The 57,512-nt window shown below is 40.4% G+C and carries 57 protein-coding genes, 3 tRNA genes and 1 riboswitch (1 of these 61 cut by a window edge); of the genes, 40 read left to right on the top strand and 20 right to left on the bottom strand.

Features of this window, described 5'->3' with window-relative positions; all coding sequences use genetic code 11:
• Positions 1-18 precede the first annotated feature (18 nt).
• The 10 genes from ACTF5Q_RS01400 to ACTF5Q_RS01355 all read left to right on the top strand — a co-directional run bounded on the left by ACTF5Q_RS01400 (position 19) and on the right by ACTF5Q_RS01355 (position 10,107).
• Complete coding sequence (locus ACTF5Q_RS01400) at positions 19-678, top strand: MIP/aquaporin family protein (RefSeq protein ID WP_438952930.1); 660 nt, start codon at positions 19-21, stop codon at positions 676-678.
• Positions 679-885: 207 nt separating this feature from the next.
• Positions 886-1,272: a hypothetical protein gene (locus tag ACTF5Q_RS01395; protein WP_438952929.1), complete on the top strand. Its 387-nt coding sequence runs from the start codon at positions 886-888 to the stop codon at positions 1,270-1,272.
• Between the two features lie 67 nt (positions 1,273-1,339).
• Positions 1,340-2,266: a DMT family transporter gene (locus ACTF5Q_RS01390; protein WP_438952928.1), complete on the top strand. Its 927-nt coding sequence runs from the start codon at positions 1,340-1,342 to the stop codon at positions 2,264-2,266.
• Positions 2,267-2,320: 54 nt separating this feature from the next.
• Entirely contained in the window at positions 2,321-4,030 is a 1,710-nt protein-coding gene (locus ACTF5Q_RS01385) for an IlvD/Edd family dehydratase (protein ID WP_438952927.1), read from the top strand.
• Positions 4,031-4,032: 2 nt separating this feature from the next.
• Complete coding sequence (locus ACTF5Q_RS01380) at positions 4,033-4,797, top strand: SDR family NAD(P)-dependent oxidoreductase (protein ID WP_438952926.1); 765 nt, start codon at positions 4,033-4,035, stop codon at positions 4,795-4,797.
• On the top strand, positions 4,794-5,711 hold the full coding sequence (locus tag ACTF5Q_RS01375; RefSeq protein ID WP_438952925.1) for a 2-dehydro-3-deoxygalactonokinase: 918 nt from the start codon (positions 4,794-4,796) through the stop codon (positions 5,709-5,711). The genes ACTF5Q_RS01380 and ACTF5Q_RS01375 overlap by 4 nt, the downstream gene beginning before the upstream one ends.
• Positions 5,712-6,326 carry a 2-dehydro-3-deoxy-6-phosphogalactonate aldolase gene (locus ACTF5Q_RS01370; RefSeq protein ID WP_438952924.1) on the top strand — a complete coding sequence of 205 codons (615 nt, stop codon included), beginning with the start codon at positions 5,712-5,714 and terminating at the stop codon, positions 6,324-6,326.
• A complete protein-coding gene (locus ACTF5Q_RS01365; protein ID WP_438952923.1) occupies positions 6,313-7,164 on the top strand; it encodes an SMP-30/gluconolactonase/LRE family protein in 852 nt (283 codons plus the stop codon). Before ACTF5Q_RS01370 ends, ACTF5Q_RS01365 begins: the two co-directional genes overlap by 14 nt.
• Positions 7,161-9,086 (top strand): beta-galactosidase, encoded by a 1,926-nt coding sequence (locus ACTF5Q_RS01360; RefSeq protein ID WP_438952922.1) that lies wholly within the window; start codon positions 7,161-7,163, stop codon positions 9,084-9,086. Before ACTF5Q_RS01365 ends, ACTF5Q_RS01360 begins: the two co-directional genes overlap by 4 nt.
• A gap of 106 nt (positions 9,087-9,192) precedes the next feature.
• Positions 9,193-10,107 carry a LysR family transcriptional regulator gene (locus ACTF5Q_RS01355; RefSeq protein WP_438953076.1) on the top strand — a complete coding sequence of 305 codons (915 nt, stop codon included), beginning with the start codon at positions 9,193-9,195 and terminating at the stop codon, positions 10,105-10,107.
• Here the strand turns inward: ACTF5Q_RS01355 and ACTF5Q_RS01350 are convergent.
• Positions 10,094-10,300 carry a cold-shock protein gene (locus ACTF5Q_RS01350; RefSeq protein ID WP_020044312.1) on the bottom strand — a complete coding sequence of 69 codons (207 nt, stop codon included), beginning with the start codon at positions 10,298-10,300 and terminating at the stop codon, positions 10,094-10,096. The two genes, ACTF5Q_RS01355 and ACTF5Q_RS01350, sit on opposite strands and share 14 nt — an antisense overlap.
• A 148-nt stretch (positions 10,301-10,448) precedes the next feature.
• On the opposite strand from ACTF5Q_RS01350, the gene ACTF5Q_RS01345 reads away from it, so the two are divergent.
• Positions 10,449-10,769, top strand: a complete 321-nt coding sequence (locus ACTF5Q_RS01345; protein ID WP_438952921.1) for an arsenate reductase family protein — start codon at positions 10,449-10,451, stop codon at positions 10,767-10,769.
• A 30-nt stretch (positions 10,770-10,799) separates the two neighbouring features.
• Here the strand turns inward: ACTF5Q_RS01345 and thrS are convergent, their stop codons facing one another.
• A complete protein-coding gene (thrS, locus tag ACTF5Q_RS01340) occupies positions 10,800-12,752 on the bottom strand; it encodes a threonine--tRNA ligase (protein WP_438952920.1) in 1,953 nt (650 codons plus the stop codon).
• Between the two features lie 162 nt (positions 12,753-12,914).
• On the opposite strand from thrS, the gene ACTF5Q_RS01335 reads away from it, so the two are divergent.
• A complete protein-coding gene (locus ACTF5Q_RS01335) occupies positions 12,915-13,667 on the top strand; it encodes an alpha/beta hydrolase (protein ID WP_438952919.1) in 753 nt (250 codons plus the stop codon).
• Positions 13,668-13,744: 77 nt separating this feature from the next.
• Positions 13,745-14,629, top strand: coding sequence for an alpha/beta hydrolase (locus ACTF5Q_RS01330; RefSeq protein ID WP_438952918.1), 885 nt, complete (start codon positions 13,745-13,747; stop codon positions 14,627-14,629).
• A 22-nt stretch (positions 14,630-14,651) separates the two neighbouring features.
• On the opposite strand, the gene ACTF5Q_RS01325 is transcribed toward ACTF5Q_RS01330, so the two are convergent.
• The 4 genes from ACTF5Q_RS01325 to ACTF5Q_RS01310 form a co-directional block, all read right to left on the bottom strand.
• On the bottom strand, positions 14,652-15,200 hold the full coding sequence (locus ACTF5Q_RS01325; protein ID WP_438952917.1) for a glutathione peroxidase: 549 nt from the start codon (positions 15,198-15,200) through the stop codon (positions 14,652-14,654).
• 86 nt (positions 15,201-15,286) lie between these two features.
• Positions 15,287-17,104 (bottom strand): M3 family oligoendopeptidase, encoded by a 1,818-nt coding sequence (locus tag ACTF5Q_RS01320; protein WP_438952916.1) that lies wholly within the window; start codon positions 17,102-17,104, stop codon positions 15,287-15,289.
• Positions 17,105-17,167: 63 nt separating this feature from the next.
• Entirely contained in the window at positions 17,168-18,115 is a 948-nt protein-coding gene (locus tag ACTF5Q_RS01315) for an alpha/beta fold hydrolase (protein ID WP_438952915.1), read from the bottom strand.
• The gene (locus tag ACTF5Q_RS01310) at positions 18,115-18,405 is read right to left on the bottom strand and encodes an SCP2 sterol-binding domain-containing protein (RefSeq protein WP_438952914.1); all 291 of its coding nucleotides are present in this window, start codon (positions 18,403-18,405) and stop codon (positions 18,115-18,117) included. Before ACTF5Q_RS01310 ends, ACTF5Q_RS01315 begins: the two co-directional genes overlap by 1 nt.
• 223 nt (positions 18,406-18,628) lie before the next feature.
• On the opposite strand from ACTF5Q_RS01310, the gene ACTF5Q_RS01305 reads away from it, so the two are divergent.
• From ACTF5Q_RS01305 to ACTF5Q_RS01290, 4 genes are all read left to right on the top strand, one after another.
• A complete protein-coding gene (locus ACTF5Q_RS01305; RefSeq protein ID WP_438952913.1) occupies positions 18,629-21,361 on the top strand; it encodes a helicase-related protein in 2,733 nt (910 codons plus the stop codon).
• Between the two features lie 4 nt (positions 21,362-21,365).
• Positions 21,366-21,644, top strand: a complete 279-nt coding sequence (locus ACTF5Q_RS01300; protein WP_438952912.1) for an RNA-binding S4 domain-containing protein — start codon at positions 21,366-21,368, stop codon at positions 21,642-21,644.
• Positions 21,645-21,777: 133 nt separating this feature from the next.
• Positions 21,778-22,116 (top strand): ferredoxin FdxA, encoded by a 339-nt coding sequence (gene fdxA / locus ACTF5Q_RS01295; protein WP_153697411.1) that lies wholly within the window; start codon positions 21,778-21,780, stop codon positions 22,114-22,116.
• A gap of 179 nt (positions 22,117-22,295) precedes the next feature.
• Positions 22,296-22,805, top strand: coding sequence for a CarD family transcriptional regulator (locus tag ACTF5Q_RS01290; RefSeq protein WP_153697412.1), 510 nt, complete (start codon positions 22,296-22,298; stop codon positions 22,803-22,805).
• 70 nt (positions 22,806-22,875) lie between these two features.
• Here ACTF5Q_RS01290 and ACTF5Q_RS01285 read toward each other — a convergent pair whose 3' ends face one another.
• The 3 genes from ACTF5Q_RS01285 to ACTF5Q_RS01275 form a co-directional block, all read right to left on the bottom strand.
• Positions 22,876-24,204 carry a hypothetical protein gene (locus ACTF5Q_RS01285; protein ID WP_438952911.1) on the bottom strand — a complete coding sequence of 443 codons (1,329 nt, stop codon included), beginning with the start codon at positions 24,202-24,204 and terminating at the stop codon, positions 22,876-22,878.
• Positions 24,205-24,345: 141 nt separating this feature from the next.
• Complete coding sequence (locus ACTF5Q_RS01280; protein WP_438952910.1) at positions 24,346-25,638, bottom strand: O-acetylhomoserine aminocarboxypropyltransferase/cysteine synthase family protein; 1,293 nt, start codon at positions 25,636-25,638, stop codon at positions 24,346-24,348.
• Between the two features lie 226 nt (positions 25,639-25,864).
• Positions 25,865-25,948, bottom strand: a tRNA-Tyr gene (locus ACTF5Q_RS01275).
• 120 nt (positions 25,949-26,068) lie between these two features.
• Here ACTF5Q_RS01275 and rlmB point away from each other — a divergent pair.
• The 5 genes from rlmB (at position 26,069) to ACTF5Q_RS01250 (ending at position 29,867) form a co-directional block, all read left to right on the top strand.
• The gene (rlmB, locus tag ACTF5Q_RS01270) at positions 26,069-26,848 is read left to right on the top strand and encodes a 23S rRNA (guanosine(2251)-2'-O)-methyltransferase RlmB (protein ID WP_438952909.1); all 780 of its coding nucleotides are present in this window, start codon (positions 26,069-26,071) and stop codon (positions 26,846-26,848) included.
• Positions 26,849-26,976: 128 nt separating this feature from the next.
• Positions 26,977-28,101, top strand: coding sequence for a 3,4-dihydroxy-2-butanone-4-phosphate synthase (gene ribB / locus ACTF5Q_RS01265; RefSeq protein WP_438952908.1), 1,125 nt, complete (start codon positions 26,977-26,979; stop codon positions 28,099-28,101).
• On the top strand, positions 28,101-28,613 hold the full coding sequence (locus ACTF5Q_RS01260; protein ID WP_438952907.1) for a 6,7-dimethyl-8-ribityllumazine synthase: 513 nt from the start codon (positions 28,101-28,103) through the stop codon (positions 28,611-28,613). The genes ribB and ACTF5Q_RS01260 overlap by 1 nt, the downstream gene beginning before the upstream one ends.
• Before the next feature lie 16 nt (positions 28,614-28,629).
• Positions 28,630-29,109: a transcription antitermination factor NusB gene (nusB, locus tag ACTF5Q_RS01255; RefSeq protein WP_438952906.1), complete on the top strand. Its 480-nt coding sequence runs from the start codon at positions 28,630-28,632 to the stop codon at positions 29,107-29,109.
• Positions 29,110-29,423: 314 nt separating this feature from the next.
• On the top strand, positions 29,424-29,867 hold the full coding sequence (locus ACTF5Q_RS01250) for an MmcB family DNA repair protein (protein ID WP_438952905.1): 444 nt from the start codon (positions 29,424-29,426) through the stop codon (positions 29,865-29,867).
• Between the two features lies 1 nt (position 29,868).
• Here the strand turns inward: ACTF5Q_RS01250 and ACTF5Q_RS01245 are convergent, their stop codons facing one another.
• The gene (locus ACTF5Q_RS01245) at positions 29,869-30,069 is read right to left on the bottom strand and encodes a DUF6324 family protein (RefSeq protein WP_438952904.1); all 201 of its coding nucleotides are present in this window, start codon (positions 30,067-30,069) and stop codon (positions 29,869-29,871) included.
• A 152-nt stretch (positions 30,070-30,221) separates the two neighbouring features.
• Here ACTF5Q_RS01245 and ACTF5Q_RS01240 point away from each other — a divergent pair.
• Positions 30,222-30,298: transfer RNA gene (locus ACTF5Q_RS01240), tRNA-His, on the top strand.
• A 72-nt stretch (positions 30,299-30,370) separates the two neighbouring features.
• Here the strand turns inward: ACTF5Q_RS01240 and ACTF5Q_RS01235 are convergent.
• The 3 genes from ACTF5Q_RS01235 to ACTF5Q_RS01225 all read right to left on the bottom strand — a co-directional run bounded on the left by ACTF5Q_RS01235 (position 30,371) and on the right by ACTF5Q_RS01225 (position 33,529).
• Entirely contained in the window at positions 30,371-30,856 is a 486-nt protein-coding gene (locus ACTF5Q_RS01235; RefSeq protein WP_438952903.1) for a cytochrome b, read from the bottom strand.
• A 17-nt stretch (positions 30,857-30,873) separates the two neighbouring features.
• Complete coding sequence (lepA, locus tag ACTF5Q_RS01230) at positions 30,874-32,673, bottom strand: translation elongation factor 4 (RefSeq protein ID WP_154033150.1); 1,800 nt, start codon at positions 32,671-32,673, stop codon at positions 30,874-30,876.
• Positions 32,674-32,767: 94 nt separating this feature from the next.
• Positions 32,768-33,529: an alpha/beta fold hydrolase gene (locus ACTF5Q_RS01225; RefSeq protein WP_438952902.1), complete on the bottom strand. Its 762-nt coding sequence runs from the start codon at positions 33,527-33,529 to the stop codon at positions 32,768-32,770.
• 45 nt (positions 33,530-33,574) lie between these two features.
• On the opposite strand from ACTF5Q_RS01225, the gene ACTF5Q_RS01220 reads away from it, so the two are divergent.
• The 6 genes from ACTF5Q_RS01220 to ACTF5Q_RS01195 all read left to right on the top strand — a co-directional run bounded on the left by ACTF5Q_RS01220 (position 33,575) and on the right by ACTF5Q_RS01195 (position 38,985).
• Entirely contained in the window at positions 33,575-33,955 is a 381-nt protein-coding gene (locus tag ACTF5Q_RS01220) for an SOS response-associated peptidase (protein WP_438952901.1), read from the top strand.
• Positions 33,952-34,215, top strand: a complete 264-nt coding sequence (locus ACTF5Q_RS01215) for an SOS response-associated peptidase family protein (RefSeq protein ID WP_438952900.1) — start codon at positions 33,952-33,954, stop codon at positions 34,213-34,215. Before ACTF5Q_RS01220 ends, ACTF5Q_RS01215 begins: the two co-directional genes overlap by 4 nt.
• 81 nt (positions 34,216-34,296) lie before the next feature.
• Positions 34,297-34,370 (top strand) — tRNA-Gly (locus ACTF5Q_RS01210).
• A gap of 330 nt (positions 34,371-34,700) precedes the next feature.
• Positions 34,701-34,904 carry a hypothetical protein gene (locus ACTF5Q_RS01205; protein ID WP_438952899.1) on the top strand — a complete coding sequence of 68 codons (204 nt, stop codon included), beginning with the start codon at positions 34,701-34,703 and terminating at the stop codon, positions 34,902-34,904.
• Between the two features lie 303 nt (positions 34,905-35,207).
• Positions 35,208-36,998 (top strand): ABC transporter transmembrane domain-containing protein, encoded by a 1,791-nt coding sequence (locus ACTF5Q_RS01200; protein WP_438952898.1) that lies wholly within the window; start codon positions 35,208-35,210, stop codon positions 36,996-36,998.
• A gap of 112 nt (positions 36,999-37,110) precedes the next feature.
• Positions 37,111-38,985, top strand: a complete 1,875-nt coding sequence (locus ACTF5Q_RS01195; RefSeq protein ID WP_438952897.1) for an acyl-CoA synthetase — start codon at positions 37,111-37,113, stop codon at positions 38,983-38,985.
• Between the two features lie 3 nt (positions 38,986-38,988).
• On the opposite strand, the gene ACTF5Q_RS01190 is transcribed toward ACTF5Q_RS01195, so the two are convergent.
• The 7 genes from ACTF5Q_RS01190 to irrA form a co-directional block, all read right to left on the bottom strand.
• Positions 38,989-40,224 carry a mandelate racemase/muconate lactonizing enzyme family protein gene (locus ACTF5Q_RS01190; protein ID WP_438952896.1) on the bottom strand — a complete coding sequence of 412 codons (1,236 nt, stop codon included), beginning with the start codon at positions 40,222-40,224 and terminating at the stop codon, positions 38,989-38,991.
• Positions 40,225-40,235: 11 nt separating this feature from the next.
• Positions 40,236-41,321 carry a Zn-dependent alcohol dehydrogenase gene (locus ACTF5Q_RS01185; RefSeq protein WP_438952895.1) on the bottom strand — a complete coding sequence of 362 codons (1,086 nt, stop codon included), beginning with the start codon at positions 41,319-41,321 and terminating at the stop codon, positions 40,236-40,238.
• Positions 41,322-41,407: 86 nt separating this feature from the next.
• Entirely contained in the window at positions 41,408-42,625 is a 1,218-nt protein-coding gene (locus ACTF5Q_RS01180) for a TCR/Tet family MFS transporter (RefSeq protein WP_438952894.1), read from the bottom strand.
• A 297-nt stretch (positions 42,626-42,922) separates the two neighbouring features.
• On the bottom strand, positions 42,923-43,891 hold the full coding sequence (locus ACTF5Q_RS01175) for a threonine ammonia-lyase (RefSeq protein WP_438952893.1): 969 nt from the start codon (positions 43,889-43,891) through the stop codon (positions 42,923-42,925).
• A gap of 58 nt (positions 43,892-43,949) precedes the next feature.
• Positions 43,950-44,633, bottom strand: a complete 684-nt coding sequence (locus tag ACTF5Q_RS01170) for a haloacid dehalogenase type II (RefSeq protein WP_438952892.1) — start codon at positions 44,631-44,633, stop codon at positions 43,950-43,952.
• Between the two features lie 25 nt (positions 44,634-44,658).
• Positions 44,659-45,645: an NADPH:quinone reductase gene (locus ACTF5Q_RS01165; RefSeq protein ID WP_438952891.1), complete on the bottom strand. Its 987-nt coding sequence runs from the start codon at positions 45,643-45,645 to the stop codon at positions 44,659-44,661.
• A 14-nt stretch (positions 45,646-45,659) separates the two neighbouring features.
• A complete protein-coding gene (gene irrA / locus ACTF5Q_RS01160; protein ID WP_154033231.1) occupies positions 45,660-46,082 on the bottom strand; it encodes an iron response transcriptional regulator IrrA in 423 nt (140 codons plus the stop codon).
• Between the two features lie 155 nt (positions 46,083-46,237).
• Here irrA and fabA point away from each other — a divergent pair, with 155 nt between their 5' ends.
• From fabA to aroA, 11 genes are all read left to right on the top strand, one after another.
• On the top strand, positions 46,238-46,747 hold the full coding sequence (gene fabA, locus ACTF5Q_RS01155) for a bifunctional 3-hydroxydecanoyl-ACP dehydratase/trans-2-decenoyl-ACP isomerase (RefSeq protein ID WP_438952890.1): 510 nt from the start codon (positions 46,238-46,240) through the stop codon (positions 46,745-46,747).
• A 16-nt stretch (positions 46,748-46,763) separates the two neighbouring features.
• Entirely contained in the window at positions 46,764-47,993 is a 1,230-nt protein-coding gene (gene fabB / locus ACTF5Q_RS01150) for a beta-ketoacyl-ACP synthase I (RefSeq protein ID WP_438952889.1), read from the top strand.
• A 15-nt stretch (positions 47,994-48,008) separates the two neighbouring features.
• Positions 48,009-48,800 carry an enoyl-ACP reductase FabI gene (locus tag ACTF5Q_RS01145; RefSeq protein ID WP_438952888.1) on the top strand — a complete coding sequence of 264 codons (792 nt, stop codon included), beginning with the start codon at positions 48,009-48,011 and terminating at the stop codon, positions 48,798-48,800.
• A gap of 107 nt (positions 48,801-48,907) precedes the next feature.
• Complete coding sequence (gene miaB / locus ACTF5Q_RS01140; RefSeq protein ID WP_438952887.1) at positions 48,908-50,230, top strand: tRNA (N6-isopentenyl adenosine(37)-C2)-methylthiotransferase MiaB; 1,323 nt, start codon at positions 48,908-48,910, stop codon at positions 50,228-50,230.
• 148 nt (positions 50,231-50,378) lie between these two features.
• A complete protein-coding gene (locus ACTF5Q_RS01135; protein WP_438952886.1) occupies positions 50,379-51,389 on the top strand; it encodes a PhoH family protein in 1,011 nt (336 codons plus the stop codon).
• Between the two features lie 18 nt (positions 51,390-51,407).
• Entirely contained in the window at positions 51,408-51,899 is a 492-nt protein-coding gene (gene ybeY / locus ACTF5Q_RS01130; RefSeq protein ID WP_438952885.1) for an rRNA maturation RNase YbeY, read from the top strand.
• Between the two features lie 38 nt (positions 51,900-51,937).
• On the top strand, positions 51,938-52,825 hold the full coding sequence (locus tag ACTF5Q_RS01125; RefSeq protein ID WP_438952884.1) for a hemolysin family protein: 888 nt from the start codon (positions 51,938-51,940) through the stop codon (positions 52,823-52,825).
• A 24-nt stretch (positions 52,826-52,849) separates the two neighbouring features.
• Positions 52,850-54,295: an apolipoprotein N-acyltransferase gene (lnt, locus tag ACTF5Q_RS01120; protein WP_438952883.1), complete on the top strand. Its 1,446-nt coding sequence runs from the start codon at positions 52,850-52,852 to the stop codon at positions 54,293-54,295.
• 28 nt (positions 54,296-54,323) lie between these two features.
• A riboswitch (SAM-SAH riboswitch) is annotated at positions 54,324-54,371 on the top strand.
• A gap of 6 nt (positions 54,372-54,377) precedes the next feature.
• Positions 54,378-55,559 (top strand): methionine adenosyltransferase, encoded by a 1,182-nt coding sequence (gene metK, locus ACTF5Q_RS01115; RefSeq protein WP_438952882.1) that lies wholly within the window; start codon positions 54,378-54,380, stop codon positions 55,557-55,559.
• A gap of 79 nt (positions 55,560-55,638) precedes the next feature.
• Positions 55,639-56,358, top strand: coding sequence for a tRNA (guanosine(46)-N7)-methyltransferase TrmB (gene trmB / locus ACTF5Q_RS01110; protein WP_438952881.1), 720 nt, complete (start codon positions 55,639-55,641; stop codon positions 56,356-56,358).
• 48 nt (positions 56,359-56,406) lie between these two features.
• Positions 56,407-57,512 carry the 5' portion of a 3-phosphoshikimate 1-carboxyvinyltransferase gene (aroA, locus tag ACTF5Q_RS01105; protein ID WP_438952880.1) on the top strand. The gene runs 244 nt beyond the window's last position, so 1,106 of the gene's 1,350 nt are visible here — the first part of the coding sequence; its start codon is at positions 56,407-56,409; the stop codon falls past the right edge of the window.

Below are 57,512 nucleotides of genomic sequence, written 5' to 3'. Positions count from 1 at the left end.
ACCCTTTGGACCTAATATATGGAATTTTCAAAAAACCAAAAATATGTTTCTGAATTCATAGGATCATTTTTTCTTGTATTAACGGTTGTCGGTTCTGGAATTATGGCCGATAGATTGTCCCAGGATGATGGAATTACATTACTAGGCAATGCAATACCCACTGGCCTTACGTTGGTAGTTATAATTTCAATTTTTGGACCGATTTCGGGTGCTCACTTTAACCCTGTAGTTTCCCTTATATTTTGGTTTAAGAAAATAATTTCGTTATCGGACTTGGTAGCATATGTTTTATTCCAAATAATTGGTGCAATTTTTGGATGTCTCGCTGCAAATATTATTTTTGGACTGCCTGTTGTTACGATTTCTACGCATGTAAGGCATGATCTTTCTCAATTTTTGTCTGAAATATTGGCAACTTTCGGTTTAGTTTTAGTTATTTTTCTTGCGCGTGAAGTTGCAAAGCTAAATATTCCCGTTCTTGTTGGTTCATATATAGCTTCTGCTTACTGGTTTAGCTCTTCAACCAGTTTTGCAAATCCAGCAGTAACCATCGCCAGACAGTTCTCTGATACTTTTACAGGAATTTCTCCCTCCGGTATTCCTTTGTTTGTGTTGGCTCAGATACTTGGAGCAATTTTGGGATATATTGTTGTTCAATGGCTTTCCCGTGACATGTAAGTGGCAAAAATTACTAGAATCAAATTAAATGCCTTTATTCCCTAATAGAAAGAGGATCTGGTAACTAGCCAACTTGTATATCAATTTTCACAAACTTAACGATCATTGTTTGGATAGTTTAAAAAACTGTGCTTTATTTTTATGGGTCAAATATTGAAGTTTGTGATATATGTTTCCTAAAATCTTGCGTAATTTTGAGTTTAACTGATGAAGTATGAAATATTAGATAAAGCGGAACTTGACGCCGGTGTTGAATTTTATCAGGCCTATTTTTATGGAAATGGAGAGCGCTCTTTACTTTTGAGACACCTAGAGACTTGGCCCTCACACGCAAATTGGCTTGTTGTAGAGATTTTATTTTTTCTAAAAAACCATAATCAAGATAGCCGCTGGCCAAACGGCGGAATTGGGTACGATATTAGAGACGATCAAATATGGATGTACTTTACAACTGGCATTGATGAAAATAATACCTATTACGATGAATATACTGAAGAAAACTATCCGGATCGAGTTGGGGATATAGCAGATTTTATGAATATTGACCCATTTGTCATCGAGATCATTATAAATCATAAAATGCAACAGACATAATTTTTTGGAATTTCCAATATTAATTTTATAAGTTGGCTTTAGCTAACATTAGTTATACCGTCGCTTGATGGGTGATTTTATACCAGTAAATAATCGTAAAGCCGGGCTAATTATGGTTTTTGCGATGTTGATTGTTGGCTTCATAGATAATTATATTGTAGTTATCGCTGAAACCGCAAGTTTATGGCAGTTTCAAATAATAAGAGCAGGGCTGGCTCTTCCCATACTGATAATTATTTCTGCCTTTGGGATGGGTAGGCTGAGGCCAGTAAGATGGTGGGCAGTATATTTTCGCAGTTTTTTAACAGCATTGTCCATGCTTTTTTACTTTGGAAGCCTTGCATTTGTTCCATTTTCTGACGCTTTGGTAGGTTTATTCACAGCTCCGATTTTTGTACTTTTGATTAGTGCATTTTTTTTAAGACAGGCGATTGGGCCGACAAGAGTAATTGCAGTTTTTATTGGCTTTTTGGGGATTTTACTAGTGTTGGGTAATACTGCTGAGGAGTTTAACTATATTAGCTTATTACCTGCTATTGGGGGGTTTTTTTATGCCTGTGGATCAATCGCCACAAGGCAGCTATGCATGGGGGAGACGACACTATCCATGCTTGCTGCTCTCTTAGTTATTCAAGCATTTATAGGTTTCGTAGCAATCTTTTGTTTGTCAACATTTGGATTTGATGCTCCTCTGGGTGCTGATGGTTTTATCCTAAGAACATGGGTTTGGGAAATGTCCCCTTTTATTTGGTGGGTAGTTTTACAAGCAGTAGGGGCAACCGTTGGTGTTGGGTTAATATTTAGGGCTTATCAGATAGGTGATGCTTCATACGTATCCATTTATGAATATTCTGTATTTATTTTTGGTCCCTCGTTCGCTTGGCTGTTAATGGATCAACCAATAGCCACATTACAAGTACTGGGTATACTTTGTATTACTTTCGCTGGTGTCATGATTGCCCTACGTTCGGGTTCGACATCATTAAGAAAATAGGTGTATAATTCCAAACTATAAATCCACATACTGAGTAAGTTATTGAGGTAAGAAATGACAAAGAAACGCAGAAGCAGCTTATGGTATGGAAATAAAGATCGCGATGGTTTCATCCATCGGTCTTGGATGAAAAACCAAGGTTTTCCAGACCATGCTTTTGATGGCAGGCCAATAATTGGTATTTGTAATACTTGGTCTGAATTGACGCCATGCAACTCGAGTTTAAGAGATCTTGCCGAAGGAGTGAAACGGGGTGTCTGGGAAGCTGGAGGTTTCCCAGTCGAGTTTCCGGTTATGTCTTTGGGTGAGACACAAATGAAGCCGACGGCTATGCTATTTCGTAATCTTTTAGCTATGGATGTAGAGGAGAGTATAAGAGCTTATGGTATTGATGGTGTCGTTCTTTTGGGCGGATGTGATAAGACAACTCCGGGTCAACTAATGGGCGCTGCCTCCGTCGATCTTCCAACGATTGTTGTCAGTTCTGGCCCGATGCTTAATGGCAAATGGCAAGGAAAAGATATAGGTTCTGGTACTGATGTATGGAAATTTTCCGAAGCCGTACGTGCTGGAGACATGTCACTATCTGAGTTTATGGCCGCAGAAAGTGGTATGAGCAGATCTAAGGGGGTTTGTATGACGATGGGTACCGCTTCTACAATGTCTAGCTTGGTGGAGGCTATGGGGCTTAGTCTTCCCGCTAACGGTGCGCTTCCAGCCGTCGATGCTCGCCGCATGGCATTAGCCCACCTAACCGGAAAGCGTATCGTAGAAATGGTTGATGAGGATTTAAAGCCCTCAGAAATTCTGACCAGAGATGCCTTTATTAACGCGATAATTACTAATGCAGCAGTAGGGGGATCATCAAATGCAGTAGTTCATTTATTGGCAATAGCTGGTCGCGTTGGAGTAGAGCTGAGCTTAGATGATATTGATTTAGGCAAACATGTGCCGTTGTTGGTGAATTGTATGCCGTCAGGCTCATACTTGATGGAAGATTTTTGTTATGCGGGAGGGATTCCTGCTGTCTTAGCGGAAATTTCTCATCTTCTTAAACCAGTGAAAACCGTTCTTGGGTCTGATCTTGAGGATTATTATAGGGATGCCAAATGTTGGAATAGAGATGTAATTTTTTCTTTTAAAAATCCGATTAAAAGGGATGCAGGTTTGACAGTTTTGAGGGGTACGTTAGCTCCAGAGGGCGCAGTTATAAAGCCCTCTGCTGCAACACCGGAACTGCTTGAGCATCGTGGGCCGGCGTATGTATTTGAAAATGTTGAGGATATGAAAGCCAATATCAACAATGAGGATTTGCCAGTAACCAAAGATACTATTTTGGTTCTAAAAGGCTGTGGCCCGAAAGGGTATCCGGGAATGGCAGAAGTGGGCAATATGCCAATTCCTGCGAAGCTGGTAAAAGAGGGTCTTCGTGACATGGTAAGAATATCTGATGCGAGAATGTCGGGCACTGCCTATGGTACTGTGGTTCTGCACGTTGCGCCTGAGGCGGCGGCTGGTGGTGTGTTGGCTTTAGTAAAGACAGGAGATGAGATCGTTTTATCTGCAAAAGAAGGTAGACTTGACCTGTTAGTTGATGAAGACGAGCTACTTGCAAGGAGCGCTTACATGTCAACACCACTTCCCGACTATGAGCGAGGGTATATTAAGTTGTATATTGATCATGTATTGGGTGCTGATAAAGGAGCTGATCTGGACTTCTTAGTTGGTAATGATACGCGCGTGCCACAGCGGGAGAGCCACTAATTATGACTGCTAACTATTCGGACCTAGAAAATAAAAGTGTCTTCGTTACCGGTGGAGGCTCAGGTATTGGCGCAGAAATAACAAAGGCTTTTATCCAGCAGGGAGCAAAAGTAACTTTTGTTCAAAGGTCAGATGCTAGACAGTTTTGTGATGAAATTGAAGCGGAGTTCAATTCGCGACCATACTTTATTAAATGTGATATAACTGATTTAAAAGCCTTAAAAGGGGCCGTTGAGTCCGCTTCTAGTGTTCATGGTGATGTAGAGGTTTTGGTCAATAACGCCGCGAACGATGATCGACATGAGACCCTTAAAGTTACAGAAGAATATTGGGATAATTCACAAGCCATTAACCTCAAGTCGTATTTTTTCACTTGCCAATTCGTGTTAACAGGAATGCGGGCTAAAGGTCAGGGATCGATCATAAATTTTTCATCGATAAGTTACATGATGGGAAATTCAGGGTACCCAACATATACAACTGCAAACGCAGGCATAATGGGCATGACACGATCATTAGCAAGGGAATTCGGTCGCGATAATATTAGGGTAAATGCTATTGCTCCAGGCTGGGTTTTAACAAAAAAACAGATAGATAAGTGGGCTACGCCAGATGGATTGAAAGCACATTTAGATCGTCAATGTATAAAAAGTCATCTTAAAGAAAATGACATAGCAGGTGGAACCTTATTCCTTGCATCTTCATCTAGCAGTATGATTACTGGCCAGCTTATCGCTATTGACGGTGGTGTCGTTATGACTGGATGACAATTTTAAAGGAATTATACTGGATAGCAATTGATTGGGGTTCGAGCAATTTAAGAGTATGGGCTTTGAACAATAACAACGCGATCCTTGATAGTATTTTATCGAATGATGGTATGCTGGGTCTTGCGAGTAATGAATTCGAGCCGTTGCTTCTTGAAAAAATATCAAAATGGGGTGTTGGAGATGCCAACATTCCAATTTTATGTTGTGGAATGGTAGGTGCGAAACAGGGTTGGGTGGAGGCTCCATACGCGTCCATTCCTTACAATCTTATGCAAGAAGCTGATAATGTAAAAGTTCGTTGCAGTGATGATAGGCTTAATGTTCGAATTCTAGGTGGTTTAAGGCAGGATAATCCCGCAGATGTCATGAGAGGAGAAGAGACCCAGATAAGGGGTTTTTTGTCAATTTTTTCAAATTTTGATGGTATAATCTGCTTACCGGGTACTCATACTAAGTGGGTCCATGTTAGTGCTGGTGAAGTGATAAGTTTCCGTACTTTTATGTCCGGCGAACTATTTGATTTGGTGTCCAGATACTCAGTATTAAAGCATTCTGTTAAATCCGATGACTGGAATGACAAAGAGTTTAAAAGCGCAGTTTCTGAAAGTATCTCAAACCCTCAAAAAATTTTTTCAGACTTTTTTAAACTGCGGGCTGATCATCTTTTAAAACAGGTGGAACAATCAGAACTTAGATCAAAATTATCTGGTTATATAATAGGTGCGGAATTGGCGGGCGCAAAACCATACTGGCTGGGGCAAAATGTTGTTATCTTGGGTAACAATAATTTATCAAAAATTTATAAAACAGCTCTAGAGGGTCAAGGAATTTTCGCACAACAGGTAGATGCTACGGAATGTACATTAAATGGGTTGGCGCAGGCTTTTTCTTTAATTAGCGGGAGACATTGAATGGTAAGGGAACTGATTGCAATTCTTAGGGGCGTTGCACCGCACGAGGCGGTGGCTATCGCTGAAGAATTAATTTTATCGGGAATTACCAAAATTGAGGTCCCTCTTAACTCGCCAAAGGCATATGAAAGTATAGAGAACCTAGCAAATCGCTTTTCTGACGAAGCTATAATTGGAGCTGGTACCGTACTTAGAAAAAATGAAGTGGCTAGTGTTTGTAACGCAGGTGGTAAGATGATTGTTTCACCTAATGTTAACGTAGATGTTATTAGAGAAACAAAAAAGCTAAAAATGAGATCTTATCCTGGTGGCTTCACTGCTACAGAATGTTTTGGTGCTATCGACAGCGGATCTGATGGGATAAAATTGTTTCCAGCTTTTCTTATGGGGGTTGATGGTTTTAAAGCCCTTCGAGCAGTTCTGCCACCAAGTCTATCAACTTATGCTGTTGGAGGTGTCGAACCTAGCAATTTTGCTGATTGGCTGGCTTGCGGTGTAACTGGCTTTGGTATTGGAAACTATCTTTACAAAGTAGGTGACACCGTCTCTTCTGTTGGGAAAAAAGCAAAAAAAATTGTGTCAGCATACGACGATGCCTCCAATGAAATTACCTAAAGTATTCGATCATACTATTAATATGCTGGGAGAGGGACCCTTATGGCACCCCAAACTTCGAACTCTATTCTGGTTTGATATACTTAATAGAACAATGCACATGTCCGATGGCTCAAATCATAAGTCTTGGACATTTGAATGCTTTGTTTCAGCAGCCGGGTGGGTATCCAATGAAAAGCTACTTGTAGCATCGGCTACTGATTTAAGGTTGTTTAATATTTTAACAGGTTCGAGTGAGCAAATCTGTCAGCTTGAAAGTAATAATTTGTCTACAAGATCTAATGATGGGCGTGCAGATCCCTTTGGTGGCTTTTGGATTGGTACAATGGGAATCGCCGCTGAACCCGAAGCTGGCTCAATTTATCGACTCTTTGAGGGGGAAATAGTCAAATTGTTTCCAAACATAACAATATCTAATTCGATTTGCTTTTCGCCAGATAGAAAATTTGGATATTTTTGTGATACGCCAGAAAGGCAAATCATGCGAGTTCCATTAGACCAAAGTGGCTGGCCTAGTTCGGATCCCGAAGTTTTTATCGACCTTAGAGAAGACAATTTAAATCCAGACGGTGCTATTATTGATCGCTCTGGCAATCTTTGGTCCGCCCAGTGGGGCGCTTCAAGGGTTGCTCAATATGATAGAAACGGCCGCTTTGTAAGTGAACTCAAGTTCGACGCAAAGCAGATTAGCTGTCCCGCTATGGGAGGTAAAAATATGAGTACTTTATTTGCTACATCAGCTTTTGTAGATTTAGAAAATGCTAGCCCAAATGATGGAAAAACTTTTTTAATTGAAGTTGATTTTGTCGGACAAGAAGAACACCAGGTAAAGCTATGAAACCTAATAATCGCGAGTTAGGCACCTGCTATTATCCAGAGCATTGGCCAGAAGACTTATGGCAAACTGATGCTGAGCAGATGATTAATTTAGGATTAAAGTGGGTTCGTATTGGTGAATTTTCTTGGTCAAGATTAGAACCCAAAGAAAATGAGTTCTCCTTCGAATGGCTTGATCGTGCAATAGAGACACTGGGTCAAGCGGGTTTGTCCATAATTTTAGGAACTCCAACTGCTACGCCACCTACCTGGGTTATAAAAAAGTACCCAGATATGTTAGCATTAGACGCGGACGGGCGACCCAGGGGATTTGGGTCGCGAAGACACTACTGTTTCTCGCACGAAGGTTACAGAAACCAGTGTTCTGAAATTGTAAGGAACTTAGCAGAACGTTACGGGTCTAATCCGTATATTCAAGCGTGGCAAACTGACAACGAATACGGATGTCATGATACGACCATTTCATATTCATCTTCTGCATTAAAATCCTTTCAGAATTGGCTGGCAAAGATTTATGGCAACGATGTTAATAAATTGAACGAGGAGTGGGGTAATGTCTTCTGGTCAATGGAGTACCAAGGGTATGATGAGATACCGTTGCCAAATTTGACTGTTACTGAACCAAACCCAGCCCATGCATTGGCTTTTCGTAGATTTACAAGTTCACAAGTAACTACTTTCAATAGAATTCAAACCCAAATTATAAGAGAATATTCATCGGCCCCAATTATCCATAATTTCATGGGCCGTATTACCGATTTTGATCACTTTGACGTTGGCGAGGATCTAGATATAGCAAGTTGGGATAGCTATCCACTCGGGTTTTTGCTTGATAGAGCTGGAGCAACTGAAACCGAAAAAAATAATTTTCTTCGTCAGGGTGACCCTGATTTTCAGGCATTTCATCACGATTTGTACAGAGCAGTGTGTGGCGGTCGGTGGTGGGTCATGGAGCAACAGCCTGGTCCTGTTAATTGGGCGCCGTATAACCCAGAACCTTTGCCTGGAATGGTCAGACTTTGGACATGGGAGGCCTTTGCTCATGGAGCTGAGACCGTTTCATATTTTCGATGGCGTCAAGTTCCTTTTGCTCAGGAGCAGATGCATTCAGGGCTGTTACAGCCAGACAGTGCTCCCGCACCTGGTTATTTTGAGGCCAGGCAAGTAAAAGCAGAGTTGGACGCGTCTCCACAAATTTCTAATGGATTGTCTGAGGTGGCTATTTATTTTGATTATGATGCTGATGCTGCATGGAATGTGCAGCCTATGGGGGAAGGTCTTAATTACTTTCAACTAATTATGGATCACTATAGGACCTTTCGGCGCTTAGGCTTAAATGTTGATTTTGTACATAAAAATACCAAAGATTTTTCTGGATATAAGTTGATATCAGTAGTGGGGGCTATTCACATTTCCAGTGATTTAATCTCACGTATCTCCAAAGCTATGGCAACGCTTGTTTTCGGCCCTCGAACCGGTGCCCGAGTTGGAAATATGCAAATACCAAAAAATCTACCTCCCCAAATCAATCTTGTAAAATCTCGAATTTTAAGAGTAGAAACTCTGCCATCAAATGTTTCTCTGGAGATTGATCCTGTAGGTAGAGCAGGTCGGTATATTGAGACTATTAAACTTGATAATAATGCTAGTCCATATTTGAAGTTGAAAAATGGTCAAGTAATTGCAACTAAAGAGGAGTCCGGAATCATTTACTTGGCTTCGATGATTGACCAAGAGGGGTTAACTGCATTTTATCAAAAATTATTCAAGGAGATTAAGCTTGATTTTCTTCTAATGCCAGATGGTATACGAAGAAGGTCTACCGAAAACGAAGAGTTTTGGTTCAATTACAATAATAAAGTTGTACAAACCAAAATTGGAGAAATGAAACCTGCAGATATAATTCGCTTGTCTCGTGTTTAATGTGTCTTCAGGGAAATTTGATATAAAACCATTTTTTCACTTGTTATTTAAATACAGTGAAAATTTAGAATATGATTTAGATTACTGAAAGATAAATAATTTGAAGATTTATTTGGAGTTGCGTCATCTGCGAACTATTAGGGCCATCCATGATTATGGTGGAGTAGCAAACGCATCCGAGATCCTGAATTTGACTCAGTCTGCATTAAGTCATCAGATAAAGTTGTTAGAGGAGAATGCGGGGGTACCTCTGTTTATCAAAAACTCTAAGCCACTAAAGTTGTCGGCGGCTGGACAAAAACTGCTAAAATTAGCAGAAAGTATACTTCCGGAAGTTATTTCAATTCAGAATGAATTTGATGAGATTAAAAATGGAACTGCTGGAAGATTACATATCGCCATCGAATGTCATGCATGTTTCGAATGGCTATTTCCTGTACTAGGAAATTTCAGAAAATTATGGCCAGATATCGATGTTGATATCAAGCCAGGTCTAGCATTTGGCGCGTTACCGGCTCTGGAAAAAGAGGAAGTTGACTTAGTAGTTTCATCTGATCCTGAAATAATTTCGGGGATAAGTTATGTGCCTCTATTCGATTATTCACCGATGTTCGTTTGTTCCCCTAAACATAGGTTGGCGAAAAATGATTTTATTGAAGCGAAGGATTTTGTAGATGAAACGCTTATCACTTATCCGGTTGAACGAAAAAGGTTAGACATTTTCAGTCAAATTCTTATCCCAGCGAAGGTAGAACCGAAAGCTGTAAGACATGTTGAGCTTACAGCAATAATACTTTTACTAGTAGCATCCAACCGAGGGGTATCTGTGCTTCCGAATTGGGTGTTAAATGATGGAAATCTAAATCATGATCTTGTTCAAAGGAAATTAACTTCAACAGGGGTTACACGTAAGCTGTATGCCGCAACCCGTGGTAGCGATTTGAAGAAACCATTTGTAGAAGATTTGATCAAATTAGCAAGTGGTAGAGTTAAAATCCCGAAAGTGGTCAAGCAAGACTGAGTTCGTCAGCCATTTGTCGCCCATCTCGGCCCTCAACAAGCTCAAAATTTACTAGTTGATCTTCGGCCAAGCCTTTTAAACCAGATTTTTGGACTGCGGATATATGCACAAAAACGTCATTTCCACCGTCACTTGGTTCAATAAAGCCAAATCCCTTAGTCGTATTAAACCACTTTACTTTTCCTTGTGGCATATTTTGATCCTTATAATATTCATTTACTCTGTATCGAAAATAGCATCTAAAACGTTTAGTTACTGAAAACCTGTGAAGCAGTTTCGATAAGAGGACGTTAGTGCTAAATTTCCATTTAGCCAGTTAAATTTTTTAATAAGGTACTAAGATGCTGATATATGGTTTAAAAAACTGTGATAAATGCAGAGCTGCTCGGAAAGTTTTGCAAAATGCCGAGTTTATTGACATTCGCCAAGTGCCTTTTTCTGTGAAGGCGATAAAAAAGTTAATTGACACTTGTGGTGATAAAATAGTTAACAAGAAATCCACTACTTGGCGCTCTTTGCCTGAAATCGATAGGCAGCTCCCTTTGATAGAATTGCTTCAAGCTTATCCTACCTTAATAAAACGTCCTATAATTAAAGATCAAAATGGTAATTATAGCGTTGGGTGGACTACGCAGATTATTGAAAAGTTTCAGTCGGTATAAAGCTAAGTCTATAGCGTAAACACCGATAAATTAGTCTTGTCTCATATCTGGAGGGACACCCTCTTTTTGCAATTCTAGAATAACTTGCTCAAAACTGATTGTTTTTGTTTGCTTTTCACCTAATGTGCGCACAGTTATTGTTCTTTCTTCAACCTCCCTATTTCCAATAGCCAAAATGGTTGGAACTTTTGCTACAGAATGCTCTCGCACTTTGTAGCTAATCTTTTCGTTTCTGAGATCACTTTCTGCTCTAATGCCAACTGTTTTTAATGCATCGACTATTTCAGTACAGTATTCGTTTGCATCAGTGACTATGGACGCTACAACCACCTGTCTTGGGGCTAGCCAGAACGGTAGTCTACCGGCAAAGTTTTCAATCAAGATCCCTATAAACCTTTCAAAAGAACCTAACACTGCACGATGAAGCATTACTGGTCTATGTTTTTGACCATCTTCACCGATAAAATTTGCGTCCAAACGTTCTGGTAAAACGAAGTCAACCTGCAGCGTTCCACATTGCCAGTCGCGACCGATTGCATCGGTAAGAACAAATTCTAGTTTTGGACCGTAAAACGCTCCTTCACCTGGATTCAATTCAAAATCAAATCCGGCAGAAGTTGTTGCAGCTTTTAAAGCACCTTCAGCTTTATCCCATACATCGTCGTTTCCTGCCCGGTTTTTTGGTCTGTCAGAGAACTTCACTTCAAATTTGGGAAAACCTAAATCTTTATATACGCCTGAAAGAAAATTTATAAATTTTTTCGTTTCACTTTCAATCTGATCTTCTTGGCAAAAAATATGCGCATCATCTTGCGTGAAACCTCTTACACGCATTATACCATGCAGTGCGCCAGAAGGTTCATACCTATTGCATGACCCAAATTCAGCCATTCTTAAAGGTAAATCCCGGTAAGACTTTATACCTTGATTGTAAACTTGAACGTGGCACGGGCAATTCATTGGTTTTAATGCATTTATTGATTTTTCACGGGCATGTTCCTCGTCTACTTCCACGATAAACATATGCTCTTGATATTTGTCCCAATGTCCGGATTCTTCCCATAGTTTTCTGTCAACTACTTGAGGGGTGTTAACCTCTACGTACCCACCTACCTCTTGTTGGCGTCGCATGTAATCTTGAAGTAGTGTGTAGATTTTCCAGCCATTTGGATGCCAAAAAATTTGCCCAGGTGCTTCTTCTTGCATATGGAAAAGATCCATTTCCTTACCTAGTTTTCGATGGTCCCGCTTTGCGGCCTCTTCAAGCATGTTCAAATGTTCACGGAGATTTTCCTTATTGAGAAAAGCAACTCCATAAATCCTTTGTAGCATTTGACGGTTGCTATCACCGCGCCAATAGGCACCTGCAACCGACATTAATTTGAAAGCATCAGCTGGTACCTGTGCTGTGTTCTGCAAGTGCGGCCCTCTACAGAGGTCCTGCCAGTTCCCGTGCCAGTACATTCTAATATTATCATTCTCAGGTATGGCGTCGATTAGCTCTATTTTATATGGCTCTTTTTTCGCTGTATAATATTCGACTGCCTTTTTTCTGTCCCATAATTCAGTGCGGACAACGTCTCGCAAGTTTATGATCTCACGCATTTTCTTTTCAATTTTCCCCAAATCTTCAGGGGTAAATGGTTCTTCGTGGTCAAAATCATAATACCAACCATGATTTATAACTGGACCGATTGTCACCTTTACCTTAGGCCAGATTTCTTGCACCGCTCGGGCCATTATGTGGGCAAGGTCATGGCGAACCAGCTCAATTGCTCGTTCTTTATTTTTCAGAGTATTAATCGAAAGCTCAGCGTCTTTATATATTGGCCAATGAAGGTCCCAATGAGCACCATCTAAGTCAGCGCTTATCGCCTTTTTAGATAAAGATATTGAGATTGTTTGGGCTACTTTTTCAGCAGTAATTCCAGCGTCGTATTCACGTTTACTGCCATCAGGGAACGTTATAATAATTTTTTCCATGTACTTCTCGTCTTTTTGGCGCCTACGAAACGCCCGGTTGCGTATATGCTTACTAATGCCGCGTTGCTGAATGTAGGTCAAGAAAGCTTTGTATTTTTTTTAATATTTGGCTTGTAATCACTTGTAAGACTATGAGACAAAATAAAGGGGTTGAAGCTGACTATGACTATAAAATTTCTGACAAAAAAAAGTAAAAATCTTGCATATTCTGCGAAAGCAGGAGGTGATTTTACACTAGTATTTTTAGGAGGTTTTATGTCGGATATGATGGGATCTAAAGCTACTTATTTAGAAGAGTGGGCGGAAAGAAATCATTATGGTTTTTTAAGATTTGATTATTCCGGTCATGGGCAAAGTTCAGGGTCCTTTCAGAACTGTACAATCAGTGACTGGGTGCAAGACGCGTATGAAATGATTACTGAAAAAACAAAGGGTCCAATTATTTTAATAGGATCGTCTATGGGCGGTTGGATATCATTTTTAATATATCAAAAAATACGTGATCGAATAGCTGGCCTTGTTACCATTGCAGCTGCACCAGATTTTACTGAAGATTATTTTTGGTCAAATTTTAGCGATATGCAAAAGTCTGAGTTATTGAGTTCGGGCAGAATACTTTTACCATCTGATTACGATGAACCGTACCGAATAACACTTAAATTAATTGAAGATGGTAGAAATCATCTTATTTTCAAACGACCCCTAGCCGTACAATGCCCTATTAGAATGTTACAGGGAACAGACGATAATTCTGTGGAAATTCAAACTGCTACGAAATTACTCGATCACATAAATTGTGAGAATATGCGCCTTACATTAGTTGCCGCCGCAGACCATTCGTTTTCGTCTCCTACTTGCTTGAAACTTTTAGAGCAAACTATCTATGAGCTAATACTAGAAGCGGGGACATCTTGATCATAGCACTTATTATTTCAAGCACCGTCTTTTTTTTAATTATCTATTATCTACTATTTTTAAAGCAAAAAGTGCCAGTGGAGGCTTCGAAAAAGTTTTATCTCCGTGGCGAAAATTTAGATGAGTACCTCGTTAGATCAGAAGATAGTATTCCAAACTTAAAAAAAGATTTAAAAAAAAGAATTTTTTGGTTTTCAAGTCCAGGTGAAAAGACGGAGATAGCAATCGTTTACATTCACGGATACTCTGCGAGTCCTCAGGAAGTAAGGCCAGTACCTGAAAAAATTGCAAATAAATTGAATGCAAATCTATATTTTTCTCGGTTGACTGGTCATGGGTGCGACAGTAAGGAAATGTCGAAAGCACAAATTCAAGACTGGTTAAACGATACGGCAGAGGCTATCGCAATCGGTCACCAAATTGGAGAAAATATTGTTGTAGTTAGCACTTCTACTGGCGGAACTCTTGTTTCAGCTTTGGCGTTATCAAAGCCTGGCTTTAAACTCGGGGATAAGTTGGTTTTTATCTCGCCAAATTTTGGTCTCAATAAAAAAATGTCGGGGATCTTAACATGGCCATTTTCTCAAGTCTGGATGCCATTACTATTCGGCAGTGAGAGGACTTTTAAACCGAGAGGGGAGCTTCATAGTTATTATTGGACTACGCGATACTCTACGCAGTCTGTTATAAAAATGGCAAAAATGACAAATAAAATTGCTAAGCTTGATTTCTCCGAGGCTAAATGGCCTGCACTTTTTCTTTATTCAAAAAAAGATAAAGTCGTTAAGCCCTGGTTGATAGAAACAGTTTTTGATGCTTGGGGTGGTAGAAAGTCGCAATTATTAGTAGAAGTGGGGCAATACGATGACCCCAACTCACACGTAATATGTGGAGATATAATGTCACCATCCATGAATGATTATTTCGTAGATGAAATCGTAGATTGGACAAAAAGGAGCTAGCTATATCGTTTCTGTTGAGTTGCTATCCAGATACTTGAACGCTTAATCCCAGTTGTAAATATTTTTCGATCTCACGAGTTATAGCTCCAGACATAGGCCTTGTTAACGAACCAAAAGTCTGAACCACTTTGCCTGATGGATCAATCAAAATTTTGTTGAAATTCCATTTCGGTGAGAATCCAGTTGTCTCTTTTACCCATTTGAAAAAGGGATGGGCATTCTTGCCTCTGACAGAGGTAATCTCAGTCATTGGCAAAGTTAAACTGTAATTAACTGAACAAAATTCTTTAACCGCCTCTATCGTTGCCAATTCTTGATTGAAATCATTTGACGGAACAGCCAACACCGTCAAGCCTTCCTCCCGATATGTATCCGAGAGTTTTTGAAGCGTCTCTAACTGACCCGTAAATCCGCATCGGCTTGCAGTATTTACAACCAGTACTGGTTTGCCCCTAAAATCTTCTAAGTTTATTACTCCGCCGTCAGCGCTTTTAAACACAAATTGACTAGCATTAGACATCGTAGTTGCTCCAATAACTATTGAAAAAACAAGTAAAAGTATTTTCATCATAAACCTCTCATTCACGAGAATTAGTTCAGCGTTAAGTGATTACAAGTTAAATAAACTTTTGATTACAGAAGTCTATTTTGGAGAAATTATTTCATTTTTTCTAATTCGTCTATCATCGATGATATCACTGACAAGCCTTTACTCCAAAATTTAGCATCTGAAGCATTCAGCCCGAACGGAGCTAACAAGTCCGAGTGATGTTTTGAACCACCTGCCTCGAGCATCTCAAAATACTTTGATGAAAATCCAGTAGGTTTCTCCTCATATTCTGCATATAGAGCATTAACCAGGCCGTCACCAAAAGCATAGGCATAAACATAAAATGGAGAGTGAACGAAATGTGGAATATATGCCCAGAATGTTTCATAACCTGCCATAAATTTAAAAGCTGGCCCGAGGCTTTCAGCCTGTACAGACATCCATAGAGTATTTATATCCTCTGGCGTTAATTCTCCTGATTTACGCGCATCGTGAAGTTTGCATTCAAAGTCATAAAAAGCGATCTGTCTAACGACGGTATTGATCATATCCTCAACCTTGTTAGCCATTAAAATTTTGCGAGATTGCAGATCTTCAGCTGCATCTAACATCTTACGAAAAGTTAACATTTCACCGAAAACAGAAGCTGTTTCGGCGAGAGTCAAAGGTGTTGAAGAAAGCATTTCTCCTTGTTTAGATGCAAGTAGTTGGTGAACGCCATGCCCCAATTCATGTGCTAATGTCATGACATCACGAGGTTTTCCAAGATAATTTAGCATAATGTAGGGATGCACATTGGTAACTGTTGGATGGGCAAAGGCACCAGGTGCTTTTCCTGGTTTAACAGCCGCGTCGATCCAGCCTTTTGAGAAAAATGGTTCAGCTAATTCCGCCATCCGAGAGTCAAAACCAGAATAAGCATCTAATACCAATTTTGTGGCTTCTGTCCATGTTATGGTTTGATTTGACTCCATTGGCAGCGGAGCATTTCTATCCCATATCTCCAGATACTCTAAGCCCATCCATTCACGCTTCAATTCGTAGTATCTATGACTTAATTTGGGATAAGAAGCCACAACTGCATTTCTCAAAGCTTCGACTACCTCAGGCTCAACATGATTTGACAAATGACGTCCAAATTGAGGAGAGGGCATGCCACGCCAATGGTCAATAATTTCTTTTTCTTTTGCTTGTGTATTGTGAATACGTGCAAAAATTTTAATATTTTTAGAAAAAACCCTAGACAGTTCGTTGGCGCCCATTTCGCGTCTTGAACGGTCATGGTCAGTAAGCAAATTTAGCGTACTTTCGAGGTTGAGTGTCTCGTCCCCGATAGAGAACTCGAGGCCTGCGATGGTTTCATCGAAAAGCTTTTCCCAAGCATCTCCAACGATTCCCAGTTCATGTAGAAATTTTTCTAGCTCATCAGATAATTGATAGGGCTGGAGTGCACGAATCCTATCAAATACTGGCTTATAGCGACGTAGTTCTTCGCTCTTTGAATATAACAAATCTAACTGCCCATCAGGTAGTTTATTTAGCTCAAGATTGAAGAAAATTAATGAAGAAGTGTATATCGTAATTTTTTCTTGAATATCAGATAAGAATTTAGTGCGTTCTCCATCGGTGGTTGATTGATAGTATCGCAGACCAGCATACGAAATAAGTCGTCCACTAACATTACTAATTTTTTCATTTCTTTTAACACAGGCTAAGAATTCTTTTGCACTAAGATTAACAAGCTTTCCCTTGAAATCATTTGCGAAAATTTCACATTCGTTCTCAAGCCAGACTAAATCGTTTTTTAGTTCTTGGCTCTCTGTGTGGGTATATAAATCGTTGAGATTCCATTCTGGCAAATTGCCTACTTGTTTCCCATTTTTAGCCAACTCTTTATCAAAGAAAATATTTTTAAAATCTACCATTGTTTACCTTTTCAAAGCGCTTTGGTCATAACTAGAGTTCTATGGCGTTGGCAGCAAGAGTACTCAAAAAATTTGTAAATTATTTTTGATGAATTTATCTAATTCGGAAAGTAACCTGGCTAAAATAGAATTTTGTTCCATTAGCAGGTCATGCTTTGCTTTCGGCATGGAAATCAAATCACAGGTATCCCATCTATCACAAAAGGTTCTTACTGCTAAACTATCGATAATTTCTTCTTCCTCTGCTAAAAAACAAAGTGCTGGGGTTCTGGGTGGTCCGGTTCCAATTTGAAATTCTATTTCATCCAGCGCCGCACTTACCCAAGCGGTGCTTGGACCTCCAATTTGTAAATCTGGATACTGTTCCACTTGCTGTCCAAGTAAAGTAAAGTTTTGTAAATCATTTGTTAGTTTATTAGATCCGTAGTCTTCGTGTAGAATTCTAGTTTCGGAATTTGTTGTTGGAGCGTAAGTCTCCATTTTTCCAAGTAACGAAATCAAAGACATAATAATGGGGGCTCCAGATTTCAAAATTGGAGGCATTGCAATACCCCACATGGGTGATGTAATCACTGCTTTTTCAAAGATTGAGGTGTTGTGAAGTGATCTTAAACCAATAAGGCCTCCCATAGAATGCGCGAACATTATCCAAGGTTTTGCAAGCTTGGCGGTATTAGCATTATTTATCATTACCGCGACGTCATTTTGGTAGGACTTAAAGTCTTCTATGTGACCAATATTTCTGTCCTGAAGTAATCTTTCAGAAAGACCTTGGCCGCGCCAATCTATTGTTACAACATTTAGATTTCTATCAAGTAAATTATTAGCTAAACCACCATATTTTTCCAAATAGTCTGCTCTGCCTGGAAATATAAAAACCGTTCCGGCTGGATTTCTGGCCACCCATATACCAGTTCTGATTTTTATTCCATCCGATGTGGTTTCATAGCTGGTTATCGCGCCCTTGGGCCATTCGAATACATCATTAAGGAATGGAGCGCTCTGGTTCATTAGCTGAAGACGTTAGCCAACCGCATTGCAGTTCCCATATCCCCATCTATTTTTAACTTTCCTGTCATGAATGCAGCAGTTGGTTCAAGCTCACCATTAAATATTTCTTCAAATATTTCTACCGAAGCTGTGAATGTAACATCTGCTGGATCGTCAGAAGCGTATACGCTACCTCCGCTAATTACGATCGATCCCTCACTTTCAATTTCGAATTTCGCTGAACCTTCAAAAGATGTATTCGACATCTTTTCTTTTAATGCTGCGACGGCATCGTCAATTACATTTGACATGAAATTATACCTACTAGGTTAAATTTGAATTCACTATAGTATAGCGGCTTTTTTACTTTGAGTTCAAACTTACCGTTACGGCAATAATTGTGAAAGTTTCGTTTTCATACTCTTATCTGATCTTTAAGGTATTAAAGTTCTAAACGATACTGTACAATGCAATTTCTTCATAGTAGCCACTGCAGGCCTTAATTTGGACTAATATTCGAAGAGACTTCTAGATATGAAACAATTCCAAACGGTTTCTGCGGTGCTTGGTCCCACAAATACTGGCAAAACCCACTATGCGATAGAGCGAATGTTAAGCTACAATAGTGGGATTATTGGCCTTCCATTGAGATTATTGGCTCGAGAAGTGTACGATAAAATTGTCCGTTTGAGAGGTGTTTCCAGCGTTGCACTTTTGACTGGTGAAGAGCGTATTGTTCCCAATAAGGCTCAGTATTGGGTCTGTACCGTTGAGGCTATGCCTGAAGGAATGAGTAGTGAGTTTTTGGCTGTCGACGAAATACAATTAGCTAATGATCCAGAGAGAGGACACGTCTTTACTGCTAGACTTCTAAAATCACGCGGCTCCCTTGAGACGCTATTTCTTGGATCGGAAACCATGCGCCATCCAATAAAAAATCTAGTGCCTGATGCAAATTTCATATCACGAGAACGCCTCAGTAATTTAGTCTACACTGGATCTAAAAAAATATCTAGGATACCAACTAGATCTGCTATTGTCGGCTTTTCTGTCGATAATGTCTACTCCATCGCTGAGATTTTGAGGAGATTAAAGGGTGGTGCAGCTGTAGTTATGGGCGCTTTGAGTCCCAGAACTAGAAATGCTCAGGTTGAACTATATCAAAATGGTGATGTCGATTACCTTGTGGCAACTGATGCTATTGGTATGGGCCTAAATCTAGATGTTAATCATGTTGCATTTTCTTCCCTTACTAAATTCGACGGACGACGTAGCAGGGACCTCGCTCCCAACGAGTTGGCCCAAATAGCTGGTCGCGCAGGGCGCGGCATGAATAATGGGACATTTGGAGTTACAGGAGAGGCGAAACCCTTAGATCCAAAAGTAGCAACTTCAATAATGGAGCATCGTTTTACTCCCCAAACAACTTTGCAATGGCGAAATACGAATCTAGAATTTGGGACGATTGACAGACTAATTTCGTCGTTAGAGGTGTTACCTGACAATCCATCACTCATAAAAGCGCGAGATTCTGATGATTTGCTAGTGTTGAAAACTTTAAGTCAATCAGAGCCAATACTCGAACGTGTCAAAGAGCCAGCGGCTGTTAAATTATTGTGGAAAGTCTGCAGTATTCCAGATTTTAGGTCGATCGGTCACGGGGAACACGCATTATTATTGGAGACGATTTTCACCAGTTTATTTGATTTTGGACGAATTCCTGATGATTGGTTACAAAAACAAGTTTCTTCATTAGAGATTACCAACGGAGACATTGATACTTTATCAAAAAGACTAGCATATATGCGAACTTGGACATATGTTTCCCATAGAAAAGGATGGGTTGATGACGTAAATCATTGGCGTAATAGGACTTGCTCGATTGAAGATTTGTTGTCGGATGCATTACATGAATGTCTGACAAAAAGATTTGTTGATCGGCGTACTTCCGTGTTATTGCGTCGGCTTAAAGATAAGGAGGCTCTGGTGGCCGAGGTTGATAATGAAGGTAAAGTGACCGTAGAGGGTGAATTCGTTGGGAAGCTTGAAGGGTTCCGGTTCATGGCAGATAAAGATGCAAACGGTGCTGAGGCCAAGGCTTTGAAAACTGCTGCAACGGAGGCTTTAGTACCTCACTTTAATTTGATGGCCGATAGATTTTACAATGCTCCTGATACTGAAATAGACTTCACGGATCAAGGTGGTTTGATGTGGGGCGAAACTGCGGTTGGAAAGTTGTTAGCTGGTGACAATCCTTTAAAACCGCGTATTAACGTTTTTATTGAAGATTACGTAAATACTGAAATTCAACAAAAAGTTGAACGGAGGCTTCAGCATTTTATAGATCGCAAGATTGCAACTTTGTTTGAGCCACTGCTGGCATTAGAGAGAGATGATAAGCTAGCCGGTCTAGCGCGTGGTTTTGCGTTTACGTTGGTGGAAAATTTTGGATTGGTTCCGAGAGAAACTGTAATTGAAACAGTGAAGTCACTGGACCAGGATGCGAGAGCAACCTTAAGAAAACATGGGGTACGTTTTGGCCAACATACAATTTTTATGCCATTGCTACTAAAGCCTGCTCCAACGAGATTAAGATTGGTTTTATGGTCATTGGCGAAAAAAATAGCTGAATTTCCTAGTGCTCCTCCACCTGGACTGGTTACTGTGCCAAGTACATCCTTGGGTTTGAGCGGAGTAGACACGATGTCTGGATATCGTAATGCTGGAGACAGGGCAATTCGCATAGATATGCTCGAGCGGCTAGCAGACATGCTCAGATTGCAGGACAGCAAAAGTGGATTCGAGTGTAATTCTGATATGCTTTCAATTACTGGCATGACTCTTGAACAATTTGCAGGGCTAATGGTTGGATTGGGATATAAGGCCGAGAAAGGTTCTCGTTTGAAAGCAGTTTCGGAGGGCAATACTGCTCCTAGAACTGAAATTAATCAGGAACCTTTAGTAGAAATTGTGGGCGACCCTAGTGTTAACCTCGAAGAAGTTAAAATTAATGAATCTAAATACGATACCGTCGTAGATATGGAGGAGGAGTTTTATACATTTTTCTGGGTTCCCAAAAAGATGAATAAGGGTAAAAATTTTACAAAGAAAGATGTTAAATCAAGAAAGCAAAAGAGTAAGCTTTCTCCTGTGGAAAGTTCCAAAAGTTCTCGCCACGCAAATAAAAATAACAAGATCCAAGAAAAACAAATCGATCCGGACAATCCTTTCGCTAAGGCGTTGATGGGTTTTAAACAAGAAAATTAACCTTTTGGATGATAAACCGAAAAAAATCCGGATTGATAAATGGCTTTGGTGGGCGAGGTTTTTCAATACTAGAAGTCTTTCGACAAAGATTATTACTAAAGGATCTGTGAGAGTAAATTCACGTCGTATTTTTAAGCCATCAGTTGAGATCAAAGTGGATGATGTCTTAACATTCACATCTGGAAAATCTGTACGCGTGATAAAGGTTTTGTCTTTGGGGGAAAGGAGAGTAAATTATGAAGAGGCAAGAAAGATGTATGAAAATGTTGAAGGTACCGACTAATTGAGGCACTCATAATAAATATATTTACAATCGAATTTAAAGATATAAAAAGTGTTTGTCTGAATTAACTAGCATGAGTGATTAGGTACTGAATTAATTTAGATTTTTTTGACATGAGGCGGCCAGAGTAGAAATGACATATATCGTAAATGATAACTGCATAGGATGTAAATACACAGATTGTGTAGAGGTTTGTCCTGTTGATTGTTTTTATGAAGGTGAGAACATGTTGGTCATCCATCCTGATGAATGTATTGACTGTGGTGTCTGTGAGCCTGAGTGTCCTGCCGATGCCATCCGGCCTGATACAGAGCCGGATATGGAAAGATGGGTGGAATTTAATAGAAAATACTCAGAACTATGGCCGGTCATAATCACCCAGAAAGATCCTTTGCCTGAAGCTGAAGAGAGAGACGGTGAGACCGGTAAGCTTGAAAAATACTTTTCTGAAAACCCGGGTGAAGGTGGTTAACTCTTGGGCTTAAATTGATCCTTTTCATTTTTTAGACTTTCTGTTATCTGTCATCGTCGTTGTGAAGGCATAGAATACGCAAGAGACCCATAAATTTATCAACCGAGATTAAATTATACTTAATTGTCAGGATCAATGGTTAAACCGTCGGTTTGAGTATGAGTATTGAAGGAAAATTGATGGCAAGTTCAAATAATTCAGATTTTCGTCCAAATGAATTTGTAGTATACCCTGCGCATGGGGTAGGTCAGATAATATCCATTGAAGAACAAGAAATAGCCGGTACTAAGCTCGAATTATTCGTTGTGTCCTTTGAAAAAGATAAGATGACTCTCAGAGTGCCTACTCATAAAGCATCAGAAATCGGAATGAGATCTTTAAGTTCTCCAGAAGTCATTGAGAAGGCTATGACCACTCTCAAAGGCAAGGCCAGGGTTAAGAGAGCGATGTGGTCGCGTCGAGCACAAGAATATGAGCAAAAGATAAATTCTGGAGATCTGATTGCCATCGCTGAAGTTGTGAGGGATTTACATCGAAATGATGACCAGCGAGAACAAAGTTACTCTGAAAGGCAGTTGTATGAAGCTGCATTAGAACGTTTAACTAGAGAAGTCGCTGCGGTTGATGATGGGGATGAAGTATCTGCAGCAAAAAAAGTCGACGACGTTCTCGTTTCAAGAGCTGCATAAAATACTAGAATAGTTTGGCAATTTCGGTACTAATCTGGCAACTTAGAGTCAATATGATAGAACAGGGGTTCTAGCCCTGCGGTACTTTCAGTGTGATGTTCTTGCCGCCTTTGATGTAACGGAGCTCACTTTCTCCAATTGCAGCCACCTCACCTCCATCTATAGTGTCACCGACAGTCACCATTTGTCTTTTCCCATTTGACAGGCGTACAAGTGCCCGGCGCGACTTTGAGTTTCCATAAACACCGATTAGGTTAGTCCTTCGCAGATTAAGCACGTTCTGAATGGTTGCTTTCTTGGTTACTCTTGGGCTTGAAGGTACATCTGGGACTATCCCTGATATGTTGGCTTCATCGCCTTCATATTGTATAACACCCAGTGCCTGATCTATTAACATGCTAAGCCCGCTAGGGCGTTCCCTAGGCTTTACGCGTAGACCTTTGAAGTTAATTGATGAGGTTGAGAGACTTGAAAGATTATACTTTGAGAGCTGAATATTGTTGGGTCTTAATCGCGGTTTTTTTTCTGCAAGTTTACGCTTTTTTGCGGCAATTAAAGCATCGGGTGTTTTGTCTGCAGGCCTAGTTTTTGGGCGCAGCTTGGACAGTATCTTTATATTTACGTTGCTTTCACCGATACTTAAATAGTTTGGAATAGGTTTTATTGGTGGTATAACTTCTGGGTTGCCAGAAAAAACTTGATGTCCGGCCGGGGCCAAAGCTCCTACTTTTGTAGCAATTGCTAGGCCATTTTCGTCTAATTTGAAACTAGAGCCTATCGAAAGTGGTGATCGAATATCAAGAAGGGCTTTCAACTCTGATACAGTAGTGGCTTTGTCTAACGCGATTGCATCCAAACTTATAACTGAAGGGTCTATTGATGTTATGTATACGTCGCCAAGCGGCACATTCGACGGAGGTTGAGCTTGCACTGGAACTTTTGGCCAAATTCCACTTTCTGTATAGAGCGATGCTACTTCGATGTCATTTAACCGGCTGTATTTGGATTTTCCATTTCTTAATTCGCTAAAATCTTTAAAATTTACGCTCTGTGAGGCCTCCACGGCTAATTTAGAATATGAGTTTGAATCTACCTCTATCGTGGGCTCACTTTGAGTAAAAAGAGGCCCCTCGTATCCTGTTTTAACTATTTTTTTCTGAGCGGATGCAGTAACAGATTGATCAGATATAGTTTGATTATTTGAAAAAATGCCAAATGCAAATTTTTCGTTTAAGAAACTTAGAAAAATAAAAGAAAAAAATAGTACGACACCAAATCCTACAAACCAATTCTTACCCGGTCTGTTCGTGTCCAGCCCGTTAATATCCTTTAAGATTTTTGCACTAAGCAACATATCATTAGACGGATGCACAAGATATTTAGATTTATCTTTGTTCACCTACAAACCCCCAACTTCGAATTTAACTCTAAAGATAAATAAGAGCTGCATCAACCCATAAACTTCTCTTAAATTACGTCAAAATTTTGTAAAAGTTTATCCACACTTTAGATAATTTAGAGATTATTCTTCATGTAATAATTACTTGAGAGATTTATCTAATGCCTGCTTGAGATCGCTGATCAAGTCATCCGCATCTTCGATGCCGATCGAAATTCGTACAATTTCTGGTCCTGTGCCAGCAGCTTTTTGTTGCTCAGTGGTTAGCTGTCGATGAGTTGTAGATGCTGGATGGATAACAAGTGATCTGCTGTCTCCCAAGTTTGCAACATGACTGAAAATGTCTAGGTTATCGACAAATTTTACACAAGAGTCGTATCCACCTTTCAGGCTAATTGTGAAAAGTCCACCGGCTCCCTTTGGGCAAATTTTTTCTACCCTCTCATAATATGGTGAGGAAGATAGTCCTGCATATGTAACCTTTTCGATCGCTGGGTGAGACTCTAACCAGTTTGTTATTCTCATGGCATTTTCAACATGCTTATTCATTCTAAGTGAGAGAGTTTCGATACCCAACAAGGAGTAGTGCGCGGCTTGAGGATTCATTGTCATACCTAAGTCTCGCAGGCCGATTGCTATTCCATGAAAAGTAAATGCTAATTCCCCAAAGGTTTCCACAAACTTCAACCCATGATACGCTGGTTCTGGCTCGGAAAGGGATGGAAATTTTCCAGACTTGGTCCAATCAAATTTTCCACTGTCAACAACACAACCGCCTGTAACAGTACCGTTTCCAGTCAAATATTTCGTAGTGGAGTGAACTACAATAGTCGCTCCATGTTCTATTGGTCTGCACAGATATGGAGTTGCTGAGGTATTATCAACTATCAATGGAATGCTGGCGGCGTTTGCGATTGAAGAAACCTCATCCAGATCAGTTATATATCCACCCGGATTGGCTATCGCTTCACAAAAAATTGCCTGAGTGTCTTCATCAATAGCAGATTGAATCGCCTTGAAATCGTCAAAATCTACAAATTTTGCGCTCCAGCCAAAACGTTTTATCGTGTTGCTGAATTGGGTTACTGTTCCACCATAAAGACGCGTAGACGCAATTATATTTTTGCCTGGTTTCATTAATGGAAACAAAGCCATAATTTGCGCAGCGTGACCTGAAGAACAGCAAACCGCACCTACACCACCCTCTAATATTGCAATTCGTTCTTGCAAAGCCGCAACGGTTGGGTTTGTAAGCCGTGAATAAATATAGCCAACTTCTTGCAAATTAAATAGCCTGGCTGCGTGCTCAGAATCCTGGAATACAAATGCAGTGGACTGGTAAATTGGAGTTTGTCTTGATCCAGTTGCAGGATCTGGAGAACTGCCTGCATGAATTTGAAGTGTATCAAAACCGTAAGAAGGACCCTTTGCCATTTGTAATCTCCATAAATTAGAATTTTCTATCCAGAAGTTTTAGCAAAGCAAGACAACTATCACCATAGGAAACATGATCTTATTTTTCTTGCCTATGTAGGAAAAATATACTGCCATTTATATTTTTAGAAAAATTTTTTACTTCGGTGGTCATTTATCCGTTGTATTACGAGGCGGTAGGTAATTGTTTTTAAACACTCTTAATCAATAATTTTATAGAATAATATGGTGGGCGACCTTGGAATCGAACCAAGCGTGCGTCTCCGCGAGGGAGTTACAGTCCCCTGCCACACCTTGCGGCCTGTCGCCCACTAGCTATAAACCAGCTACTGGGTGATTAGCGTTAGGAAAATCTGGCGTCAACAGGAAAATCCTGTAATAAAAATGAGACTTGAGTTCATATAGTTGAGAATTGAATAAGGTAGTTCTTATGAAAAAGCCAAAATGGGTGGTCGAGAAAGAGCGCCTTCGAAAATCTGAAAAAGAAGAAAGTTTTTTTCTTTTTGGGCTTCATGCCGTGGAAGATGCATTATTAAATCCTAGGCGCAAAAAAATGCGTTTAATAGTTACAAAAAATGCCCGAGCGAAGTTGGCGAAGGCAATTGATGTTTCGGGAATTACTCCTGAAGTGTTAGAACCCAGAGACTTAAACGATTTTATTGATAAGAATTCCATTCATCAAGGCGCATTGCTTGAGGTGAGACCTTTGGAATGGGGTAGTCTTATGGATGTCGTAATGCAATCGAAGTCAAAATTACCAAATCTTGTACTATTGGACCGTGTAACTGATCCTCATAATGTGGGTGCAATTCTGAGGTCTGCAGAAGTTTTTGGTGCTAGCGCTGTTGTGGGCACTAGGCATCATAGTGCGCCAGAAACTGGAGCTTTAGCCAAAGCTGCAAGCGGCGCTCTTGAACGTCAACCTTACATCAGAGTAAAGAACCTTTCGGATTCGATATTGGAATTAAAGAAAATAGGCTTTGTAGCTCTTGGTTTAGACGCCGCTGGTTCTAGTGACATTTCTGATGCAGCAAAGCTGTACTCTGATAGACCCATTGCTCTAATTCTTGGTGCTGAAGGACCTGGGCTTAGATCGCGAACGAAGGAAGTGGCAGACGCTTTAGTTAAAATTGAGTCGATATCATCATTTGGCTCACTCAATGTGTCTAATGCCGCGGCTGTCGGTTTGTATTCTATTACCGCAGTATGAAAACTTGTTATTATCAAGATCAGTAATGATTTTAGTTATCTTTGTTTTAATAATTCTTTAATCCTCTCTGGTAAAGTTTATCTAAAATGGGTATCTCATGAAACTAATATTTACGGGAGAAGTTTTCTTTGAGTTTTGATAAGCCAGGTAAGGTAGAAAAAAGTTATAGTGACGTCATTTCTTCAATTTCTGACATAATTGACGATGCGAGAAATGGGCGTATGTTCATTCTTGTTGACCATGAGGATCGTGAAAATGAAGGGGACTTGGTAATACCTGCGCAAATGGCGACCCCTGATGCAATCAATTTTATGGCGACGCACGGCCGTGGATTAATTTGCCTTGCACTCACCTCCGATCGTATCTCCCAGTTAGGTTTAAGCTTGATGAGCACTCACAATTCATCGAGACATGAAACTGCATTTACAATTTCTATTGAGGCACGTGAGGGCGTGACTACTGGAATTTCTGCACATGACCGGGCGCTTACAGTTTCCACCGCGATAGACTCTAATAAGAACCAAGCTGACATCTCTACGCCTGGACATGTTTTCCCTTTAAAAGCAAAAGATGGTGGTGTCCTCGTTAGGGCCGGACACACGGAAGCGGCTGTAGATATTAGTCGTCTTGCAGGCCTTAATCCATCTGGCGTAATCTGTGAAATCATGAATGAAGATGGCTCAATGGCCCGATTGCCTGAGTTAGTGGCTTTCGCTCAGAAACACGCACTTAAGATAGGTACAATTTCAGATTTAATATCATATCGTAGAAGGCATGATAACTTAGTTAAAGAGGAAAAAGCAGGAAAAGTTAAGTCGGAGTTCGGTGATGAATGGGACATGTCGATTTACGAAGACGAAACCCACGGCGACCAGCATATAGTCTTAACAAAAGGTGACATAAAAAGCGGTGATCCAGTGCTAGTCAGAATGCACGCCTTGGATCCAATGTTAGATATTTTAGGAGTTGGCCCGTTTGGCCGTGCCAATGAATTGAGAGAAGCTATGAAAATAGTTGCGGAGGAAGGCAGAGGAGTTGTCGTTTTGTTGAGAGATACAGATATGAAGCTGTCTTCTACTGAAGCGGCTTCGCCCAAAACGCTCAGACAATATGGTTTAGGCGCACAGATTTTGTCTTCGTTGGGTTTATCCCGTCTCATTTTGCTTACCAATTCTCCAAAGCCAAAAATTGTAGGATTAGAGGCCTATGGGCTGGAAATTACCGGTACAAAGAAAATATCGGAGTTGAAATAATGGTAAAATCGGAACCAGCCAGCGATATAAAGCGTCCAAAGTTTACTAAGCCAGTTAAGGTTCTGGTAGTTGTGGCTCCATATTATAAAGAAATAGCAGATGATTTGGTTGCTGGGGCAACGGAAGAAATAAGTGCGTCTGGCGCTGAGTTTGAAATAGTTAACGTACCTGGAGCGCTCGAAGTCCCAACTGCAATTGGAATGGCTAGTCGCCTATGTGACTTTGACGCGTATGTGGCGTTAGGTTGCGTAATAAGAGGAGAAACGAGTCATTATGAAACAGTGTGCAATGACAGCTCGAAAGGCTTGCTTATGCTCGGTCTGCAAGGATTAAGTATTGGCAATGGGATATTAACTGTTGAGAATATTAACCAGGCCAAAGAAAGATCTGATCCCAAAAAATTGAATAAGGGTGCAGGTGCAGCCCTAGCCGCTTTGAGTTTACTTTCTTTAAGTCTTTCTTGGCAGGAAAAGAGTAAAGATATAGGCTTTAAATCTTCTGGTAACACATGAATTTAGCTTACTTGTAATGGTTGCATCTAGTAAAATTTCGGGAAACCAAAGTAGAAAAATGAAGTCAATGAGCCGGCTTTATGCCGTGCAAGCTCTCTTTCAAATGGAACATTCTTCAGTCTCTGTAGATAGGGTCTGCGAGGAGTTTTTAGAGTTTCGTTTTGGCGATAATGATCAGGATCTAAGATTTATTGATGGAAATCAGAAGCTTTTTAAAAATTTAGTTTCAAATGCAGTTAAATTCCAAGCGGCTATTGATCAGATGACTGATAAGGCTCTGGTCGATAAGTGGCCGATTGATAGAATTGATCCAACTCTGAGAGCTTTGTTCCGAGTAGCAGGGGCTGAAATGAAAGGTTCAGATACGCCGTCAAAGGTAATAATTTCTGAATATTTAACTATATCTGAGGCGTTTTATCCGGATGGTAAAGAAACAAAATTTGTAAATGCAGTTCTAGATTTCATGGCGAAGGATGCAAATCCAGCTGATTTTTAAGCTGATTTAAATAATGATTATTTGTCAATCTATTAAAAGCTTTAGTTAAAGCAGTGGGCCCCATAGCAACCGTCGGGTTATCTCATTCCCGAGGACCTGTTTTTACAGGTGGGCGCCAGGTAAATGAACCAAGATTCAAACAGAGCCAGCTCCCTCGGAATTGCTTAAGGCCACCGGAATGCAACCTGAGACGAGTTGAACAGTAACCCACCAGCGGTTAGGTAATCCGTCAAATAATATTTTGCAAGTGGCATTTAAAATAAGCAAGATATAATATAGTAGGGCAGCCTAATTGTTTTTCCAAATAAGAGATAATGGCGGATTTTAATTCATCAGGTCAAAGAATTGCGCGGGGGGTTGCTAGGCATTTGGCAAGGTTGAATTTTGCTTCTTTAGAGGAGTTTGTTCCAACTCGCGGATTACGTGTGGATTTAATGGCGATTGGACCAAAAAGTGAAATTTGGATTATCGAATGCAAGTCAGGACGTGCTGACTTTATGGCTGATAAGAAATGGCAAGGGTACTTAGATTATTGTGATAGTTTCTTCTGGGCTGTAGATATGCAGTTTCCAACAAATATACTCCCGGATGAGGGTGGCTTGATCGTGGCTGATGCGTTTGACGCTGAGATACTACGAATTCCTGAAGAGAGTCCACTTAGTGCTGCCCGCAGGAAGAAAATAATTCACAAGTTTGGGCGAGATGCAGCGTTACGTCTGAGATCTTTCCGTGATCCAGATTTTCCGTATGGCTATTAAGTTAACTTCTTTTTGTGTCTACAAGTTCAGCAGCAACTTTGGCTGCAGATAAAATTTCGTCAGCGATTTCTCTCGCTTCGTCAGGCTCAAAATCCATCGGTATTTCTATGGAGTTATTCGATACATAAAGGCGTACCATTCCCTTTTCCGTTGGCCCTATTTGCAGACTAGCTTCAACATTGGATTCCGTATCAATCCCCATAAGTATTTCCTTTTGTGCTGGTTTTAAAACTTACACGATAGTTACCTTCAAAATAAGCTCTAAGCAAACATAATGACCGTAACTTTCATGGCTAAGAAATATATTTAAATTACTTGCAATTAGAGTTTTTGAGCGATAGATCCCAGATTAGTGCCGCCTTAGCTCAGTTGGTTAGAGCGCTGGATTGTGGATCCAGAGGTCCCCCGTTCAAGCCGGGGAGGCGGTACCACCAAAATATAGTTTACAGGTCTGTCTTACATCAAAAAAATTGATGAAATACATATAAAGTTAAATTTAATATTCATTTTCTTCCTAAAAGCATGCTTCCCAAAACATTATTTTTTAAAAATAGTTGTTGATAGACAGTACTTGTAAGGTGCAGAGCAACTAAAAGTAAAAAAATTGATTTAAGCATAACATGCAAGTTTGCAAAAGCTTCGATACCTCTGAACCATCCCATTGCTCCCGTGATTGGGAGGGCAAGCAACAAAAAATATAGAGTATAATGATTTAAGTGCTTAATAATCTTGCCTACATAATTGATTTTATTATCTTCACGGTGGTTAGAGTTGTCAAAACGCTGAATAAGACGCGCACATGCCAAGCAAAAAATAACAAATCCTGTTAAGATATGAAGCGAGATTAAAGGGCTTTCCAGGACTTCGTACCCGTTAAATCTTGCTTCCAAAGATTTCGAGATTTTGTGAGAGAATAAAAATTGTGGTACGATCAGGATAACCACAAGCCAATGTAGTATTATTTGGCTATTTGAATATTTTCCATCCAATTACATACTCCTTAAATTTATCCGTCCATTTTAAGGGCTGATATGAAGGCCTCTTGTGGAATATCTACTTTACCAAATTGACGCATTTTTTTCTTTCCAGCCTTCTGTTTGTCCAGGAGCTTCCTCTTTCTGGTAGCATCACCGCCATAACATTTTGCAGTTACATCTTTTCTCAAAGCTGCCAGGGTCTCGCGCGCTATTACTTTACCGCCTATAGCCGCCTGAATAGGTATCTTAAACATATGGCGAGGTATAAGGTCTTTTAGTTTTTCACACATGGCACGGCCTCTAACTTCTGACCGGTCCCTGTGTACCATTACTGATAGTGCGTCGACTGGTTCTTCGTTTACCAAAATCTGCATCTTGACCAAATTATCTGTTCTATACCCGGTCATTTGATAATCAAATGAAGCATAGCCTTTAGTAACTGATTTCAAGCGATCGTAGAAATCAAACACCACCTCATTTAACGGCAAGTCATATACAACCATCGCACGAGAGCCGGCGTAGGTTAAATCTTCTTGAATCCCTCTACGATCCTGGCAAAGTTTAAGCACGTCTCCCAAATAATCATCTGGTACCAATATTGTCGCTTTTATCCTCGGTTCTTCTAAATGATCCACCTTTGACAAATCAGGCATATCAGCAGGATTGTGCAGCTCAATCATTTCTCCATCACGAGAATAGACATGGTAAATTACGCTTGGAGCAGTAGTAATCAAGTCTATATCATACTCTCGCTCAATACGGTCTCTTATTACCTCAAGGTGAAGTAGTCCTAGAAATCCACAACGAAATCCAAAGCCTAATGCAGCGGATGTTTCCATTTCAGAGCTAAATGATGCATCGTTTAGTGCCAGTTTTTCGATTGCATCCCGTAAATCTTCAAACTGGGAACTGTCAACAGGAAATAAACCACAAAAAACTACTGGCTGACTTGGTTTAAATCCAGGCAACGCGGTATCTGTTCCCCGTTTGTCGTGCGTGATCGTGTCGCCAACTCTAGTATCTCGAACCTGTTTAATTGATGCAGTAATAAACCCTATTTCGCCCGGGTAGAGACAATCAACATTTTCCATCTGTGGTTTAAATACACCAATTCTATCGATAGTGTGGAGGGTTCCGTTAGACATCATTTTGACGCGATCACCCTTTTGCATCTTACCGTCCATTATTCTTACTAAGACTACTACTCCCAGGTAAGCATCGTACCAGCTATCGACCAGCATTGCCTTAAGTGGTGCGTCAACATCTCCGGTTGGTGCAGGCAACTTATTAACAATGGCTTCCAACGTTTCACCAATACCGATACCTGATTTCGCACTGACTTCGATCGCTTCGCTAGCATCCAAACCGATAACATCCTCAATTTGCTCAGCTACTCTGTCACAATCTGAGGCGGGTAAATCAATTTTATTCAGAACAGGTACTATTTCATGATCGGCGTCGATTGCTTGATAAACGTTTGCCAGTGTTTGTGCCTCAACCCCTTGTGTGCTATCCACTACCAAAAGCGACCCTTCAACAGCTCTCATTGACCTGCTTACTTCGTAGGCAAAGTCTACGTGACCTGGAGTATCTATCAGGTTAAGAACATATTTTTCACCATCTTTGGCAATATAATCAATTCTAACTGTATTGGCTTTAATTGTAATCCCACGTTCGCGTTCAATGTCCATGCTATCGAGAAGTTGCTCTTTCATATCCCGATCCGACACAGTTGAAGTCGTTTGAATTAATCGATCGGCCAAAGTAGATTTGCCATGATCGATATGAGCCACTATCGAAAAGTTTCTTATATTTGCGAGGTTTGTCATATTTCCGATATGAGTTTAAATTAGGCTTTGGTCAAGGTTCTTTTTTATAAATTCTTGACCAATATTGCACGATATTTAAAAAATAAAGTTACTGTTAAAAATCACTTAAAAAAGTTCTAACAGCAGCTTCAAATTCACGTGGTTTTTCTGCATGAAGCCAGTGCCCGGCATTTGGTATTTTGGCAAACTTTGCTCTAGGAAATAGTTTTTTTATACTAGGTCGATGTGTAATTTGTAGATAGTTACTTAATGCTCCAGATAAAAAAAGTGAAGCTTTTTCGTATTGTCCTGGCAGCTGAGGAAAAGAAATTATTTTTTCCATTTCACGCTCGAGCACATCTAAATTAAGTTTCCATCTTTTATTTTTTATATCAATTGATTGGGCAAAAAAGCTCCGCAACTCTGGCTCTGGAACACTCTCTGCTAACTGTATTATGGCATCTGTTCTGGTGGCTAATCTATCTAACTGAACTTTTTTCATTGCACTAATGTACTGAGTATTATCGTGTGAATAGCTAACGGGTGCTATGTCAGCGATAATGAGTTTCTCTACTAGGTTTGAATCCAATATTGAGAGTACCATTGCCGCTTTTCCACCCATCGAATGACCTAAAACAGCCATCGATCCAAAGTGTTTAAGAAATTCTTGAAGATCTCCAGCCATGTCGAAGTAACTTTGGGTTTCGCACCATCGACTGTCACCATGGTTACGTTGGTCGATGGCAAAAACTTCTCTTTCATCTGACAGTCTTTTCGAAATTACACCCCAATTTCGTGCTGAACCATATAATCCATGCACAATCAAAAGTGGGGTTTTATTAGATTGCGTAGATGGGTAGTGTATATAATTAAGCATTATACCCCTATGTCGCTTATTTAAATTTGAAGGTAGAATAATACAGTGTGCGGTAGATTTGTATTAGAAACACCATTAAAAGCAACTGCTGAAATTTTTAACGCGAAAATGGCAAAAAGTTTGGTCTCGGCGCCCAATTTTAACATATGCCCTTCTGAAAACATTAGTGTGCTCGTCAGCAATTCGGGTAAGAGAAAATTAGGACAGATGCGCTGGGGTTTTGTGCCACATTGGTACAAATCGGTTGCAGATGGGCCATTACTATTCAATGCTCGAGCAGAAACTCTTGCTGAAAAACCTGCGTTTAGAGAAGCTTGCCGTAAAAGGAGATGTTTAATACCAGCGGATGGCTTCTACGAGTGGAAAAAAAAGTGGGCTCAAAGAGTAAACCTTTTTATGTTAGGAGATCAGATAGGCAGCAAATGATCTTTGCTGGAATTTGGCAATTTTCGGATGATCGGGAAGATAGAATCCCGACGTGTACGATCATAACTGTACCTGCCTCAGAGCAAATATCAGGGATCCATAATCGTATGCCACTTTTAATAAATCCGTGTGACTGGGCTGTCTGGCTCGGTGAAGGGCAGGGTGTCAAAGCGGCTAAACTTATGAAAACCCCTTCACACATCGAACTGGAAGTGCTCAATGTTACTAATGAAATAAAATCAACAAATGCGCCTATATGATCACCGCCTCAGTGAAAATATAATTTACCATTGTTATATGCTTGACGCTAAATTTTGACCGTACTAAGTAACAGGCACGATGCGGGTATGGTGAAATGGTATCATAAGAGCCTTCCAAGCTTAAGGTGCGGGTTCGATTCCCGCTACCCGCTCCAAAAAACCATCACACTACGGCATTAAATTCAAAAAAATCGTTAAAGACAAATTTTTGTATGTAGATAAAAGTGTGGCGGACTGTCACTATTCATTAGATTATATTGACAGCAAACAGTGACTCATGTTTCCGTCGACTATGTTCTTAAGAACTGGGGCGAGTCCGATGGTTGTCGTATTGGGAGGCAACAACGATTGTAGACTCGCCACTCCCTACTTTCTTTGGCCACATATGGATCAGCACTATCATTTTTTTTGAGTTAGTAAAAAGTTTAAGAAATTAAATTGCATGCTTTTCTAAAAAAAAATACCCAATTGTCGTTTCAGTATCTATGGATGATAAAAAGCTCATAGAAACTATTTGGAATGATATGGTTCTCAAAAAACGGTTTGAAAATAACCCTTACAGCTTATCGTGCAGTGAGATTGAGCTTTTACGAAACCAGGAAAAGTTTGAAGAGATAGTTAATTGGGAAAAAACTTCCACTCATGCAAGGCTTTTGAACAACTTATACTTGGAAGGTTATAAGCACTGAAGTTAACAATTAGACTAAGTTAATGAGTGACAATTTTTTATATGGCAACTTTATTAGTTAGCTACTTAAGAGTTTTTTATTAAGCTCAATATTCATGTTGGTAAAACGATTTTTGTACAGTGATAATAAAATAATTAAAGTAATTCAATACCTTAAGGGCGCCAGCTAAACCTACTTGTTCATCATTTAAAATTTTTTGTTTATGCAAAAATATTTTTTAGTAAATAAATCTTTACTCCGCAGCTTGACGTCTGTTAGTTTCGCCGTTCTTAATCAAGCCACGACGAAAAACACGGAGAGGGAATGTCGCACGCTGCGAGATCAAAAGAAAGAAAACCATCAAAAGAATTAGGTGCGTTGTCAGGTCTTTTACCGTTTTTAATTCCTTACAAAGGATTAATAGCAGCGGCTTGTCTGGCGCTTATTCTAACCGCTGGTTTATCATTGGTCCTGCCATTAGCGGTACGGAGAGTAGTCGATACATTTAATAATGGAAACGAAAGTATGCTAGATTTATACTTCGTTGCAATTTTAGTAGTAGCAGCATTATTGGCAGCGGGCACAGCAATACGATATGCGCTTGTCACAAAATTAGGTGAACGCGTGGTTACCGATATAAGGGAAACCATATTTGAGCGAGTTCTCAAAATGAGTCCCCAGTTCTACGAGACAATAATGACAGGTGAGGTAATTAGCAGAATAACTACTGACACGACTCTTATTCTGTCAGTTATAGGATCTTCCATCTCTGTCGCGCTGAGGAACATTTTGATTTTCGCAGGTGGACTTGCGCTTATGCTTGTCACTTCTGTCAAATTAACCAGCTTGGTCCTTCTTATAGTCCCGGCTGTTGTAATTCCAATACTCACTTTGGGCAGAAAGCTAAGAAGGTTGAGCCGCGAAAATCAAGATTGGATCGCATCTTCTTCAGGAAATGCATCAGAGTCGTTGGGAGCCGTACAAACAATTCAAGCTTATACACATGAAAACCTCAGTATTAATGCTTTTAACGATGTGAGTGAAAAAGCCTATCGTTCGGCACGAAAGAGAATTTCTACAAGAGCCTGGATGACCGCAATTGTCATATTTTTTGTATTTTCTGGAATTGTTGGAGTTTTATGGATTGGTGCTCGAGATGTTAGACTAGGCGTTATATCGACGGGTGTTTTGGTGCAATTTGTAATCTACGCTGTAATGGTTGCTGGAGCCGTTGCCGCTTTGTCAGAAATTCTGGGAGAACTACAAAGGGCAGCTGGTGCTACAGAGCGGCTGGTAGAACTTCTTAATTTACGAGATTTTGTAAAAGACCCTCATAAAATTAAAGAGTTTACTGTGCCTGTAAGGGGGGAAATTGAATTCAATTCAGTTAATTTTCGGTACCCGTCCAGGCCTGATAGCCCAGCCTTATCCGAACTCGATTTTAAGATTAAACCTGGTGAAACAGTAGCATTTGTCGGTCCTTCGGGTGCGGGAAAGTCTACACTATTTCAACTGTTACTACGCTTTTATGACCCAATGACTGGTTGTGTAAAAATAGACGGAATTGATTTAAAAGAACTGGCAAGAGAAAAATTTAGGAAAAATATTGCTGTCGTCCCTCAAGATCCAATAATTTTTGCAATGTCAGCAATTGAAAACATCAGGTTTGGACGGCCAGATGCATCTGATGAAGACGTTATAGCTGCTGCTAAAGCAGCATCCGCACATGAGTTTATAAAGAATTTACCAGAGTCCTATCAGACATTTGTTGGTGAGCGTGGTGTAATGCTTTCTGGGGGGCAAAAGCAACGGATAGCAATTGCTCGAGCAATTTTGAGAGATGCTCCGATCTTACTTTTAGATGAGGCAACAAGTGCACTAGACTCTGAAAATGAACTAGCTGTCAAAAGGGCCGTTGAGTCCCTTTCTAAAAGTCGCACCACATTAGTTGTTGCGCATCGGTTGGCGACGGTTAAAAAGGCGGATAAAATAATCGTTATGAACCAGGGCAAACTTGTAGCTACCGGCACACATGAAGAATTACTATCTGCTGGTGGCCTATACGCCAGATTGGCTAGATTGCAATTTTCAGATGGTGAGGATTTGGCGGCCTAGTTCGATAATACAACATCTTTACCCGTTGATCGTTATCTTAACTCTTGCAAGCCTTTTCTTTTCAAACCAAGATGTATTTATATTGGGCAACATACCATAGATAGGGGAAAAGATGAGTTACGCGTCGATAGCTGATATAAAAAAAATAGAAAAGCTTTCCAAATGGGAAGATCGCGACGTCCCAAAGACATTGTATGGTATGCTTTCTAAAGCAGCGCAAAACTACCCAAATCATGATGCAGTAAGCTATCAAATATTTTCGGGTCCAAAAGATAAAGCGGAAACGTTTTCATGGAAAGAGTTGTTCGATAAGGCATCCCAAGCCGCGAACATGTTCCGTAGTTTGGGAATTAATGAGACTGATGTGGTGGCTTATGTTCTACCTAATGCAAATGAAACATTATTCTCTCTTTTGGGCGGTGCAATTTCGGGTATAGTTGCACCGATCAACCCACTATTGGACACGGAACAAATAGCAGCTATTTTGCGAGAAACTGATGCAAAAGTTGTTGTAACCTTGAAGGCTTTTCCAAAAACTGATGTTTGTCAAAAAACTGCACAGGCAGTTGCTTTAGCGCCGAATGTCCACACAGTACTAGAAGTAGATTTGTTAAGGTATTTAACACCACCAAAGTCTTGGATTGTTCCATTGATTAGGCCAAAAAATGATACACAGCATTCTGCGAAAGTAATTAATTTTAACGAATTGTTAGAACAGCAAAATACCTCGCTTGATTTTGAGGATATTCAAGAAGACCGTGTTGCCGCCTTATTTCATACGGGTGGAACAACAGGCATGCCTAAAGTTGCACAGCATAAATATTCAGGGTTGGCTTACAATGGATGGCTTGGTGCGGAATTAATATTTTCAGCTGATGATAATATAATTTGTCCGTTACCTTTGTTTCATGTTTTTGCTAGCCACGTAATTATAATGGGGGCCATAAGTTCTGGCGCCCATGTTGTTTTCCCGACACCGCAGGGTTACCGAGGAGATGGAGTTTTTGACAACTTTTGGAAATTAATCGAGCGGTGGAAAATTACTTTTATTATCACAGTACCGACAGCTGTCTCACAATTGATGCAAAGGCCTGTAGATGCTGATATCTCTTCAATTAAACAAGCTTTCTCCGGGTCAGCTCCAATGCCAATGGAATTATTTAGACGTTTTGAGGGAGCTGCTGGTGTGGAAATAATTGAAGGGTACGGGTTAACTGAAGTTACTTGTCTCGTTTCTGTAAACCCACCTATCGGTTCAAAGAAAGTTGGTTCGGTTGGTCTCCCATTGCCATATACGGACGTTAAAATCATCACTCAAGAAGATGGTAAATTTAAAGAATGTTCGGTGGATGAAATTGGAGAAATATCTATTTCTAACCCAGGTGTTTTTGCAGGAAAGACCTATACTGAGGATGATAAAAACAAAGATCTATACTACAAGAAAAAGTATTTAAGAACGGGCGATTTAGGCAGAAAAGATGGTGATGGGTTTGTTTGGATAACCGGGCGTGCCAAAGACCTAATTATTAGGGGAGGGCACAATATCGACCCTGCTGTGATTGAAGAAACACTTCTTGGGCATGATGCGGTTGCTTTCGCGGGTGCGATAGGTCAACCAGATGCTCATTCAGGTGAATTGCCATGCGTATATGTAGAGCTTGTGGCCGGGTTGACTGTCTCTGATCAAGAGTTAATGGAGTACGCTATTAACAATATTGGTGAACCTGGCGCTAAACCTAAACACCTAGAAATTCTTAAAGAATTGCCTAAAACTGCAGTTGGGAAGGTATTTAAGCCTGATCTCAGGAAAATGGCCATCACTAGAATATTTGATCAAGCTCTGTCCGAAAAAAATGCTACAGCCAGAGTTTCGGGTGTTAAAGATGATAAGAAATTAGGCCTTGTTGCACAAATAAAAGGTGAAGCACCTGATGCTTTAATTAAGGAGGTTTTGCAAGATTATACGATACCGTGGGAGCGTTCTTAAAGGCTAACTACTCGACTTTGGCGGAGCACCGCCAAGAAAAAAGTTTCCGTTTTTATAATCGCATGGCTCATCCTGCATCATAAGGTGCAGACCATCTCCGTCAAACGGGTTCTGCCTTGCAAGACCCTCATTGACCTCTATGCCGAGGCCCGGAGCTTGTGGTGCTTTTATATATCCGTCGTCTACCTGTATCGAACTCTTAATAAGTTCGTCATGGAACTTCGTCTCAATAGTTTCGAGAATCAAGATATTTGGAATAGATACAGCTAATTGAATATTCGCCGCCCATTCAATTGGTCCAGCATAAAGATGAGGAGCCATTTGAGCGTTGAATACTTCGGCTATTGCAGAGGTCTTCTTCATTTCCCAAATACCCCCAGCGCGACCTAATGCAGGTTGAAGAATTGAAATACCCCCACTTCTCAGTAAAGTGGCAAACTCATATTTTGTAGTTAGTCTCTCACCTGCGGCAATTGGTACTTTCAACGATTTGGCTAATTTTTGAAACTCCAGTAAATTATCGGGTGGAATAGGTTCTTCAAACCACAATGGGTTGAAACGTTCGATGGCTTGGCCAAGTCTTATGGCTCCAGAAGTAGTAAACTGTCCATGGGTTCCCAAAAGTAAATCCGCCCTATTGCCTATTGCTGCTCTTATTTCCTCCATGAATGAAACACAAAGCTCTATATCTCTTAGGGCAGGTTGATGACCTCCACGCATTGTATAGGGGCCGGCTGGATCAAATTTAAGTGCTGTATACCCTCGCGATACTAAATCATAGGCACTTTCAGCTGCATCTTCTGGGGAAGTCCAAAATGACTTTAAATCATGATTTTCAAGCGGATACAGGTATGAATAAGCTCTAATACTTTCGTTCATTTTCCCGCCTAGTAAGGCCCAAACTGGTCTGTTGCGTTCTTTTCCAAGAATATCCCAACACGCAATTTCTAATCCCGAAAATGCCCCCATGACAGAAAGATCCGGCCTCTGAGTAAACCCAGATGAAAAAGTTCGTCTGAACATCAATTCTATATTTTCTGGTGATTGATTTAAAAAATATCTCTCAAAGACGTCTTCAATAACTGCCGTCATAGCTTTTGGACCAACGGATGATGCATAGCATTCTCCCCATCCAACAACATTCGTATTTGTCGTTAATTTGACCAAAATCCAGTATCTTCCTCCCCATCCCGGAGCGGGGGGGGCTGTTACAATTACATCCAGATTAGTTATACGCATCTGATATACCATTAATTAAAAACAATCAGATTTCTCTTTGCTGAACCAGATTTTGTGTCGAAAATTGCCTCATTTATTTGATCCAGTTTCCACTTTTTTGAAATTAGTTCATCCAATTTTAACCTATTTTGTAGATATAAATCAGCAATCCAGGGAATATCCCTTTCTATGACGGTATCACCCATTTTTGACCCAACCAGTTTTTGAGATGCTGCCGCTAAGTTAACAGGCTTAAAAGTAGCTAGTTCATTGGTTTTTGTCATTCCCAGCATAACAACCTGACCGCCTTGCGCGAGATATAGGGGGGCCGTATCGTACACAGCGACCGCGCCCACTGAAACAAATACAGCATCGGCGCCACCGCCTAATTTTTCTTTTGCCAATTTCCATGGACTACCCTTGGTGCCTAGGATGCCATCAGTGGCTCCAAATTCTATTGCCATGTTTAATTTTTCCTCAGAAAGATCTACTGCTATTATTCTGCGAGCGCCCGCAAGTCTTGCACCTTGGATTGCATTGAGCCCAACGCCACCCGCACCGATTACAATCACATCTTGCCCCGGTTTTATTTTTGCAGCATTTACAACTGCTCCAATTCCTGTAATCACACCGCATGCCATCAATGCAGCGGCCTCATATGAAATTTTACTACTTACTTTGACTATTTGCGACTTATCAACCACTACTTTTTCCGCAAATGCTCCACATGCCATAGCTTGCATTAATGTGCCTCCATTTGAGGTTTTAAGAGGGCCGTTTGTCCCATCGTATTCGGTCATGCATATTGTTGGTTGGCCTTGTTTACAATTCATACAATTTCCACAGGATCGAATAAGCGTAACCACAACTCGATCCCCAATAGCTAGACCTTCAATATTATCTCCGATGTTGCTGATTTTACCGGATGCTTCATGCCCATAAACTGCTGGTAAAAAACCACCCCATGCTCCCTCCATGTAAGAGATATCAGAGTGGCAAATAGCGACTGCCCCTAGCGTAACCTCAACCTCATTATTAACGGGCGAACGTAGTATAACATCCTCAACCTTCAATGGTTTGCCAAATTCATGTGCTACGGCGGCTTTTATTTTGGGCATTACAACCTCTGTTTTAAAAGCAAATGATTGCTATTTTACAAGCTAAGGCTATACAAAACACGCAAACATGCAATGAGTTTTCGAAATTATAAAGTGCTTGCTGGCTTGCGTCTGGATATAATAAACAAGCACAATAGAACCATAAGCGCAGAGAATAAAAACGGCATACCAGGGAAATAATATTTTGCTGTTTTGTCTGAAAAAACGGCTAAAATCCACGTCATGGTTATCGGCGTTATGACCATGGCAATGGCATTAAGTGAAGAGGCCACACCTTGTATGGCTCCTTGTCGGTCGTCACCAACTGACTTTGACAGAATTGCTTGTATTGCTGGTTGAGCAAGAACGCCGAGGGACGCAAGTGGTATTAGTATGATCAAGGTTTTACCGTCAGTTAGAAATGCAAATGTAAACATGGCAGAGAACTCGAAACAAAACCCTATTATAATTGTTTTTTTCTCGCCCCAAATTTTTATTGCTGGTCGCACCAAAACGCCTTGGACTATTGCAAAGCATACTCCGTAAATGGTTAGGGAAATTCCTATCATCCCAGGAGACCAACTGAACCTTTCAACTGTAAAAAAAGGCCAGATTGCAGCATAGATCGAAGTCCCTATAGTGAATAGCAGAAATACCAAAAGTAATGAATAAATTCCTTCAAATTTTCGAAGGTCTAAAATTGCACCAATTGGGTTTGCTCGATACCACATGAATTCTCGTCGGTTCTTTGTTTTTAAACTTTCTTTAAGTACAAAATAACATAGCACACCGTTTGCAGCAGCTAGCATTGCTGCTGCGAAAAATGGGGCTCTGGGACCCCATTCTCCTAATAATCCGCCTATCAAAGGCCCAAGAACAAAGCCTAGACCAAATCCAGCGCCAAGCATTCCAAACCGAGCTGCTTTTTCCTCCGGCGAAGATATATCTGCCATATAAGCATTGGCTGTTGCATGGGTTGCGGCAGTGATTCCGCCTATCAGTCTTCCAAGAAATAGTAACCACAGGGTTTGTGCAAAGCCCATTAAAAGATAATAAGCCGCCATAACGAAAAGCGCTAGTAACAGTATTGGTTTTCTACCATACCTGTCGGATAAAGCGCCTAAAATGGGTCCAAAAATAAATTGCATCAATGCAAATGTAGATGCTAGCAGTCCACCCCATATCGCGATGTCAGAAATTTTTTCAGTACCTGTTACCTCCGCAAACAGAGCAGGCATAACCGGAATGATAATTCCAATTCCCATTGAATCCAAAACGACAGTTGTAAAAATCACAAAAATTGGAAGCTTTGAGTTATTGGGCATTTTTAATTAAGATCTTGATAACCAATTTATAATTTAAACTACGTCAAAGTTGCTTTACGTTAAGCGCACGTCAAAAAGGGCCCATTAACAAAATAATTTCAGACACGTTGGTTAAACAAATATTGGCATGGGTCAACCCCATTCTCTAAACCAACTAATTTTGTTGCAGATATTTATAATATCTAAGACTTCTAAAACACATAATTTTAATGTAGCCCATATTACCTAAAAGGTTGGTTAGAATATTATATTCATTTTTTAGGTAAAATAGAATTTAGGGTTTCCTAATACACAACTTTAGTGAAAAGACAGAGCTCTAGAAAAGATTTCTGGATCCACGTTTCCTCCAGATGCAACTACTACAATTGTTTTGCTATCTAACATTTCACTATGGTATAGTGCTGCTGCTAAGGACACCGCGCCGCCAGGCTCGATAACTATTTTTAATCTTTCAAAAGCAATTCTCATTGCCCTAAGAACTTCGCTTTCTGTAACTACAATTCCAGGGTAGCAAAATTCTTTTAAAATGGGAAATGTAAGAATACCTGGAGAAGGGGTAACAATCGCATCGCACAAGCTGCTTGAGTTATTGTCATTTGTTTCTCTTTTCCCAGATATCAACGAGCGTACTACATCATCAAATCCAGCTGGTTCAACTGGGTGCACTTTAAAATTTTTGGCATTTTCCGCACAGGCAAGAGCAATACCGCTTGTCAGTCCGCCGCCGCCACAACATACAAGCAGATCCGCCTCATCGATTCCAAGATCTTTGGCTTGTTCGGTTATTTCCAGTCCTGTTGTCCCTTGTCCTGCAATCACGTCGGGATCATCATAAGGCTTAATTAAAACTGACCCAAATTTTCTTTGAAGGTTTTCACCTATTACTTCACGACTCTCATTATATCTATCGTAGAGCACAACTTCTGCACCAAGTTTTCTGGTATTATCAATCTTAATTTTTGGTGCATCCTCAGGCATAATTACAGTAGACGGTATGTTGTGCATTGTTGCCGCCATTGCTATACCCTGCGCGTGATTTCCGGATGAGTAAGCGAGAATCCCTTTATCTCTTTCTTCGCTTGTCAAAGCTGATATCGCTGAAAAGGCGCCTCGAAATTTAAAGCTCCCGGAATGTTGCAAGCATTCTGCTTTTAGATACGTTGGCCGACCAACTATCTCGTCAATAAATGGTGAATTTAAAAGTGGGGTAACCCTTTTTTTGCCAGATAAACGAGCGTTTGCCGCTAAAATCATTTCAAAATTCATTTTTTATCCTAAGATTTTAGTATTTTTTGAGTTACGCACTTTTAATTATGTTACAAAGCTATTCAAATATATCAATGAGTTGTGTGAGGTTGGAGAATTCATGATTTGGCTTCCAAGGCAAACGTTCAACTGGCTTTTTACCTCTATTGATCCAAGCGGTAGAAAATCCGTATTTAGTCGCCCCTACAATGTCCCAGCCATTTGAGGAGACAAATAGAACTTCGCTTGTTTGATAGCCCATTTTTGAATTTACCAATTCATAAACTCTTTTATCGGGCTTGAAAATTCCGACTTCATCTACGGAGACTATAAAATCGAAATAATTATTTATTCCAGTTGATACGCATGCTGATTGTAGCATCCTTGGAGTTCCATTCGACAAGATTGCCAATTTAACATTCAGCACATTCAATTCGTTTAAGATTTGACCTGTCTCTGGATACACTTCACTTGTCCAGTATAAGTCTAATAAGGTCTCTCGGAGTTTTGGGTCCTCAGCCAATGCCATCTCCTCTAGAGCAAAGTCCAAAGCTTTTGAAGTTATATCACTAAAGTCAGTCTTAAAATTTAAAATATTTTGAAGCCAAGTATATTCAATTTGCTTCTTTCTCCAAATTTCTGCGAGGCCTTCCCAAGAACTCTTTAGTAGGGAATTTGAGGAAACTAACGCAGATTTCCGAGCTGCAGCAGTAATGTCAAAAAGTGTTCCATAGGCATCAAAAACAATTGATTTATATTGCAATTCAAATCCTTTATCGAAAGATTTTTCAGTCAATTTTTAGTAAGACTGTTCCATTTCTGCCTGGTTTCATAACTTGCTCATGAGCCTTTGCGCAGTCACCCAATTCATAGATGCTATCGATAGAAGGGAATAGGGCGTGTTTTACATATGCATCGTGGATTATCTTTATAAGTCTTTTTCGAAGAGGCGTTGGCATAAGATAGACTAAAATCATGTTTAGCGTTAAGCTCTTAAATAAGTATTCTCCAAATGGAAATTGAGGGTTCATATTTTTACCAGAACCGTAGATAGATACAGTTCCCATTGCGCGCATAATTTTTGGTATAACATTTATATTTTCGCCGAATTCCACTTCGACAGCATAATCTACTCCGTTAGGTGCACACTCAAGAACTTTTTTATCAAGGCCAGGATCCGCGTAGTCCAAGACAAAATCAGCACCTAGGTCTTTTAATTTCTTCACTTTATCTGCTCGAGCAGTAGCAATGATTTGGGCGCCTCGGTATTTCGCTAATTGTATTGCTAGGTGTCCTACCGCCCCATTACCACCTGAAATAAATATCGTTTTTTCCTCAATATTAGATTGCATACAGATAAGCTGAGCTGCTGTAAGACCTGGTATTCCAAGGCAAGCTCCGTGCTCAAAGGACATTGAGGATGGCATTTTCACTGCTTGATCAGCTGGTAAGCAAATATATTCTGCGGCGGTTCCGAAAGCCCGGTTCCAGGCACCATTCCAAATCCATACTCTCTCGTTACGTCTTTTTGAGCTTATATTTTTTCCTACCTCAACTATAATTCCTGAGCCATCAGAGTGTGGGATTATTCGATCGAACGGTGGATTACTTACTCCTGGGCGACCGCCGGCCCTAGCTTTAGCATCGGAGGGATTTACGCCAGAAAAATATAGTTTTACCAGCACTTCATTCGCTTTAGGTTTAGGTTTTTCAATGTCTAATACATTTAGTACTGACGATGGAGAGCCGAACGAACTATATGAAACGGCTTTCATCAAATTTATTCTCTTTAACTTATTTCGTTTTTCAATCTAATGACTACATTTACGGAAGTTATTCTCGTTCCATTAGGGGCGTCTGGAAGCCTAGCAATCTCTAAATCTTCCAAAGGGGCGTCAGTTAGTTTTGCTTCATCTTCCCAATAAAAGTGGGGATGATCATAAGTTTTAGTATCAAAATAAGATTTTGATCCATCTACAATTATTTCTTGAATTAAGCCCGCGTCACAAAAGGTTTTCAACGTGTTATAAACTGTCGCCAGTGATACCGTGTAGCCTGTCTGTTGAACTTTAGCAAACAAGGTTTCTGCGGTTACATGTTTATCCTGCCCATCGCCGACCAGCACTTCCGCAAGGCATAGTCTTTGGCGTGTAGGACGCAAATTTGCCTCTTCCAGCCATTTTGTTGCTCTTTGATTTGCAATTGAAATCATGTTACACCTTCCACATTGTACTTATTATACATCCGTTTGCACAAAAAATTCAACGCTATTCTACTTTCACTCCTTGAGAAGGTTCAATGTGATCTTGCAAGCATTGCGAGCGGGGTGTTAATGACTAAGAAAATTTTAAAGAAAGTAAAGAAAAGATGGCAACCTATCCCACTGAATTTAATAAAGAGGAATTGTTAAAGTGCTCAAGGGGGGAACTATTTGGCCCAGGCAATGCTCAGCTACCAGCACCTCCTATGCTAATGATTGATAGAATTACAGAGATTAGTGGAGATAGCGGACCTGATGGAAAAGGTCATGTTGTAGCCGAATTTAATATTACTCCTGATCTTTGGTTTTTTGAGTGCCATTTCCCGGACAATCCAATTATGCCAGGCTGCCTTGGCTTGGATGCATTATGGCAATTGACAGGTTTTAATCTGGGCTGGAGAGGATGGCCAGGTAAGGGCTACGCTTTGGGGGTGGGAGAGGTAAAATTGACGGGCATGGTCCGCCCTGATAGGAAATTACTAACCTATCGAGTAAACTTTTCGAAGGCCATTCAAACACGGCGCCTAACAATGGGCGTTGCCAATGGCATTGTAGAGGCTGATGGTGACGTGATATACCAAGTAACCGATATGAAAGTTGCGTTATCAGAAAACTAAACCAAAGGACAAAAATATGCGTCGTGTAGTCGTCACCGGAATAGGTATAGTATCTTCAATAGGTAACAATACCGAGGAGGTTTATAATAGCCTAATACATGGCAAATCAGGTATTACAAAAAATGAGGATATGGCCTCTTACGGTTTTCGTAGTCAAGTTGCAGGAAACATCAAGTTAGACGTCAGTGAGCATGTAGATAAGCGATCTCTTCGTTTTATGGGGCCGGGTGCTGCATACGCTCATATAGCCATGGAGCAAGCGATCAATGACTCGGGCTTAACTGAGCACGAAGTGTCAAATATTAGAACTGGTTTGGTGGCAGGCTCGGGAGGTCCATCTACGTCCGCTATGTTGACCGCCCATCAAACTGTTTTAAAGAATTCAAGCCCAAAGAGGATTGGTCCATTTGCTGTTCCTAAATGTATGTCATCTACTATTTCAGCAAATTTAGCCACTGCGTATAAGATAAAAGGGATCAATTATTCGATTACCTCTGCGTGCTCCACTTCACTTCATTGCATTGGAAACGCGGTGGATCAAATTTTAATGAATAAGCAAGATATCATGTTTGCTGGGGGCGGAGAAGAATTGGATTGGACGCTTTCGTGTCTTTTTGATGCAATGGGGGCCATGTCTTCAAACTTCAATGAATCGCCCGAACGTGCATCACGTGCTTTCGATGCAAATCGGGATGGTTTTGTAATTGCCGGTGGTGGAGGTATAGTCGTGCTTGAAGAATTGGAACATGCTAAGGCCCGCGGTGCGAAAATTTATGCTGAGGTGACTGGGTTTGGGGCTACATCTGATGGGCATGATATGGTGGCACCCTCAGGTGAAGGTGGGGAACGAGCTATGCGTTTGGCCTTAGGTACTCTGCCAGAGGGTCGTGCAGTTTCATATATAAATGCACATGGTACTTCCACGCCTGTAGGAGATGTTGGGGAAGTTGAAGCAGTACGTAGGGTTTTTGAGAATAAAGAAATGCCGCTGATTAGCTCAACTAAGTCTATGACTGGTCATTCCCAGGGAGCTACTGGAGCCCAAGAGGCTATTTATTGTTTATTAATGCTTAAAAGTAACTTTATTGCTCCATCCATCAATATTGAAGAACTTGACGCCGGTATCAACTCTGGCGAGATAGCGCGCGAATTGGTCGAAGATGTTTCTCATGATACAGTCATGACAAATAGCTTTGGATTTGGTGGTACCAATGGATCAATGCTACTATCTAGATATTATGAATAGTTGGACTTTGTTAAAATGACTGGGCAGCTGGAAGGTAAACGTGGTTTAGTAATGGGTGTTGCAAATGAGCGCTCAATTGCTTGGGGAATTGCAAAATCTATGTCGAATGAGGGGGCCGAGTTAGCATTTACTTACCAAGGTGAAGCATTTAGATCGCGACTTGAACCTCTTGCATCTTCAATTGGGTCAAATTTATTATTTGAACTGGATGTAGCAGATGATGCTTCCTTCGAGAATACCTTTGAGAGTTTGTCGGAGCATTGGGGTAAATTAGATTTCATAGTTCATGCGATTGCATACTCAGATAAAAATGAACTAACTGGTCGATTTTTAAATACCACGCGAGAAAACTTTAAAAACACACTAGATATCTCCAGTTATTCATTAATTGAGGTTGCTAGACGGGCATATCCCTTGATGATGGATAAAGGAGGTACAATATTAACTCTAACCTACCAAGGTTCAAATCGAGTTACTCCTTTTTATAATGTGATGGGTGTGGCTAAGGCTGCTCTTGAGGCAACGACAAGATACCTTGCAAATGATCTTGGGCCCAGTGGTATTAGGGTGAACGCAATTTCTCCCGGACCTATGAGAACCCTTGCGGGGGCTGCAATAGGCGGAGCCCGAAGAACTTTCAAACACACTGAAATTAATTCTCCATTACGCTCTAATGCAACTTTGGAAGCGGTTGGGGGCACCGCAGTTTATCTAGCATCCGATGCTGGTTCCTTTACTACTGGGGAAGTTATATATGTGGATGGGGGTTACCATGTGCTTGGAATGCCCCAAGCTGATAATGTTTAGAACTAGCGAAATGAATCTAGCTGGTATTTCGAAGCTCTTTAGAACATTGCAACTCTACTTGAAAATGGTATAGCGACGTATAAATTGCTCAGTTTGAAAGATTAAAAATGCAAAATCAAAAGAAGCTATTCGTAAAAACCTACGGCTGCCAAATGAATGTGTATGATACAGAGCGAATGACAGAGTCGTTACAAACTGAAGGATATGTTCCTACAGATAGCGCGGAAGATGCAGATATGATCTTACTTAATACATGCCACATCAGAGAAAAAGCTGCGGAAAAAGTTTATTCTGAGTTAGGAAGGTTCAAGAATTTAAAATCCGAAAATCCTGATCTCAAAATAGGGGTTGTTGGATGCGTTGCCCAAGCAGAGGGAAAAGAAATCATTCGAAGGCAGCCATTAGTTGATTTAGTTGTAGGTCCTCAGAGCTATCACAAACTACCGGTGCTAGAGCGACAGATCAAAAATGGAGAGAAAAGAGTTGAAATTGATTTTCCAACAGAAGACAAGTTTGATTTTTTGGCAAGGAGAACCGATGTCAAAAGAGCGCCAAGTGCATTTTTAACCATACAAGAAGGCTGCGATAAATTTTGCGCCTTTTGTGTGGTTCCTTACACGCGCGGCGCAGAGTTATCCCGTCCAGTTGAAAAAGTGACCTCAGAGGTCCGCTCTTTAGTTGATAAGGGAGTAAAGGAAATTACACTCCTTGGTCAAAATGTAAATGCTTATCATGGAGCTGGTCAAGATGGTGCGCAGTTCACGCTAGCCCAACTTATTTGGAAGCTTGAAAAAATTAATGGTTTGGAAAGAATTCGCTATACCACGAGCCATCCTAACGACATGACAGATGATTTAATTGATGCACATAGTGACTGCCAAAAGCTGATGCCTTACCTTCATCTGCCGGTGCAATCTGGGTCAAATAAGATTTTAAAAAGGATGAACCGATCGCATACTGCTGAAACATATATTGATCTGATTAGTCGCATCAGGAAAGCCCGCCCTGATATACTTATATCAGGTGATTTTATTGTTGGATTTCCAGAGGAAACAGATGATGATTTTGAGGATACTTTAGAGTTAATTCGCCAAGTTCAGTACGGACAATCCTATTCATTTAAGTACTCTGTAAGACCCGGAACACCTGCAGCAGAACGTCAGCAAGTCACTGAGGATGTTAAAAATACACGCTTACACGAGTTGCAGAAACTTTTAGTAGAACAACAAAAGACGGTTCAACAAGATATGGTGGGTCGAACTGTTCGCGTTTTATTTGAAAAAAACGGCCGCCAAATTGATCAAGTTGTTGGAAAGTCAGACTATTTGCACGCGGTGCATGCCTCAGGTGATGACGATAAAATCGGTTGTGTGGAAAATGTATTAATTACTAAAAGCAACACCAATTCTCTTCAGGGGAAAATTATCTGATTTTTGTTTGTTTGGTATTTCATTAATCTGTGGCTTGTAATTTTATCTTTTTTGCCTAATTCAAACTTTGTGCATAATTTCAACTAAGTCTTGCGTTTTTCTTGCATGCTTGCAACCATATGACTTGTAGAAGGTAAAGGAGTTCTGATTGGCCCACGGTGTGTTGAAGCAACCTGATAGTGGTGAGGAAAAACTTGAAAAATCTAGCCAATTAGAATTCGCAGATAATAGGCTCCTAATTGATCTATGTGGCGAGTTTGATCGTAACTTAGCTGAATTAGAAAATAAACTTTCCATTCAGATAGTACGACGCGGTAACGTGCTCGATTTAATTGGTGACAAACCGGCGGCCAAAACAGCCGCACTAGTTCTCAACGCACTGTACCAACGATTGGAAAGTGGTAAACTGATAGAGTTGCCGGACATTGACAGAGAAATAAGGTTCACCCTCGATGGAGCAAAAGGCTCTACTGATCAAATGGAAATGTTTTCTAATGGTCGCTTCGAAATTAGAACTCGGAAGAAAACGGTTGAACCGCGCACTGAGGCTCAGCGCACATTTGTGAAATCATTGACCAATAATGAGTTAGTATTTGGAATAGGCCCAGCGGGTACAGGCAAAACTTATTTAGCCGTTGCCGTTGGTGTTTCAAAATTTATTGCCGGTGAAGTTGACAAAATTATACTAAGTAGGCCAGCAGTGGAAGCGGGTGAAAAGCTTGGATATCTACCTGGTGATATGAAGGATAAAGTCGACCCGTATATGCAGCCCCTGTACGACGCCCTGAACGATTTTTTGCCTGCAAAACAATTGGCTAAGTTGATAGAGGAAAAGACTATTGAAATCGCACCGCTGGCTTTCATGCGGGGTAGGACATTAGCCCATTCCTATATTGTTTTAGATGAAGCCCAAAATGCTACTTCAATGCAAATGAAAATGTTTTTAACACGGTTGGGCGAAGGCTCGCGAATGGTCATAACTGGCGATGGGTCCCAGATTGATTTGCCAAATGGAGTTCGATCTGGTCTTCTTGATGCTGAAAGTTTACTGGCAAATATTCCAAAAATCGGGTTCAACTATTTTACATCGAAGGATGTGGTAAGGCATCCTTTAGTCACAACAATAATCGAAGCTTACGACAACAGAAGCCAGCAATAATAAGATTTAATTAATTTGATGACACAGGTAGAAGTTTTAGTTGAAGATGATAGATGGAAAAGCATAAACTTTGAGGACCTAGTTACAAAAACTTTTTATGAAACTTTGAAGAGACTTGGCTATTCGAAAACAGATTATTTTATCTCAGTTTTAGGATGTAATGACAAAAAAATGAGAAAATTAAATCTCATGTTCCGGAGTAAGGACACTTCCACCAACGTATTATCTTGGCCATCGAGGGAAAGATTGCGAATTGTAGACGGCGATCACCCGAAACCGCTTGACCCGACCTTGGATGCTGAACTTGGAGATATTGCTTTGGCTTATGAAACTTGTCTTCGGGAGTCTACTCACTATAATACCAACTTTGCATCGTATGTGCAGCACCTGACGATCCATGGCATTCTCCATTTAGTAGGTTATGACCATTCTAGTGACCCAGATGCAACGCTCATGGAGGATTTAGAAAGCCAAATACTTGGCAATTTAAGCTTGAAAGCCCATACTTAATAATAGACACATTATGTCTAGAAATCTTGGACTCGGAAATGGAAGATAACGACGGATCATCTAAAGCAGCGCAAAGCGCGCCTTCAAAAAGTTTAGTAAATTCTAACTTCAGCGAAAAGTTAATGGGGCTCTTCAGTAGAAAAAAAACTGATGATATCTCTGAAACAACCGATGAAATACAAGAGAATAAAATTTCAACAGTGTCGCACGGCATGTTTAATTTACGCAGATTGTGCGTTGAAGATGTCGCCATTCCAAAAGCCGAGATTGTTTCTGTAAGCGCAGATATAAAAAAGTCTGAACTTGTAAGCGTGTTTAGGGAAAGTGGGTTAACGAGACTTCCAGTTTACGAAGGTACTTTGGATAATCCAATTGGAATGGTTCATCTTAAAGATTTTACATTAGGATATGCCTTTGCGAAGAAAAATACTTTTAAAATTAAAGATATTCTCCGTCCCTTACTATATGTTCCTGCATCGATGACTATAGGTGTTCTTTTAACTAAAATGCAGTCAGATAGACGTCACTTAGCACTTGTGATTGATGAGTACGGAGGCGTTGATGGCCTTGTTACTATTGAAGACTTAATTGAACAGGTCATTGGCGAGATCGAGGACGAGCATGATATTGACGAAGGGCAAATGTGGACTTGGGAAAGTGATAATACGATAGTAGCGCTGGCTCGAGCTTCACTTGATGAACTTGGTCCCGAGATTGGAATAGATTTTACACAAGTTCCAGACATAGATGTCGAGGAGGTAGATTCTCTCGGAGGGCTAGTTTTTGTTCTTGCAGGTAGAGTCCCAGTAAGGGGAGAAGTCGTTCAGCACCCTCAAGGTCTTGAATTTGAAATTATTGATGCTGATCCACGACGTATTAAGCGTGTCAGGCTGCGTTTGAGAACTTCGGTTAAGGCTGCCGAATAAGATGATAGTTTAGTCTGTAAGTAAATGGGTTACTTAAGACCTATAAGTTTGGGTGCGTTACTAGCCGTAGGTCATGCACCTTTCAATCTTTGGTTTCTTAGTTTCAGTGCTATTTGCTTGTGTTTTTTGGACATCGTAAAACAACGTAAAAGATCAGACATCGCCCTATATGTAATGCTTCTGGGTATGGGGTACTTTATATTAACTTTAAATTGGATCGCTGAGCCTTTTTTTGTCGACTTTCGGTCTCATGCGTGGATAGCTCCGTTCGCGATTTTTTTTATTTCCGTAACAATGGCATTTTTTTGGTGTGCATTTAGCTATATTTTTGCACCTTTTGGCGCTCGTTGGGCATTGTTACTGGGTATAGCGACAGCGGAATACTTCAGATCATTTGTATTAACAGGTTTTCCATGGGGTACAATAGCGTCCTTGTTTGTGAATTCTCCTCTGGGTCAGCTTCTTGCTATTTTTGGACCTTTTGGTCTTGGACTTTTTGTTTTTGCGCTTGTGATGTATTTAATTTTTTTGGTTGAAACCAAAAAGTTTTCTTCAGCAGTAGGTGGAATATTTGTTTTGTCATTATTGTTCCTATGGGGATTTCAACGCCAAAACCATGAAGTTTTTTTTACTGACAAAACAATTTTACTAGTTCAACCAAATGCACCTCAAAGTGAAAAATGGGATGAAAATTTAGCCCCAGTTTTTTTTAATAGAATGATAGAAAAGACAGAACAAGCAAATGACGTAAATTTGATAGTATGGCCGGAAAGTGCAATTTATAAACCACTCAACTATGCTAATGAACTATTGGACGCAATAAATGAAGCTTCTTCGGGAGTACCAGTGGTATTTGGGGCACTTCGTTATGATGAAAGTGGAAATTTACGTAATTCACTAGTCTTAAATAAAAGCAGCGATAAGCAGTTGGTATATGACAAGTCAAGACTTGTTCCATTTGGAGAGTACTTACCATTTGCAGGTTTTCTTGGAAATTTAGGTCTCAATTCTATGGTTAACTCCTTTGGTTCGAGCTTTACCAAAGGTCATGGCGCAGATTTAATCGAAGTTGAGCCTGACTTATATTTTCAACCACTAATTTGCTACGAGGCAATTTTTCCAAGTATTTTAAGAGCAACAGCTAATCGCGCTGATCTCATCATTCAAATTACGAATGATGCATGGTTCGGACGGTTTTCTGGTCCATACCAGCACCTCGAAATATTAAAAATGAGAGCCATCGAGACTGGTATCCCAGTTGCTAGATCTGCCAATACTGGGATCTCTGCAGTCATTTCTGCAAATGGAAAAATCATTGACAGTTTACCCTTGGAAACACAAGGTTCGTTAGAATTGGCTATCCCTCAGGCGTTGAAACCCACTTTTTATTTTACATGGGGTGATAGTATTTTTTTTATGATGATTTTATCTCTCATAACTATGCGCCTAATTGTTAAAAGATACTATTGACCGTAGTAGTTTTAACGATTAACCAAAGTGAGGCACGCAACGGCTTCCTGACGCGTGAGATTAAATTATTGGAGCAGAAATCTTGTCTCGAGAAACTTACATTTTTACTTCAGAGTCTGTGTCTGAGGGACATCCCGACAAAGTTTGTGACAGAATATCTGACGCTGTTTTAGATGCCTTTATTGCTTTGGAACCTGAAGCGCGGGTTGCTTGTGAAACTTTTGCAACCACCAATAGAGTAGTGGTTGGTGGAGAGGTTGGTCTGTCTGATAAAAATTTGTTGTCAAAACAAATGGATCAGATTGATGAAATTGTTAGAGCTTGCATAAAAGATATCGGATATGAACAGAAAAAATTTCATCATGAAACCGTTGAAATAACAAATTTGCTTCATGAGCAATCTGCACATATTGCTCAAGGTGTTAACGCAGACGATGACAAGGAGGAGGGAGCAGGCGATCAGGGCATAATGTTTGGCTATGCAACTGATGAAACTCCAGATTTAATGCCTGCGCCTATCCAATACAGTCATGCTATTTTGAGAAGATTGGCTGAGGTAAGGAAGTCAGGCACCGAACCCACTCTTGGTCCCGATGCTAAATCACAGTTGTCAGTCCGTTATGAAAATGGAGTCCCTGTGGGCGTTTCATCAGTAGTTCTGTCTACCCAACATTTAGATGCCTCTTTGTCATCGGATGATGTTCGTGCTATTGTTGAACCCTACATATTAGAAATTTTACCAGACGAGTGGATAGACAGCTCCACTTCATGGCATGTTAATCCAACAGGAAAATTTGTAATTGGTGGGCCTGATGGCGATGCTGGTTTAACAGGTCGAAAAATAATCGTTGATACCTATGGTGGTGCCGCTCCGCATGGTGGAGGAGCGTTTTCCGGTAAAGATCCAACCAAGGTCGATCGATCCGCAGCCTACGCTGCGCGGTACTTAGCGAAGAATGTAGTTGCTGCTGGGCTGGCTAGAAAGTGCACAATCCAACTTAGTTACGCAATTGGAATTTCCCAACCACTATCTATTTATGTGGATAGTTTTGGAACTGGAACAGTATCTGATAAATTAATTGAAAATGCCATAGCAGAATCTATGGATTTAACTCCGAGGGGAATCCGAACTCATCTAGGGTTAAATAAACCGATTTATCAAAGAACAGCTGCCTATGGTCATTTTGGCCGATCACCTGAAAGTGATGGTGGTTTTAGCTGGGAACGTACGGATTTAGTTTCAGAATTATCAAAAAATTTGTAATTATCGGTCTGATGACCTTATCTAGGCTGGGTAACTGCAAGGAATTTACAAATCTAGAACAATACCTACTGATTAAATAATGGATAACAAAGAAAGCAAGCCCAAGAATTTCAGAAATTTCTATGGAAGGTTAAAAGGAAAAGGTCTTCGAGCGTTACAACAAAAACTTTTGAATGACCAACTGGAAAAGTTATCAATACCTGCCGTCAAATATGAGATAAATCCGGATAGGAGGCTTATAGAACTATCAGATCTTTTTAAGAATGTAACATCATTCTCTCTTGAAATTGGATTTGGGGGGGGGGAGCATCTAGTTTATCAGGCAGAGCGCAATCCAAATATTGGTTTCATTGGTTGTGAACCATATATCAATGGCGTTGCAATGCTTGCTGGAAAACTTTCAAAACTTGAGTTGACCAATGTTCGTATTCATCCTGGTGATGTACGAGATTTATTTGATGTGCTGCCGGATGATTCAATTGACAGTGTTTTTTTACTCTATCCAGATCCTTGGCCAAAAAAAAGACATCATCGACGAAGGTTTGTCACAAGCGAATATTTGATAGATCTGGAGCGAGTAATGAAAACTGGTGCATTATTAAAGGTGGCTACCGATATTCCAGACTATGTTCGACAATCGCTTCAAGAAGTGTGCAAGCATCATTTTTCATGGACGGCGACTGATGCTCAAGACTGGAGAGAGTGTTGGAGCGATTGGATGCCAACTAGATATGAACGCAAAGCCCTACGAGAGGGGCGCAGGCCGTATTATTTAACATTTGAAAAGCGAGAGTCCTAGACGTTGATCAAAGTCTAGTTTATCAGAGCCAAAACAAAGGTTTGACAAATGTCTATAAATTGTGACCCAAGGATTATGCGTGCTTCTAGCTCTCGCCCTCTCAAGGGAGAAGTTTCAATTCCGGGTGATAAGTCAATATCGCATCGATCTTTAATTCTTGGTGCCCTTGCTATAGGGCAAACTAGGATTACTGGCTTACTAGAGGGTCAAGATGTTCTTGATACGGCCCGGGCAATGGTTAGCTTTGGTGCTCAAGTTGAAAAAGTTGAAGGTGGTGAATGGCATGTAGAGGGCGTGGGTGTAGGAGGATTTGCTGAACCTGAAACGGTAGTAGATTGTGGTAACTCCGGTACAGGGGTAAGGTTGATAATGGGCGCAATGGCAACAACTCCCATTAATGTGACATTCACTGGTGATCATAGTCTAAACAGTCGACCAATGGGACGCGTAACGGATCCGCTGAGTAAATTTGGAGTAGCTACATTTGGTCGTAGTAAAGGAAGGTTGCCAATGACGATAGTCGGTGCGAGATCTCCCATCCCTATTCAATACACGGTACCCGTGCCATCAGCCCAAGTTAAATCTGCACTGCTATTAGCCAGTTTGAATGTTCCCGGCGATACCATCATTACTGAAACAGAAAAGACTAGAGACCATACAGAAAGAATGCTCAGCTCATTTGGGGCAGAGATAAAAGTAGAAGACTACTCAAACCGAAGATTAATTACATTAAGTGGTTATTCAGAATTAAAAGGTCAAATTGTTCGTGTACCAAGCGATCCATCAAGTGCGGCATTCCCTATTTGTGCTGCTATTACAGTAGAGGGCTCAGATATACTTGTTCCAAATATTACGCTTAATGAAACAAGAGCTGGATTATTTACTACGCTGATTGAAATGGGTGCTAATTTAAGTTTTGAGAATGAAAGAGAGGAAAGTGGTGAGCCTGTTGCCGACATTCGTGCTTGTTTTTCTCCTGATTTGCAAGGGATTGAAGTTCCACCGGAACGTGCGGCTTCTATGATAGATGAGTATCCAATTCTCGCTGTCGTCGCCGCAAACGCTTCTGGAGAGACAAGGATGAGAGGTGTTAGGGAACTACGAGTAAAAGAGAGTGATAGGATTGACGCAATGGCGAAGGGCTTAAGATCAAA

Source organism: Candidatus Salinivivens marinus, assembly GCF_965655845.1.
GTDB lineage: Bacteria > Pseudomonadota > Alphaproteobacteria > Rhodobacterales > Rhodobacteraceae > Salinivivens > Salinivivens marinus.
The sequence above is the reverse complement of the archived record's forward strand: the minus strand, read 5'-3'. Positions and strand labels throughout refer to the sequence as shown.

Excerpts from the sequence above, each read along its gene's own strand:
- ACTF5Q_RS01400 (WP_438952930.1), top strand. The coding sequence starts at position 19 with ATGGAATTTTCAAAAAACCAAAAATATGTTTCTGAATTCATAGGATCA.
- ACTF5Q_RS01395 (WP_438952929.1), top strand. The coding sequence starts at position 886 with ATGAAGTATGAAATATTAGATAAAGCGGAACTTGACGCCGGTGTTGAA.
- ACTF5Q_RS01390 (WP_438952928.1), top strand. The coding sequence starts at position 1,340 with ATGGGTGATTTTATACCAGTAAATAATCGTAAAGCCGGGCTAATTATG.
- ACTF5Q_RS01385 (WP_438952927.1), top strand. The coding sequence starts at position 2,321 with ATGACAAAGAAACGCAGAAGCAGCTTATGGTATGGAAATAAAGATCGC.
- ACTF5Q_RS01380 (WP_438952926.1), top strand. The coding sequence starts at position 4,033 with ATGACTGCTAACTATTCGGACCTAGAAAATAAAAGTGTCTTCGTTACC.
- ACTF5Q_RS01375 (WP_438952925.1), top strand. The coding sequence starts at position 4,794 with ATGACAATTTTAAAGGAATTATACTGGATAGCAATTGATTGGGGTTCG.
- ACTF5Q_RS01370 (WP_438952924.1), top strand. The coding sequence starts at position 5,712 with ATGGTAAGGGAACTGATTGCAATTCTTAGGGGCGTTGCACCGCACGAG.
- ACTF5Q_RS01365 (WP_438952923.1), top strand. The coding sequence starts at position 6,313 with ATGAAATTACCTAAAGTATTCGATCATACTATTAATATGCTGGGAGAG.
- ACTF5Q_RS01360 (WP_438952922.1), top strand. The coding sequence starts at position 7,161 with ATGAAACCTAATAATCGCGAGTTAGGCACCTGCTATTATCCAGAGCAT.
- ACTF5Q_RS01350 (WP_020044312.1), bottom strand. The coding sequence starts at position 10,300 with ATGCCACAAGGAAAAGTAAAGTGGTTTAATACGACTAAGGGATTTGGC.
- ACTF5Q_RS01345 (WP_438952921.1), top strand. The coding sequence starts at position 10,449 with ATGCTGATATATGGTTTAAAAAACTGTGATAAATGCAGAGCTGCTCGG.
- thrS (WP_438952920.1), bottom strand. The coding sequence starts at position 12,752 with ATGGAAAAAATTATTATAACGTTCCCTGATGGCAGTAAACGTGAATAC.
- ACTF5Q_RS01335 (WP_438952919.1), top strand. The coding sequence starts at position 12,915 with ATGACTATAAAATTTCTGACAAAAAAAAGTAAAAATCTTGCATATTCT.
- ACTF5Q_RS01325 (WP_438952917.1), bottom strand. The coding sequence starts at position 15,200 with ATGATGAAAATACTTTTACTTGTTTTTTCAATAGTTATTGGAGCAACT.
- ACTF5Q_RS01320 (WP_438952916.1), bottom strand. The coding sequence starts at position 17,104 with ATGGTAGATTTTAAAAATATTTTCTTTGATAAAGAGTTGGCTAAAAAT.
- ACTF5Q_RS01315 (WP_438952915.1), bottom strand. The coding sequence starts at position 18,115 with ATGAACCAGAGCGCTCCATTCCTTAATGATGTATTCGAATGGCCCAAG.
- ACTF5Q_RS01310 (WP_438952914.1), bottom strand. The coding sequence starts at position 18,405 with ATGTCAAATGTAATTGACGATGCCGTCGCAGCATTAAAAGAAAAGATG.
- ACTF5Q_RS01305 (WP_438952913.1), top strand. The coding sequence starts at position 18,629 with ATGAAACAATTCCAAACGGTTTCTGCGGTGCTTGGTCCCACAAATACT.
- fdxA (WP_153697411.1), top strand. The coding sequence starts at position 21,778 with ATGACATATATCGTAAATGATAACTGCATAGGATGTAAATACACAGAT.
- ACTF5Q_RS01290 (WP_153697412.1), top strand. The coding sequence starts at position 22,296 with ATGGCAAGTTCAAATAATTCAGATTTTCGTCCAAATGAATTTGTAGTA.
- ACTF5Q_RS01280 (WP_438952910.1), bottom strand. The coding sequence starts at position 25,638 with ATGGCAAAGGGTCCTTCTTACGGTTTTGATACACTTCAAATTCATGCA.
- rlmB (WP_438952909.1), top strand. The coding sequence starts at position 26,069 with ATGAAAAAGCCAAAATGGGTGGTCGAGAAAGAGCGCCTTCGAAAATCT.
- ACTF5Q_RS01260 (WP_438952907.1), top strand. The coding sequence starts at position 28,101 with ATGGTAAAATCGGAACCAGCCAGCGATATAAAGCGTCCAAAGTTTACT.
- nusB (WP_438952906.1), top strand. The coding sequence starts at position 28,630 with ATGGTTGCATCTAGTAAAATTTCGGGAAACCAAAGTAGAAAAATGAAG.
- ACTF5Q_RS01250 (WP_438952905.1), top strand. The coding sequence starts at position 29,424 with ATGGCGGATTTTAATTCATCAGGTCAAAGAATTGCGCGGGGGGTTGCT.
- ACTF5Q_RS01245 (WP_438952904.1), bottom strand. The coding sequence starts at position 30,069 with ATGGGGATTGATACGGAATCCAATGTTGAAGCTAGTCTGCAAATAGGG.
- lepA (WP_154033150.1), bottom strand. The coding sequence starts at position 32,673 with ATGACAAACCTCGCAAATATAAGAAACTTTTCGATAGTGGCTCATATC.
- ACTF5Q_RS01225 (WP_438952902.1), bottom strand. The coding sequence starts at position 33,529 with ATGCTTAATTATATACACTACCCATCTACGCAATCTAATAAAACCCCA.
- ACTF5Q_RS01215 (WP_438952900.1), top strand. The coding sequence starts at position 33,952 with ATGATCTTTGCTGGAATTTGGCAATTTTCGGATGATCGGGAAGATAGA.
- ACTF5Q_RS01205 (WP_438952899.1), top strand. The coding sequence starts at position 34,701 with ATGGATGATAAAAAGCTCATAGAAACTATTTGGAATGATATGGTTCTC.
- ACTF5Q_RS01200 (WP_438952898.1), top strand. The coding sequence starts at position 35,208 with ATGTCGCACGCTGCGAGATCAAAAGAAAGAAAACCATCAAAAGAATTA.
- ACTF5Q_RS01195 (WP_438952897.1), top strand. The coding sequence starts at position 37,111 with ATGAGTTACGCGTCGATAGCTGATATAAAAAAAATAGAAAAGCTTTCC.
- ACTF5Q_RS01190 (WP_438952896.1), bottom strand. The coding sequence starts at position 40,224 with ATGCGTATAACTAATCTGGATGTAATTGTAACAGCCCCCCCCGCTCCG.
- ACTF5Q_RS01185 (WP_438952895.1), bottom strand. The coding sequence starts at position 41,321 with ATGCCCAAAATAAAAGCCGCCGTAGCACATGAATTTGGCAAACCATTG.
- ACTF5Q_RS01180 (WP_438952894.1), bottom strand. The coding sequence starts at position 42,625 with ATGCCCAATAACTCAAAGCTTCCAATTTTTGTGATTTTTACAACTGTC.
- ACTF5Q_RS01175 (WP_438952893.1), bottom strand. The coding sequence starts at position 43,891 with ATGAATTTTGAAATGATTTTAGCGGCAAACGCTCGTTTATCTGGCAAA.
- ACTF5Q_RS01165 (WP_438952891.1), bottom strand. The coding sequence starts at position 45,645 with ATGAAAGCCGTTTCATATAGTTCGTTCGGCTCTCCATCGTCAGTACTA.
- irrA (WP_154033231.1), bottom strand. The coding sequence starts at position 46,082 with ATGATTTCAATTGCAAATCAAAGAGCAACAAAATGGCTGGAAGAGGCA.
- fabA (WP_438952890.1), top strand. The coding sequence starts at position 46,238 with ATGGCAACCTATCCCACTGAATTTAATAAAGAGGAATTGTTAAAGTGC.
- fabB (WP_438952889.1), top strand. The coding sequence starts at position 46,764 with ATGCGTCGTGTAGTCGTCACCGGAATAGGTATAGTATCTTCAATAGGT.
- ACTF5Q_RS01145 (WP_438952888.1), top strand. The coding sequence starts at position 48,009 with ATGACTGGGCAGCTGGAAGGTAAACGTGGTTTAGTAATGGGTGTTGCA.
- miaB (WP_438952887.1), top strand. The coding sequence starts at position 48,908 with ATGCAAAATCAAAAGAAGCTATTCGTAAAAACCTACGGCTGCCAAATG.
- ybeY (WP_438952885.1), top strand. The coding sequence starts at position 51,408 with ATGACACAGGTAGAAGTTTTAGTTGAAGATGATAGATGGAAAAGCATA.
- ACTF5Q_RS01125 (WP_438952884.1), top strand. The coding sequence starts at position 51,938 with ATGGAAGATAACGACGGATCATCTAAAGCAGCGCAAAGCGCGCCTTCA.
- lnt (WP_438952883.1), top strand. The coding sequence starts at position 52,850 with ATGGGTTACTTAAGACCTATAAGTTTGGGTGCGTTACTAGCCGTAGGT.
- trmB (WP_438952881.1), top strand. The coding sequence starts at position 55,639 with ATGGATAACAAAGAAAGCAAGCCCAAGAATTTCAGAAATTTCTATGGA.